The sequence below is a fragment of the Klebsiella sp. BIGb0399 genome (assembly GCF_003752615.1).
Classification (GTDB): domain Bacteria; phylum Pseudomonadota; class Gammaproteobacteria; order Enterobacterales; family Enterobacteriaceae; genus Klebsiella; species Klebsiella lignicola.
In genome coordinates, this window is sequence record NZ_RKHT01000005.1 from 1,362,370 (window position 1) to 1,420,040 (window position 57,671).

Below are 57,671 nucleotides of genomic sequence, written 5' to 3' on the forward strand. Positions count from 1 at the left end.
CGCAATAACATCGTAGTGCATGAATTTATTAAGTCGATGAACTCAACCGCTGCGGTTATTTCATGACTTACTTTTACTCTCACCTGGAAATATTGAGGTCGTTATGCAACAAGAAGCATTAGGTATGGTTGAAACAAAAGGTCTGGTATCCGCAATTGAAGCCGCAGATACCATGGTGAAATCCGCCAACGTGACCCTGGTTGGTTATGAAAAAATTGGTTCTGGCCTGGTGACCGTAATGGTTCGCGGCGACGTCGGAGCAGTAAAAGCGGCCACGGATGCAGGCTCAGCGGCAGCCACTAAAGTGGGTGAACTGGTCTCCGTACACGTTATTCCACGCCCGCATATCGAAGTGGAAAAAATCCTGCCGAAAGCGATCAGTTAATAAAGCCAGAGGATACCGACTATGAGAGATAATCTTGTTGAGCAGATTATATCTGAAGTAATGCACCAGCAGACTGATGATCGCGCAAATAACAAAACGGCGGCCAGCTTTATTGGCTGCGGTTTAACCGAATTTGTCGGGACCGCCCTCGGGCATACCATTGGATTAGTTATTGCCAATGTCGATCATCAATTACATGAAGTTATGAACATCGACAAGAAATATCGCTCAATCGGTATTCTTGGCGCCCGTACCGGGGCCGGCCCGCATATCTTTGCGGCGGATGAAGCCATTAAAGCCACCAACAGCGAAATTCTGTCGATTGAGCTGGCTCGCGATACCGAGGGTGGCGGTGGACATGGCTGCCTGATCGTTTTCGGCGCCTCCGATGTCTCCGATGTACGCCGCGCGGTGGAAGTCGCCCTGGGCGAAATTCAGCGCACCATGGGCGACGTTTATGGCTCCCCGGCCGGTCATCTGGAGTTCCAGTACACCGCCCGCGCCAGCAACGCCCTGAACAAAGCTTTCGGTGCCCCGATAGGCAAATCCTTCGGGATGACCTGCGCGTCACCGGCGGCGATTGGCATCGTGGTGGCCGATGCGGCGGCAAAAGCGGCGGTTATCGAGCCGGTGGGCTACGCCAGTCCGGCGCACGGCACCAGCTTCAGTAACGAAGTGATCTTCACCTTTGCCGGTGATTCCGGCGCGGTACGCCAGGCGGTGATTGCCGCCCGGGACGTCGGAAAACAACTGCTGGCCACGCTCGACCCGGCCCCCATCACATCAACCACCACGCCGTACATTTGACGGTGGCAGTCACGAGCGAAGCGAAGTAAGGAAGATACAGCATGAACGATCTTGATATTACTCAGGCCGTCTCCCGCGTGCTGAGTAAATACACCAAAACGACCGCGCCGGACCCTGAGCCACGCGCCACGACAGCCGCATCGACGCTCGAAAGCAGCAACATCGATGCGATTGTCGCCAGCGTGCTCGCCAGCCGTAGCGAAACTGCCAACGTTGTCGACAGTGCCTCAGGAGACGGTGTTTTTGCCACCATGGATGCCGCAATTGCCGCAGCGCAGCAGGCGTACATTCAGTATCGCCACTGCTCAATGCAGGATCGCGCCGGCTTTGTTAATGGTATTCGCCAGTTTTTCCTGCAGGAAGAGATCCTGCATACTCTCTCTACCATGGCGGTAGCAGAAACCGGAATGGGAAATTATGCCGACAAGCTGGTGAAAAACCGCGTGGCCGCGCAAAAAACCCCGGGGATTGAAGACCTCACCACCGCGGCGATCAGCGGCGACGGCGGTCTGACATTAACCGAATATTCCGCCTATGGCGTGATTGGCTCGATCACCCCGACCACCAATCCGACCGAAACCATCATCAACAACACCATCGGGATGCTGGCGGCAGGCAACGCCGTGGTATTTAGCCCACACCCGCGTTCACGTCAGGTGTCGCTGCACTGCGTCACGTTAATTAATCAGCAACTGGCTCGCCTCGGCGCGCCCGCCAATCTGGTGGTAACGGTCGCCAACCCGTCGATTGACAACACCAATGCCTTAATCGGCGATCCGCGTATCAACATGCTGGTCGCCACCGGCGGGCCGGGAATCGTGAAAACCGTGATGTCATCCGGCAAGAAAGCGATTGGCGCTGGTGCAGGCAATCCCCCTGTCGTGGTGGATGAAACCGCCAATATCGAAAAAGCCGCCCGGGACATCATCAACGGCTGCAGCTTCGACAACAACCTACCCTGCGTGGCGGAAAAAGAGGTCATTGTCGTCAATGAGGTGGCGGACTATCTCATTCACTGCATGAAAAAAAGCGGCGCCTGGCTGCTGTGCGACAAGCAGCATATTCAGCAACTGCAGACGCTGGTGCTGAATGAAAAAGGCAATGGCCCGAGCACCGCATTTGTCGGGAAAGATGCGCGCTACATTCTGCAGCAAATCGGCATCAGCGTACCGGAAGAGATCAAAGTTATCCTGATGGAAACCGAGCGCGATCACCCCTTCGTCGTGCATGAATTAATGATGCCGGTGTTGCCGGTGGTGCGGGTTGAAAACGTCGATGAAGCCATCGACCTGGCGGTAAAAGTTGAACATGGTCATCGCCACACGGCCATGATGCACTCCACCAACGTCGAAAAACTGACCAAAATGGCGCGACTGATCCAGACCACTATTTTTGTCAAAAACGGCCCGTCCTACGCCGGGTTAGGCGTCGGCGGTGAAGGTCACGCGACCTTTACCATCGCCGGCCCCACCGGTGAAGGTCTGACTTCGGCCCGCTCATACGCCAGGCACCGCCGCTGTGTGATGGTTGAAGCGCTCAATATTCGTTGACGGACGCAGGATGGCTGACTCGATCATGAAAAAACGCATTATCAACGCGCCCACGCCGGAAACGCTCGCCATGCTCAAAAGGCGTATGCCTTCGGAAGCGCGCAACCGGCTGGAAGGCCTGCGCATTGACGCCATCGGGTTGATGATGTTGCCAGTACCGGACCTCTATTTTTACGCCGACCTGGCAAGTAAAAGTGCACATGTGGCGGTATCGGAGATCTTTGGCAGCTGTCCGCAACATATTACGACGCTGGCGCTATTTGGCGAAATCGCCGCGGTAAATGAAGCCATGCGTATTATTGAGGATGACGACAGTCCTTTCTGAGCGTTTATTTAACCGGCAACAAGATTATCGATTAACTCACGTACCCGGCACTACCGTCAGGTAAACAAAATTCAGATGTGGTTATTAACCACGCGTATACCACATGGCTTTCAAGATGCAGCCAACACCCCTGCTCGTTGAAAGACAACAGGTATATATCATTTAGGGAGTTACTGTATGTTAGAAAAAGGTTTTACTCATCCGACCGACCGTGTCGTCAGACTCAAAAATATGATTCTGCATGCTAAACCTTATGTCGAATCTGAACGTGCGGTGCTGGCAACCGAAGCTTATAAAGAAAACGAACAGCTGCCAGCTATTATGCGCCGGGCCAAAGTGGTTGAGAAAATATTTAATGAGCTGCCGGTCACTATTCGTCCTGATGAATTAATTGTCGGCGCTGTCACAATTAATCCACGCTCGACGGAAATATGTCCTGAATTCTCTTATGACTGGGTTGAAAAAGAATTCGACACCATGGAGAAGCGGGTTGCCGACCCGTTTATTATTGAGAAAAAAACCGCCGATGAACTGCACCAGGCGTTTAAATACTGGCCGGGTAAAACCACCAGTTCGCTCGCCGCGTCTTATATGTCCGAAGGGACCAAAGAGAGCATGGGCAACGGCGTTTTCACGGTGGGCAACTACTTCTTTGGCGGCGTCGGACACGTCAGCGTCGACTATGGCAAGGTGCTAAAAATCGGCTTCCGCGGGATCATTGATGAGGTCAATCGCGCGCTGGAGCGCCTCGACCGCAGCAGCCCGGATTACATCAAGAAAGAGCAGTTCTACCACGCCGTTATTGTGAGCTATCAGGCAGCGATCAACTTCGCGCACCGCTACGCTCAGGAAGCTACCCGTCTGGCCCGCGAAGAACGCGATCCGACCCGTCAGCGCGAGCTGGAACAGATTGCCAATAACTGTACTCGCGTGCCGGAATACGGCGCGACCACCTTCTGGGAAGCCTGCCAGACGTTCTGGTTTATTCAGAGCATGCTGCAGATTGAGTCCAGCGGTCACTCGATCTCTCCCGGCCGTTTCGACCAGTACATGTATCCCTACCTGGCGGCGGATACCGCCCTCAGCAGCGAATTTGCCCAGGAGCTGGTGGACTGCTGCTGGATCAAGCTGAACGATATCAACAAAACACGCGACGAAATTTCCGCCCAGGCCTTCGCCGGCTACGCGGTGTTCCAGAACCTGTGCGTCGGCGGTCAGACGGAAGACGGTCGCGATGCCACTAACCCGTTAACCTACATGTGTATGGAAGCCACGGCCCACGTCCGCCTGCCGCAACCCTCTTTCTCCATTCGCGTCTGGCAGGGTACGCCGGACGAGTTCCTCTACCGCGCCTGCGAACTGGTGCGTCTGGGGCTGGGCGTCCCGGCCATGTACAACGACGAAGTGATAATTCCGGCGCTGCAAAACCGGGGCGTCTCCCTGCACGATGCGCGCGACTACTGCATTATCGGGTGCGTAGAGCCGCAGGCGCCGCACCGCACCGAAGGCTGGCACGACGCCGCCTTCTTCAACGTGGCGAAGGTGCTGGAAATCACGCTCAACAACGGGCGTTCCGGCAGCAAGCAGCTCGGTCCAATGACCGGCGAAATGACCCAGTACAGCGGCATGAACGACTTCTACGCCGCCTTCAAACAGCAGATGGCGCACTTTGTCCACCAGCTGGTTGAAGCGTGCAACAGCGTCGACATCGCCCACGGCGAACGTTGCCCGCTGCCGTTCTTATCGGCGCTGGTGGATGACTGTATCGGGCGCGGAAAATCCCTGCAGGAAGGCGGCGCGATCTACAACTTTACCGGCCCGCAGGCCTTCGGCATCGCCGATACCGGCGACTCGGTCTACGCCATCCAGAAACAGGTCTTCGAAGATCGTCGCCTGACGCTTCAGGAACTGAAGGGGGCGCTGGATGCCAACTTTGGCTACCCGGTCGGCGGCACCCCGCATTCCGCAGCGGCGAAATCGTCGTTGGGCGAGCAGGATGTTTACGAGGTGGTGAAACGCATTATCGACCAGCATGGTTCGCTGGATCCGGCGGCGATTAAAAACGAGGTCTATCGCCAGCTCGCCAGCGCCAGCCCTGCGCCATCCGCAGGGAATCCGCGTTACGAAGAGATTCGCCACATTCTGGAAAATACGCCGTGCTTTGGTAACGACATCGACGAGGTGGATCTGGTCGCCCGCAACTGCGCGCTGATCTACTGCCAGGAAGTGGAGAAATACACCAACCCACGCGGCGGGCGTTTCCAGGCCGGTATCTATCCGGTGTCGGCGAACGTGCTGTTTGGTAAGGACGTCAGCGCCCTGCCGGACGGCCGTCTGGCGAAAGAGCCGCTGGCCGATGGCGTATCGCCGCGCCAGGGGAAAGACACCCTCGGCCCAACCGCTGCCGCCAACTCGGTAGCCAAACTGGATCACTTTATCGCTTCGAACGGCACGCTCTACAACCAGAAATTCCTGCCTTCTTCGCTGGCGGGAGAAAAAGGTCTGCGCAACTTCGGCGGGCTGGTGCGTAACTACTTCGATAAGAAAGGGATGCACGTCCAGTTTAACGTTATCGACCGCAACACCTTGCTGGAAGCGCAGAAAAATCCGCAACAGCACCAGGATCTGGTGGTGCGCGTCGCGGGCTATAGCGCGCAGTTCGTGGTACTGGCAAAAGAAGTCCAGGATGACATCATCAGCCGTACCGAGCAGCAATTCTGATTTTGCCTGACCTGCCAGGGCCATACGGCGACGTGTGGCCCTGTATCAGACCCGATTTTAGCGGCTGACTTGCTGTTGCCTGGAGGTCGCTTTTTTGACGAGTGATGTTATGAACAGAGTCGAATACGATACCGAAGGCGTGTTATTCAACATTCAACGCTACTCCCTGCATGATGGCCCCGGCATCCGCACGATCCCCTTTTTCAAAGGCTGTCCGCTGGCCTGCAAGTGGTGCAGCAACCCGGAATCGCAGCGCCCGCAGCCGGAGCTTATCTATAAAAAAAGCGATTGTATCCGCTGTGGAAAATGCGTGGATGCCTGCAAGCAGCGCGCGCTTTCCCCGGAGAATCCATTTTTTATCGACCGCGAGCGCTGTATCCAGTGCGGCGAATGCACTGCCGTCTGCCCGACCCAGGCGCTGGAGATGAAAGGCAAACGCATGACCGTCAGTGAGGTGGTCCGCGAATTGCAGAAAGAAGAGAACTTATTTCGCCGCTCCGGTGGCGGCATCACGCTGTCAGGCGGCGAGCCGCTGGCGCAGCCGGTGTTTGCCCGTGAACTCTTAAAAGCCTGTAAAGCCAAAGGCTGGCACACGGCGATGGAGACCACCGGCATGACCACCAAAGCGGTGATCGAGGATGTTTTCCCGTGGGTCGACCTGGCGCTGACGGATATTAAAGCCGTCAACCCCGCCATTCATCAACACAACACGGGTGTCGATAACCGCATCATCCTCGAAAACCTGATTCGCATCTCTTTTATCACTCACGTCATTGTGCGTATCCCGGTGATCCCCGGCGTTAACGACACCCCGGAGGAGATTCGCAACATCGCTGAATTTGCCCGCCTGATGTCTGGTGTGGATACCATTCACCTGCTGCCTTATCACACCTTTGGGGAAAATAAATACAGCCTGCTGGGCCGCATTTATCCGATGGGCGAGGCGGGCTCGCACTCAGAAGACAAAATGGCAGAGCTGAAAAAAGTCGTGGAATCGCTGGGATTTCATTGCCATATCGGCGGTTAGACCTGACTCAACAATAATGATTTTAACCTCTTATCCCTTGTCCCCCAATCGTTAAGCGGGGGCAGAACGCCTCGCTTAATACAGGAAAAAAAACGATGAGCCACTCTCGAGAATCCGTCACCGGGCCGTGCATTGCCGAATTTCTTGGTACCGGGCTGTTTATATTTTTCGGCACCAGCGTGCTGTCTGCGGCAAAGCTTGCCGGCGCCAGCTTTGGTCTTTGGGAAATTTGCGTGGTGTGGGGGCTGGGCATTGCGCTGGCGGTCTACCTGACCGCCGGCACTTCCGGCGCGCACCTTAACCCGGCGGTGACCATTGCGTTATGGATGTTTGCCCGCTTTGACGCCAAAAAAGTGCTGCCCTATATTCTGGCGCAGATGGCCGGGGCGTTCTGCGGCGCCGCGCTGACCTACGTGCTGTACCACAATTTGTTCGCCGATTACGAGCAAGCGCATCACATGGTGCGCGGCAGCCAGGAGAGTCTGTATCTGGCCAGCATCTTTTCGACCTACCCGGCAGCAAGCATCAGCGTGTGGCTCGCGGGGCTGGTGGAGATCGTCATTACCTCGATGCTGATTGGCTTGATTATGGCCCTGACCGATGACGGTAACGGCGTGCCGAAAGGGCCGCTGGCGCCGCTGCTGATCGGCCTGCTGGTGGCGGTTATCGGTGCGGCAACCGCGCCGCTCACCGGATTCGCCATGAACCCGGCCCGTGATTTCGGCCCCAAACTGTTTACCTGGCTTAATGGCTGGGGCTCGATGGCGATGACCGGCGGCAGGGAGATCCCCTACTTCCTCGTGCCGTTAATCGCGCCGGTCATTGGTGGGATCCTCGGCGCAATGATTTACCGCTACGGTATCGTGCGCAATCTGCCTGCCGCAAAAGCCGTCGATACGACAGTAAATCAACCAACGCCTTAATTGACCTGACGCCTCCCACTCCGCCAGCGGCTGCAGCGCATGGCGGAGTGTTCCCCACCGATGTTTTTCTGACTGCCTTCGTATCCCTCTCTCGCAAAAAAGAACAGATCTATCAGTTTACAGACAACAAAGGCGCATAAGTGTCGCGCGACAACGAAACGAGGGTCGAGAAAAACACTACACGATGAATAATCCGTAGAGCAGTTTAACCCGTGTGCGGTATCCATCACTTGAACTCACAGCGAGAAGCGACACAAGAGTCTGCGCGGTCATCAGCACGTACGACGATGACATTGCTTATGATAGAAGGTATAGAATGGAAAAACCTGATCACTGAGTGTGGTTGAGACTGGGACAGATAGATGTCTCTGGGATGTTTTTTGCGCTATGGTTAACGCCTATAAATATGCTGTCAACACTAGATAAGTGGCAAAAAACATCAACACACACGCTAAAACCAAATATAATAAGTATAGATAGTGATAAATTAACAATATATCATATAAATGACTTAGCACTAACACTCAGGATAAACACATGTCTCAGCAATTTTTCACAAAAGATAACATATCATTAAACGTATTATTCCAAATTTTTGATAACGCATTCATGAATCCAACGTTAAATGAAGATGTTAGTGTTGTATTACATGAAAGATTTCGAACAACATTACGCCTGTCTGAAACAAAAGACAGGCTAATGGTATACACGTTATTCACCGGAAACACTGAAACCGATGAGCTTGAAAAATATAAATTAGTTAATAAAATTAACGCATCATTCTATTTTGCAAAAGCGATGATTGATGAGGATGATGGTTGTGTTAGATTTGATTATGACATTGATTTAAAAGGAGACACTTCTGCAAAAGCCATCGTCTACAACATCAAGAGCTTCCAAAAATCTGTCGAGGCCATAGTTGACAATGGTGGTTTTGACACTATTTTTGGTTAACAAAAAGGGGCGTCAGCCCCTTTTTATAAAAACAATAAATATAAACCCACTCCATAACAATATATTGAACTGCATGCCAGAAGAGCATTTCATAAAATACAATTAACTCATAACAGAAATCACACACATCACAATAAAAACCAACAAGTCACTAACAAAATACATTCCCCCCTCTTCCTCTGCTGGATAGATGGAAACAAATAGAGACAGATGTAGGGTATTTCCCCATGAATAAGCAACCGGCTTCTGGTTTTCATTGCACGAGATGCCTGAGAGTCGAGCAGTCTCAGCTCGCGGTAAGCCTGATGTCTTGAACTCCGAAGCGGGTGAACGAGATGCAGCGATACCCACCAAGTGATTTACCTATTTCCTTACCCATCGTATCGCCCAAGCAAGCATACATCGATATTTTTACTAACATATACTTCGCAGTGTAACTGGCTGGCAATACCTTGCACGGATCTACCGCCTTGATCAGATAATCGCTGTTCTCCTATCCGTCGAGAGTTACCGTGTCAGAGTTGTGTATACGCAGCACTGTATAACGCAGTTGAGAGCGACCACTAACAATTTTGGTTATGGCATCCGCAGGTGGCCTCACGCAAAGTATGACGGCTAGCGACGGGTGTTTTTCCCACGCGGCCGCGCCGTTTTTTTCTCCTCTGTCAACGCTGGCTCCTCCGGCGCTGGCGCCGAAACGTCGCTCAGGCTCTCCTCAAGATCAAGGCAGGAGACACTCTCGGTGACCGGCTCAAGATTCACCACCGGGATCGCCGCAGCAGGAATGGCCTCTACGGGAGGCTCTGGGGACGTGGCGGGTTCTGCGGGGTCGTCTGCCGTACCGCAGGTCTGTGCGGAGGCAATCAGGCGATCAATGCCGCTGGCGGTACGGGCAATCACTTTCCAGGCGTAGACCTGGCCTACCCGACCGGCGGCGGCAACCCCGGCTGAAACGGCAGCATTCATCGCCCCGACCTCCCCCGTGAGTTTGACGGTCACCAGCCCGCCGCCCTTAGTCAGTTCGTATCCGACCAGTTCGACATTCGCCGATTTTATTGCGGCATCGGCGGCCTCTACCGCCACCGTTAAGCCAACGGTTTCTATTAAGCCTAAGCTCTGCCCGGACATAACTCTCTCCTGTTATTTTTCATTCAATGGGGAACTGACGGGGGTGCACCGTTGACCGGCGGCATCATCACGCAGCAGCTGCGCGCGGTCCGTACGTTCCCAGGGGAAGACTTCCCGACCGAAATGGCCGTAGCAGGCCGTCTGGCGATAGCGTGGCGCCAACAAATCCAGCTCGCGGATAATGCCGTAAACGCTAAGGTCAAAATGCTGGCTGACCAGCTGCGTCAGCCGGTTCGCCGATAGCCGGGAAGTCCCAAAAGTATTGATCGCCACCGACACGGGGCGGGAAAGGCCGATGGCCCAGGCCAGCTGGACTTCACAGCGCGTCGCCAGCCCGGCGGCAACGATATTTTTCGCCACATAGCGCGCCGCATAGGCCGCCGAACGGTCGACTTTCGATGGATCTTTACCGGAAAACGCGCCGCCGCCGTGGTGCGCTGCGCCGCCGTAGGTATCCACAATGATTTTGCGCCCGGTCAGGCCGCAGTCCGCGGCAGGACCGCCGTGAACAAACGGCCCGGCGGGATTAATCAGTATCCGGGTGGCGGGCGTCAGCCAGCGCGCCGGGATCACCGGTTTGACGATCTCTTCCATCACCGCTTCGCGCAGCATAGCCAGCGGAAAATCGGCGCGATGCTGCGTGGAGACCACGATGGTGTCCGCATGGTGTATCCGCCCGTCGCCGTATTGCAGCGTCACCTGACTTTTGGCGTCCGGGAGCAGGCCATCCAGTTGGCCCGTTTTACGTCGCTGAGCCTGCCGGGCCATCAGCCGGTGCGCGTACACGATCGGCGCGGGCATCAGCTGCGGCGTTTCATCGCAGGCATAGCCGAAGGTCATGCCCTGATCGCCGGCCCCCAGCGAGGCCGGATCGCTGGCACGAATGCCGCTGGCGATATCGTCAGATTGCCGACCAAGCATGCTGATAACCGCACAAGTTGCGGCATCAAAGCCTTTCAGCGAGTGGTCGTAGCCGACTGATTTCACAGTTGCCCGGACAATCTGTTCGATGTCGATCCTCGCCTGGGACGATATTTCCCCGGCCACAATCACCGCCCCGGTTTTCACCAGGCATTCACAGGCCACTTTGGCCCAGGGATCGTTGAGTAAGCAGGCATCAAGAATGGCGTCAGAGATCTGGTCCGCCATCTTATCCGGGTGCCCTTCGGCAACCGATTCAGAGGTAAAAAGGTAGTCGTCCACGGCAGGGCCACTGTAAAAAGAATCGTGTCCCATCTTAGCGGCGCGGGGGGCGCCAACGAGTAAACAATCTTGCCGGAATGGCGGACTTTCTTGCGCTTACGCCACGGTCAGCGCAAGAAAGGCCGGGTGCGTATCAGCACGCTTCGGGCGCGGCGTTGCGACGATAATCTGATGGCGCGATGCCGGTCTCTTTTTTGAAGATCCGGCAAAAATAGTTCGCATCCTGCCAGGAGAGTTCCAGCGCAATAGTGTTGACTTTTAAATCACTGAACTGCAGCAGGGATTTGGCGAGATTGATTTTGCGGCTGGTGATATAGCTTGAGAACCCGCTACCGGTGCTCTTCTTAAATGCCCGACTCAGGTAACACGGGCTGACGAAGGACTCTGCGGCGATATCATCCAGGGTCATGTTATTCAGCAGGTTTTTCTCGATATGAAAGCGCGCTCTGGCGACAAAGTCCATGCTGCCGCTGGCGCTTTTAAACAACAGTTCGAACAGGTCGTGGCTGAGGCTTAACAGTCCCCCCATGGTCTGCCAGTAGCGGCAGGCGGACAGCCCGTGCTGGTGAATGCCCTGCATCAGCACGCTGATTTTTTGCCGGCACGGGGTATATTTGTCGCCCAGACCGGCAAGGTGTTGCTGGAGCAATACCAGCACGTCAATCAGCGCGTTGGCCCCCTCGTTATCCGTCGGGGATTCGCTACAGGCCGTATCCAGCGCCGCGAATAAAAAGCAGTGCCAGCCGGGATAATCGCAGCCGCTTATCAGATCGCTTATCGTCTGCCGCTGCTCCCGCGTCGCCACTGCCCCCTGCTCATCCACCAGCAAGGTTTTGCGAATCGTATCGCTGAGAATGCTCTGCTTGACCGGCTTTAACAGATAATCGTCCACCTTCAGGCTCAGCATATGACGCACAATGTCGAAGTCATCGTTTGCCGTCGTCACAATCACTTTGGTCTGGCTATTTTTCTGCTTGAGGTACTCAATCACCTGGTTGCCGTTGGGTAACGGGATATTGATATCCACCAGCATCATATCGATCTGATTGAGCTCATCGATCAGTTTAATGGCTTTATTACCGGTCGATGCTTCATGAATGACCGAATTTTCCACACAGCGAGAGACGATTCGCTTGAGCGACTCTGACTCAATGCGCTCATCTTCAACAATAACAATATTATACATACTCACACTCCAGGCTCGGTCGGCGCCATCGGGAACCGCAGTCTCACCGTGGTACCGAGCATCGGCTTATGGGGGCTGGTGATTTGTAAACCATAGTTTTCACCGAATAACAGTTGCAGGCGGTTGTTGATATTATTAATGCCGATGCCGCCTTTCTGTCGGTTCTGATTGCCAGAGAGGATATGCGCAATGTCCTCTGGTGAAATACCGTCACCGTTGTCGGTGACGTCAATAATCACATCGTGACCATCGTCGGTGGCGCGCAAAATAATGTGGCTGGTGGTTTCACGCGGTTCGACAACATAATTAAAAAAGTTTTCGACCAGCGGTTGCAGAATTAAAAATGGACACACCGTCTCATTATATTTTTCCGGGATATCGCAAACATAGTCAAAGCGCTCATTCATTCTGACTTTCTGAATTGACATGTAGCAACTGACATAATTCATTTCCCGACCAAGCGTAATCAGGCCGTTGTGATTCTTACGCAGCAAATAGCGCATCATGTCAGAAAAGTCGTGCACCATGGTTTCGGTACGGCTGGCATCTTCAAGAAACGCCAGCCGGCCGATGGTATTCAGCACGTTAAACAAAAAATGGGGGTTAATCTGGTAGGAAAGCGCCTTAAACTCGGCTTCATGCAGCGAGCGTTCGATCTCCACGCGCTTGCGTAACTCGCTGGTGAGTTCCTGATCTTTTTGGCGTAATTCACGCTGGATATTGTTGGCGTGCGCCTGCTCAACCAGATACGAAGCAACATGCAGCAGCGTATAGGCCGTTGATTCAAAACGCTCGTAAGGCATACGCGGCGTATTTTCATGCAGATCCAAAAGCCACGGGTTTTCCTGCCACAGGTGGTTATTGTTGAGGATGTAGGGAATGGTTTGCTCTTTCTCCGCCTCGACCTTCACCTGCCCGGAGATAAACGCGCCAAGATAATGGTTATTAATCATGATGGGCACGGCAAACTCGACGAAACCGCAGTAGCAACGGTAAACCACCGGCTCCCCGGCCAGCATCGCCGCCTGCCCACCGGCGCTATCGCTATCGTAGCAGTGGCGGGCCAGGCTGGTATTCATTCTTGATCGGGCGCAAAAATCAGAGAAACCGCTCGCGCGAGTGACCGGAATACCGTCCTGATCGACCACCACAAGGGCAATCATCATGGATTGACTAAAATTGTCCTGCAGCGTTTGCAACCGGTCAACATCAAGAAATTCGTGTAGTTTGTATTTATTATTCATGATATCCGCCAGGTCAGGTCAAATGCAGCCAGACCATACCTTATTTACGCTTTTAAAATAATGAAATCGCTCACAAACAAAAAATGAATAATAATTAATATGTTAACCTGATGTTCTATTTTCTCGCATTAATTAACATTTATCCGAGGCCTTTACATAAATATAAAAACAGTCCCCATTTCATATGAATATTAAAATAAATACGGGGACGTTATCCTTGGCCCGCGGGTGCAATATTGCGACGGGGATGTTCAACCTGTCGCTGCTTCGGGATGTCGTGCGGACTAAAGCGCGCCACCACGCTCAATGCGTCCCGCCTGTTGACTTATTTTGCCAAAGCGTTACTTTTCAGGACATGAAAAACATACTGATAATCGTCCCCGATGGCGGCATGCTGTTTGAGTCCGCCGGCATTGCCGACATTTTGATGCAGGCTAACCGGCTGCACCCGGACGGCGTCGAGTCGCCGTGCTATCGCATCGCCGTCGCCACCACCCAACCGCATCAGGTGATTCACGGCCAGTCCGGCCTCAACCTGCTGGCCGACCATCGCCTGCACGAGCTCGATCCACGGCAGCCGCTCGATACCATCATCATTACCGGGAAAGGACAGAGCGAACAGGAAGGGATTGCGGTCGTCGACTGGCTGCGTCTGGCCGCCCCTCACGCTCGCCGCATCGCCTCCATCTGCGGCGGCGCACTACTGCTGGCGCAGAGCGGGCTGCTGAACGGCAGGCGCGCCACCACCCACTGGAAATTGCTGGAATCGATGCAGGCCGCCTATCCTGAGATCCGCGTCGAAGGCGGGCCGCTGTATGTCCAGGACGGGCCCATCTGGACCTCCGGCGGCGTCAGTTCCGGCTTTGACCTGACGCTGGCGCTGGTGGAAGAGGATTATGGTTTTAGCCTCGCCCGCGATGTCGCCCAGGATATGGTGATGTACCTGCGTCGTCCCGGAGGTCAGCTGCAGTTTAGTCGCTATAACCTCGCCAGAATCAACACCCCTGGCCCCATCGGCGACCTGCTGACGTGGATCCTCGCCAACCTCACCGCCGACCTGTGCGTCGAAAACCTGGCAGAAAAAGTCGCCATGAGTCCGCGCAATTTCACCCGTGTGTTTACCCGGGAAACCGGGGCTTCGCCGGCGCGCTACGTGGCCGAGGCGCGCCTTGCCGCCGCCCGGCAGCGGCTGGAGCAGACCAACGACACCCTGGATAATATTGCCGAAGACACCGGGTTTGGCAGCACCATTAATCTGCGCCGCCTGTTCGAAAAACAGCTCCACCTGACGCCGGGTGAATACCGCCAGCGCTTCCACTGCCGCAAAATGGCGTAAAGTGATCCTTATTTGTCATTTACGCCAAAACCATCGCCGCCTACAGTAACGCCAGAGACAGCAATTAAGACAGCCTACCAGGTAGGCGCACAGGAGCGAATTATGGTTAAGGTCGGCATCAACGGTTTCGGCAGAATCGGACGCAACGTCCTGCGTGCAGCATTACGTCATCCAGAGATTCAGATTGTGGCGATCAACGATCTGACGGACAGCAAAACCCTGGCCCATCTGCTGAAATATGACTCGCTGCTGGGCACCCTGCCGGTCAGCGTAGAGGCGGCTGACGGTCAGCTGCAGGTCGATGGTCAACCGGTCATCGTCTATAGCGAGCGCGACCCGGCGCGGATCCCGTGGCGTGACGCCGGGGTAGAGATTGTCATCGAGGCCACCGGTTTCTTCACCGAACGCGAACAGGCCGCCGTCCACATTCACAGCGGCGGCGCCAAACGGGTGATCATTTCCGCCCCCGGCAAGAATGATGATTTAACCATCGTGATGGGCGTTAACCATCAGCTGTACGATCCGCAGCAGCACGCGGTCGTGAGCAACGGTAGCTGCACCACCAACGGTCTGGCCCCGGCCGCCCAGGTGCTGCATCAGCAGTTTGGTATTCAACACGGGCTGATGAATACCACTCATGCCTACACCAACAGCCAGGCGCTGCACGATCAGCCGGAAAAAGATCTGCGCGGTGCGCGGGCGGCGGCGCTCTCCATCGTGCCCTACTCCAGCGGCGCGGCGAAAGCGCTGGGCAAAGTTATCCCGGAACTCGACGGACGCCTGACCGGCTATTCACTGCGCGTGCCGGTGCCGGTGGTCTCGATCGTCGACCTGACCGTCACGCTTGAGCGCAACGTCACCGCGGAAGAGGTCAATAACGCCTTCCGTCAGGCGGCAGCATCTGGCCCGCTACAGGGGATCCTCGGCTACAGCGATGAACCGCTGGTCTCCAGCGATTATCAGGGCGACCCGCGCTCGTCGATTATCGATGGCCTGTCGACCCTGGTGATTGGCGGCAATATGGTGAAAATCCTCGCGTGGTATGACAACGAATGGGGCTTCTCTAACCGCCTCGTTGAGCTGGCGCAGTATATCGCCCAGCGCGAACAGTAGCCGATACCGGCGGCGGCCGCGGACGGGGCCCGCCGCCGACACAACGACCGGCACAGTCGCCAGCGGGCGGAAAATTCGCTATTATCCGCCCCCACCCTTTTTAAGCGCCCGCTCATGTCCGCCATCGTCGATAACTTTATTGCGCCACCCTGCCACGAGCAGATTGCCATCCTCTATCAGGACCACCATCTGCTGCTGATCGACAAGCCCAGCGGCCTGCTCAGTCTGTCAGGCAAAAACCCGCAGAATCTCGATTCCGTACACTATCGTCTGGCGCAGGAATTTCCCGGCTGCACGCTGGTGCATCGTCTTGATTTTGGTACTTCCGGATTGCTGGTGGTAGCGAAGAATAAGGCCATCAATGCCGCACTGTGCCAGCAGTTCAGCCAGCGCACGGTGCAGAAGGTTTACAGCGCCTTGCTGTGCGGCCATCTTGCCGACGACGAAGGGGTGATTGATGCCCCCATCGCCAAAGACCCGGCGCTGTTCCCGCGCATGACAATCTGCGCCATCAACGGCAAGCCCGCGCGTTCCCGCTATCAGGTGGTGGAACGCCTGCACCACACGAATACCGACGGCACCTTGCTGCCGCTGACCCGGGTCCAACTGTTCCCGGAAACCGGCCGCACCCACCAGCTGCGGATCCACTGCCAGCAACTGGGGCATCCGATCTTAGGCTGCGATCTGTACGGGGGATTGAGCTGGCCCGGCAGCCAGCAGGCGTCGCGCCTGATGCTCCATGCCAGCGCGCTGCACTTCGTTCACCCGGTCAGCGGCGAACCGTTTCACGCCACCCACGACAGCCCGTTCTGACCTGTCTCTGGCCTGACGCAGCAGCAAGCCGTGCAAATAAGCTTCGCGATATTATTAATTAGCAGTAAAAGTGAATCATATTAAAATCGGCGATCGGTCGCGACGACCAACAGCAGGACGACGACGTTAAATGATGGAACATTTACGTGAATATTCAAGTAAAAATCGGGCTTTATTTAACCACATTGAAGTGCATCACTTTCTGCCTCCTGCACCTGCTGTCCACCCGCAGCATAAAGCGTAATTTCCGCATGACGCTACCCTCCTGAGAACATCTGCCTGACTCTGGTTCCACTCGGACGATAACGTCGACATTTTGTGGCATTCCCTCCGGCAAACTATCGATCGCTGGACACGCGATCGGGATCTCATTGTGATTCTTAAATGTCGAGTAAATAACATTTTCGTATCATTTATTGAACATTAAATTGACGTTTACCCGCTCTGTTTCCTATACGTTTAGCCGACCTGTTGGCCAATATAAATAATCATAATGTGGAGCTTTTGATGAACAATAGCCCGTCAATGGAACAGACTCGCTCCGAGAGTCTGGTCCCACCTGCCCCTGCGGATCGACCACTGGATGCCCGTCAGCAATCGGTGATCAATAAACTCTTTCGTCGCTTAATCGTGTTTCTCTTTATTCTGTTCGTTTTCTCCTACCTCGACCGTATCAACATCGGCTTTGCCGGCCTGACCATGGGCAAAGACCTCGGCCTCACCAGCACCATGTTTGGCCTGGCGACCACCCTGTTTTACGTGATGTACGTGATTTGCGGTATTCCCAGCAACATCATGCTCAGCATCGTCGGCGCGCGCCGCTGGATTGCCATCCTGATGGTTATCTGGGGGATTGCCTCCACCGCCACCATGTTTGCCACCGGCCCGAACAGTCTGTATGTGCTGAGAATGCTGGTGGGTATCGCCGAAGCCGGCTTTTTACCCGGCCTGCTGCTCTATTTAACCTTCTGGTTCCCGGCGCAATATCGCGCCCGCGCCAACGCGCTGTTTATGATCGCCATGCCCGTCACCATGGCGCTTGGCTCACTGGCTTCGGGGTATATCCTCAATCTGGATGGCGTGCTGAACCTGAAAGGCTGGCAGTGGCTCTTCCTGCTGGAAGGCTTCCCGTCGGTGCTGCTGGGGCTGGTGGTCTGGTTCTGGCTGGACGACAGTCCGGATAAAGCCAAATGGCTGACCGCCGATGATAAGGCCTGTCTCAATGAGATGCTGGAAGCGGATCGTGCAGCGCTGCAGGCGTCGCGGCTCAGCGAAGCCAGCCCGCCGCTGTCCCAGCGCAGCATGCTGCGGGAGCTGTTTACGCCAATCATCCTGCTCTATACGCTGGCCTATTTCTGTCTGACTAACACCTTAAGCGCCCTTAGCGTCTGGACGCCGCTGATCCTGCGCAGCTTCAACGAGCAGAGCAGCAACGTCACCATCGGTCTTCTGAGCGCGATCCCGCAGGTTTGTACCATCGTCGGGATGATCTGGTGGAGTAAACGATCTGACCGCCTGAAGGAGCGAAAACTGCACACCCTGCTGCCCTATCTGTTCGCGGCGGCCGGCTGGATGTTAACCGCCTCCAGCAGCAACCCGCTGTTGCAATTCACCGGGATTGTGATGGCCTCCAGCGGCGCCTTTGCCGCCATGGTGATTTTCTGGACCACTCCTGACCAGGCGATTTCGTTGCGCGCGCGGGCGCTGGGGATTGCGGTGATCAACGCCACCGGGATGACCGGCGCGGCGCTGGGGCCGCTGTTAATGGGCTGGCTGAAAGACGTCACCGGGAACTTCAACGCCGGGATCTTTATGGTCGCCGGGTTCCTCGTGCTCGGCGCGCTGGTCATCGCCCTGATCCCGATGAAAGCGGCGGTGCAGCAGAGCCGCCTTGCATCATCGACATAAGCCGCCAGGCCTGAGCCTGTCGGCATCGCCCTTAAGGGGGCGGTTTCTGTGGGAACCGCCCCCATCAAAGACGCTTAAACGCAGAGCACTTTTATCGCCAGCCCGCCGCGGGATGTCTCCCGGTACTTATCATTCATATCCTTGCCGGTCTCGTACATGGTTTCGATCACCTTATCTAACGAGACATGCGGCTCGGAGGTGCGGCGCAGCGCCATCCGCGCGGCATTGACGGCTTTTACCGCATTGATAGCATTACGCTCAATACAGGGGATCTGCACCTGCCCGGCAACCGGGTCGCAGGTCAGGCCGAGGTTATGCTCCATGGCAATTTCCGCGGCATTGCAGACCTGCGCCGGACTGCCGCCCAGCAGCTCGGTCAGGCCAGCGGCCGCCATCGAACAGGCCACGCCAATTTCCCCCTGACACCCCACTTCGGCCCCGGAAATCGAGGCATTCATTTTATACAGCGCGCCAATGGCCCCCGCCGCCAGCAGATAGCGCGCCAGCGAGCTGGCGTTGACCGGACGGCGGAATTTATCGTAGTAAGCCAGCACCGCCGGAATAATCCCGCAGGCACCGTTGGTCGGCGCGGTGACCACCCGGCCACCGGCGGCGTTCTCTTCGCTAACCGCCAGGGCGAACATGTTGATCCAGTCGATGACGTTCATCGGATCGCTGGAGAGGCTGTCGCTGGAGACCAGCCGCCGCCGCAACGCCGCGGCACGACGCGGGACATTCAATGGTCCGGGCAGCACGCCTTCGGTATTCATGCCGCGTTCAATACCGTCCCACATCACCGCGTGGATGTGCTGCAATCCGGCATCGATCTCCGCCTTGCTGCGTAAGGCCAGCTCGTTTTGCATCATCAGTCCGGAGACCGACAGCCCGTTGTGCTGGCACAGATGCAGCAGTTCACTGGCAGAGCGGAACTCAAACGGCACCTGGATGACGTCATCGCGGCTCTCCCCGGTCTCCCCTTCGGCAACGATAAACCCGCCCCCGACCGAGTAATAGGTCTGGCTGGCCCACGGGCCGGAGTGACTCCACGCGGTAATGCGCATGCCATTTTCGTGATACGCCAGGGTGTGGGAGTGGAACACCATATCGTCGGCCATCTGAAAATCAACGGTCTGCGCGCCCATGGCGAGCGGCAGACGCCCGTGCTGCGTGACCTGTTGAATAAATGCCGGAATCGCGTCGATGTCGACATGTTGCGGGCTGTTGCCCGCCAGTCCCAGAAGAATAGCGACGTCGGTCGCATGGCCCTTGCCGGTCGACGACAACGAGCCATACAGATCGACCACAATACGGGTGATGTGCACCAGTTCGCCCTGGGTAACCAGCTGGTCGATAAAACGTTTCCCGGCATTCATCGGCCCCACGGTATGCGAGCTGGAAGGACCGATTCCCGGTTTGAAAATATCGAATGCGCTAATCATATTTACCGCCTCGGATTGCCGTTCAGAGAAGAGCGCGGGTCGCGCTCCGGTGCGGCGGCACGGGAAGTTCCCGCCCCGCCGCCGTTGCCTCAGAGGTCGCGGATCGCGATAGCTTCGATTTCCAGCTTCACGTCCTTCGGCAGGCGAGCCACCTGAACGCAGCTGCGCGCCGGATAGATCGCCTGATGCTCGTCAAAGAACTGCTGATAGACCTGGTTGATGGTGGCGAAATCGTTAAGGTCGGTAATAAAAACCGTGGTCTTGACGATACTGCCGACCGTTAACCCTGCCGCCGTAACTATGGCTTTCACGTTCTCCAGGCTCTGACGCGCCTGATCGGCCACGTTGTCGGCAATGGCGCCGGTCTGCGGGCAGACCGGGATCTGCCCCGATGTCAGCACCTGCGTGCCGAGATCAACGCCCTGAACATACGGCCCGATGGCCCCCGGCGCATCCTGGGTTGCGATTATCTTTCTCATGATTCCTCCGGCGTTATAGCGCCTGGGTAAAGGTACGGGAGATGACATCCTGCTGCTGTTCACGGGTCAGCGCGTTGAAACGCACCGCGTAACCAGAAACGCGAATGGTCAGGTTCGGGTAGTTTTCCGGATGTTCGATGGCATCCAGCAGCATCTCCCGGTTCATCACGTTGACGTTGAGATGCTGCCCGCCTTCGACGTGAGCCTCATGGTGGAAGTAGCCGTCCAGCAGCCCCACGAGGTTGGTTTTACGCACCGTCTCCTCTTTGCCCAACGCCGCCGGCACGATGGAGAAGGTGTAGGAGATGCCGTCTTTGGCGTAGGTGAACGGCAGCTTAGCCACCGAGGTTAATGACGCCACCGCGCCTTTGCGGTCGCGCCCGTGCATCGGGTTCGCCCCTGGAGCAAACGGCGTTCCGCCGCGTCGACCATCCGGGGTATTACCGGTCTTCTGGCCGTACACCACGTTGGAGGTGATGGTCAGGATCGACTGGGTCGGCACGGCATTGCGATAGGTTGGCAGCACTTTGATTTTCTTCATAAAGCGCTCGACCAGATCGCAGGCGATGCTGTCGACCCGCTGGTCATTATTGCCATACTGCGGGTAGTCGCCTTCGATGACAAAATCGACCGCCAGGCCGTTATGGTCGCGGACCGGTTTCACCTTCGCGTACTTAATGGCCGACAGCGAATCCGCCGCCACCGACAGACCGGCCATGCCACAGGCCATGGTGCGGTAGACGTCGCGGTCGTGCAGCGCCATCAACGAGGCTTCATAGCTGTACTTGTCATGCATGTAGTGGATGATGTTCAGCGCGCTGATGTACTGCACCGCCAGCCAGTCCATAAAGTGGTCGAGGCTCTCCATCACCGTGTCGTAATCGAGCACCTCATCCAGCAGCGGCGCGGTTTTAGGCCCCACCTGAATCTTGAGTTTCTCATCCACGCCGCCATTGATTGCGTACAGCAGCGTTTTGGCCAGGTTGGCGCGGGCGCCGAAGAACTGCATCTGTTTGCCGATAATCATCGGGCTGACGCAGCAGGCAATGGCGTAATCGTCGCTGTTAAAATCGGCGCGCATCAAATCGTCGTTCTCATACTGCAGGGATGAGGTGACGATCGAGACCTGAGCCGCATACTTTTTGAAGGCAATCGGCAACGCTTCGGACCACAGCACCGTGAGGTTTGGCTCCGGCGCCGGCCCCATGGTGTGCAGGGTATGCAGGTAGCGATAGGCGTTTTTGGTGACCAGAGTCCGCCCGTCAAGCCCCATGCCGCCGATGACTTCGGTGGCCCAGATCGGGTCGCCGGAAAACAGGGTGTCGAACTCCGGCGTGCGCAAGAAGCGCACCATGCGGATCTTCATAATGAAGTGGTCGATCAGCTCCTGGGCCTGCTGCTCGGTCAGGTGGCCGCGGTTAAGGTCGCGTTCAATATAGATATCGAGGAAGGTGGCGGTACGCCCCAGCGACATGGCGCCGCCATTTTGTGATTTCACCGCCGCCAGGTAGGCAAAATAGACCCACTGCACCGCTTCCTGGGCCGTGGACGCCGGGCGGGAGATATCGCAGCCATATTTCGCCGCCATCTCCTGCATCTGCAACAGCGCGCGGCGGTGTTCCGCCAGCTCTTCGCGCAGGCGAATCGTCGCTTCCAGATTCTGTCCGTACTCCAGGTTGGATTGCAGGTCGGCAAACTGCAGTTCACGTTCGCGCACCAGGTAACGAATACCGTACAGCGCCACACGGCGGTAGTCGCCAATAATCCGCCCGCGGCCATAGCCGTCCGGCAGACCGGTCAGCACCCCGGATTTACGGCAGCGCAGCATATCCGGCGAGTAAGCATCAAATACCCCCTGATTGTGCGTTTTACGCAGGTCGGTAAACAGGTACTCAAAGTGCGGATCCATTTCACGACCATAAGCCTCAAACGAGCTTTTGATCATGTTGATGCCGCCGAACGGGTGCAGCGCGCGTTTAAGCGGTTTATCGGTCTGTAGCCCGACAATTTTTTCCAGCGCCGGGTCAATGTAGCCGGCATCATGTGCGGTAATCGAGGTCGCGATATTGCTATCGAAATCGACTGGCGCATGGGTCGCGTTTTCAATATGAATCCCCGTCATCACTTTGCCCCACAGCGCGGTGGTCGCCGGCGTGGCTTCGCTCAGAAAAGATTCATCTCCTTCATATGGCGTATAGTTGTGCTGAATAAAATCGCGGACATTAATTTCTTCTTTCCAGTCCGTACCGTGAAAACCTTGCCACGCGTCGGCATACAGCCTGTCGCTGGTATCGATATTTACCTTCATGAAAAATCATCTCTCTACAGAACAAAAATTAATTAAGCAAATTCCACTTGCGCGTGCATTGCCCCTAAATGAATGGCATCGAGGGCAATCATTTTCTCTTCATTGGTGGGAATAACGGCGCAGCTGACTCTGGTATTCGGCGTGGAAATAATTCTTTCACCATGGGAATTCGGTAAATTATTCATTTCCACATCCAGGGTCACCCCCAGTACGGCTAAATGGTCGATCACCAGCCGGCGAATTAATAATGAGTTTTCACCGATACCGCCGGTGAAAATAATCGCGTCCAGGCGCTGGAGCGAAGCCGCATGTCCGGCAATATGGCGGGCGATGCGATGGACAAAGGTTTTGATCGCCAGTCGGGCGCGTTCATGCCCCGCGTGCCAGGCTTTCTCCAGTACCCGCAGGTCTGATGAGAGACCGGAGATCCCTAACAGTCCGGACTCTTTATTGACCACCCGCTCAAGGTCGCTCAGGGTCTGCTGGGTTTCGCTGGCGATCCACGCCAGCGCGCCGAAGTCGACATCTCCGCTGCGGGTGCCCATCATCAGCCCTTCCAGCGGCGTCATCCCCATGGAAGTATCGACACTTTGCCCGTTGCGCACCGCGCAAACCGAGGCGCCGTTACCCAGATGGGCGATTACCAGCCCGGAATCGTCTTCATCCAGTGCCAGCAGGTCGTGCGCCCGCTGGGCAACATAGCGATGGGAGGTCCCGTGGAACCCATAGCGGCGCACGCCGAGTTCCTCGTAATATTTCCACGGCAGCCCGTACAGATAAGCTTCCGGCGCCAGGGTCTGGTGGAAGCTGGTATCAAACACGGCCACCTGTCTGACGCCGGGGAACAGGTGCCGGGCCGACGTAATACCGCTGAGATTGGCGTAATTATGCAGCGGGGCTAATGGCGATACCCGGCGGATATTATCGATAACCTCATCGGTAATAATAACGGATTCCGTAAAGATATTTCCGCCGTGCGCAATACGGTGACCAATTAACGCCACGCTGTCGATTAATTCACGTTTTTCCAGTTCAAAGGCGATGGCCTTTAATGCGCCTTCGTAGCTATGCTGCGCCAGTTTAACTGGCGCGCCGTCATTAATGGCTAAAAATGCATTCTCAGAATTAATCCCATCGGCAATACCGGCCATTAAAACATCACAGCTCATTGCATCAAGGACTGAAAATTTAATTGAAGACGATCCGCAGTTAATGACCAGTACTACCGGGAATTCATTCATGTATTGACTCCGCTCATCCTGAGCTTAATTAAAACAGTTTGTAGACGATATTCAGAATGGTCAGCAGACCCACGACGGTGACGAAGACGTTATCGAGGCGGCCACGGTATTTCGCCAGTGATGGTGCTTTACGGATGGCATACATCGGTAACAGGCACAGCAGCGAGGCAATAATCGGCGCGCCCATCGCTTCAATCAGGTCGAGGATATTGGGGTTCGCATAAGCCACCACCCAGGTGGAGCCCATAATGAAGACCATGCTGATGGTATTCAGTTTGCTTGTGGAGACCTTGGTTTTGTCGCCCTTATAACCGAACTTCAGTACCAGGCCGTTCAGCCCTTCCAGGGTGCCGAGATAGTGGCCGAAGAAGGATTTGAAAATGGCCACCAGCGCGATAATCGACGCCCCGTACTCGAGTACCGTGGCAAATGACGATTTACTACCGGTCATGGAGGCAAAGTGGTTTGCCAGGTAAGAGAGCACCGGGATGTTCTGCGCTTTCGCGTCCGCCATGTTTTCCGGCGACAACGTAAACAGGCAGCTGAAGGCAAAGAACATCACCACGGCAACCATCAGCATACTGGCGCGAGAGATGATTTTTGAACACTTACGCTCGGTGTAGTCGCGGCCAAACTCCTTTTCATACTCTTCGCGTTTGGAGACCACGAACGAGGAGACAATCGGCGAGAAGTTAAAGGAGAAGACCATAATGGAAATCCCCAGCCATACGGTCACCAGGATGCCATCGTGACCAGTCAGGGCGATATCGCTGAGATTGACCTGATCGATAACCGCAGAGTTCCAGTAAGGGATCAGCGACAGCGAAATCAGCACCAGGCTGGCGATAAACGGGAACACCAGGAAGCTCATCACTTTGACCATCAGGTCCTTGCCGAACCAGATGACAAAGGCCATCAGCAGCAGCAGGAACAACGCCACAAGGCCACGATTAAGCGCCGGCATCTGCAGCTGGTTTTCCCAGAAGGTCATAAAGGTGTTGGTAATGGTGACGCCATAAATCCATAACAACGGGCAGATTGCAAAGAAGTACAGCAGCGTGATCACCACCCCACCGGTCTTACCAAAATGCTCTTCTACCGTCTCGGTGATGTTACCGGACGGGTTCGAACCGGACAGACACAGGCGAGCCAGCGCCCGGTGGCAATAGAAGGCAATCGGGTAGGCTAAGACCAGCATCAGTAAGATGGGGATCAGGCCGCCAAAGCCGGCGCGGATGGGGAAGAAGAGCACCCCGGCGCCGATGGCGGTCCCGAACAGGCCCAGGGTCCACGTGGTGTCCGATTTACGCCACGATGATTCTCTTGTCTCGCTGGATATAATGCTATCTGTAGTACTCATATCCTGTCCTCACATAAGATTAAGCGTCAACTAAACCCGTTATCCTTCAAGTTGCTTGGGTGTTGGCTGCACCCGTTCACCCCAGTCACTTACCTGAGTAAGCTCCTGGGGATTTACGGCCTTGCCGCCTACAAGCAACTCGAATTATTTAGGGTATAAACCAGTAATTTGCGAAACACGTGAAAGGTCGATATTGCCACCAGAAATAATGCTGACCGTTTTACGGTTCTGGATATAGCTATCTAACTTCCCGCTCAATAATGCTGCGCAGGCCAGGGCGCCGGCGCCTTCAGTAATCACTTTATTGCGCTGAATTAAGGCAATCATGCTGTTGCGAATTTCATCTTCACTGACCAGCACAATATCGTCGACCAGCTCGCGGACGATTTCGTAGGTCAGGTTGCCGGGGCGAGAAACATCGCAGCCATCGGCTAATGTGCCGGTATTTCGATGCGACGTAATTGCGCCAGCATAATAAGAGGCGGCCATCCCGTGGACGTTTTCAGACTGCACGCCAATAATACGAATGGTCGGGTTAATGGATTTAATCGCCACCGCAATGCCGGCAATCAAACCACCGCCGCCGATGGGCACAATGACGTTATCGACGTCATACAGGTCTTCCATTATTTCCAGACCGATAGTGCCCTGCCCGGCAATCACTTTCGGGTCGTCATAAGGCGGAATAAAAATGCGCCCTTCCATTTCGACAATTTCACTCACTTTGGCGATGGTGTCATTGAAGTTGTCGCCGTGGAGAATCACTTCTGCCGAGTAATCACAGGTGGCGGCAACCTTTGATTTCGGCGCCCCTTTTGGCATCACCACTTTGCCATCAATGCCCAGCATGGCGCAGGAGAGCGAGACGCCCTGCGCATGGTTGCCGGCAGAGCAAGCCACGACGCCCTTACGTTTTTCCGCTTCGCTGAGCGAACTCAGTTTGTTAAATGCACCGCGGATCTTAAACGAGCCGGTACGCTGCATATTTTCAAATTTGAGGAATATTTCACCTTTGCAACGTTCGCTAAAATAATTAGAGCGCGGCATGCCTGTTTTATAAATTTTACCCGCCAGTCTTTTTTTCGCTTCGAGGATATCTTCAATGGCAACCGGGAGATCGTATGTAATGTGCATTAGAGCCTCTTAACCTTGGTATAAAATAATAAAGATGACGTTCAATCCGTATTTGCGGCGTAGAAAGCCCCTCCGCCATTAAGGATCGAATATTTAACCGTAAAGTTCGCCGTAACCACCGACTGAATATCAGTCGATGATCTGAATATTAATAATCAGAAAAGAAAATTTATTTAATCAACAGTTATTAATTGTCTCTTCCTACAGCCATTAAATGCCGAATACTCTTTCGCTAATTCCACCAGCACCGAGGCGGCATTTTTAATACGATAATTCTTCGACCAGATTGCCGCGTAACGGGCAACCGGTAAGGCTTCGCTAATCGGGATGGTAATAAACTGACTGGAGCCAAACGGTGTGGTCATATCGCAGGGAATGACCGTCAGGAAATCAGCATTGAGAACAAGATTATAAATGGTGACGACCGAGTCGGTTTTAACGATGTTTTCACTGTTGATGCCGCTGCGCTGGAGGGTGGTAAGGAGTTCACTGTAGTAACCCATATTGGTTTGCGGCAACACCCACTGTTCGTTCTGCAACGATGCCAGCGTGGTGGTGCCGCTGCATGTTCGGGACTTGTTGGCCACCAGCACAAACTCGGATTCAAACAGTGGTTCCACGTGAAGATCGTGAAGTTTCATCTCGTCGCTCAGCGTGCCGATGGCGAAGTCGAGACGGCCGTCGCGGATCGCCGGGAGAAACGAGGAGAGCTGCGCTTCGTACATCGAGACCTGAGCTTTAGGGAACACCTTTTTGAATTTGTGGATCATGTCAGACATAAAGGTGAAGCCAATCAGCGACGGAAAACCGAAAGAGACATCAACTACCGTGTTGCAGGTCATGCTGTGCATCTCATTGACCATATTTTTCATTTCACGGGTGATCGATTCGGACCACGACAGCAGCACTTGTCCGGTATTGGTCAAGGTGACGCCGGTATTTTTACGCACCACTAATTCGGTTCCGAAATAGGCTTCGATATCATTAATTATCTTACTGACGGCAGGTTGCGTTAAGCCTAATTCTTTTGCTGCTGAGCCGATGGAGCCACTTCTGATGACTTCCTGGAATACCACCAGATGCTGTGTTTTTGGCAGAGTAATCGTATTCATAGCAACCTGCTTCCATTATTTTCTCGACGGGGTGAAGTGTACCAAATGGCGATCAGGTGGTTATGTGAGACCACTCACAAACACCCCCCTCGTGTATTTAGCAGCCCACCGCGAGTAAAAATAAAACCATTCAAATCAAATAATTAGATATTAAAAAGCCGCTTCAGACATGACTTTTATCAAGAATATATGCGGGGATAAAAATATTTTATGGGGATAACAAAGGTTAATTTTTGATCTATTTTTGTGGGTATTAAGACTGATATTTAACCATTAGCCGTATAATTATTCGCCGGCATCGTCATTAAACTGTTAATGTAATTAATAAAATATTATGACAAATAACAGCAAACAGGGTTTAAAAACCGTAAGAGGTCACACTTTTCGCCCCATGTTGTGGCTAAAAAACTATTTCATTCATTATCACGCAATATATAAGACACAATAAACCAGCATTTATTTAACACGTTTATCGCTGCATTATGGCCATAATGCAGCATGTTATTTTTTGATTAAAATCAAATGCAATTTTTCATACGATCAAATAAACCACTGACAGCCATTTGTGCTGCTTATCACAAATTAGAAAATCGATATTCGGCCAACCTCGCTGACGGACAGAAAAATGGCCGCCGTACGGCCATTCACCTATGGCGGCCGATGCAAATATCACCATTGCTTTATGCCAGATCAAACCGCATTCCTTCGGTTCAGGAATTGTCCAGATTCCAACTATGCAAATGCGAATAACGTATTTGCCCTCCCTGAAACCTGTCGGTAGTTTGTAAGGTGTCAACTCCGCGATGAAAGCCATTACTTCTCTATAAATTCAGAGTGTTACAACACCAGATGATCAGATTAGAAAACATTCAAAAGACCTACCCCGGCAGCGCGCATGCGGCAATACGCGGCCTTAACCTGGTCATTAACAGCGGTGAACTCTGTACTTTCGTCGGCCCCAGCGGCTGTGGCAAAACGACCATATTGCGCATGATCAATCAGCTCGATAAACCGGATGCCGGCAACGTTTATGTGCAGGGGGTGAACATCGCGCTGGCTGATATTATTCAGGTCCGCCGCAACATTGGCTTTGTGATGCAAAGCGCCGCACTGTTTCCCCACCGGACGGCGGCACAAAATATCGCCACGGTGCCGCGCTTACTTGGCTGGCACAAATCACGCATTCGCGCACGCATCGATGAACTGGTGGACTTAATGTCGCTGGACCGTCATCTGTTAACCCGCTATCCGCACCAACTCTCTGGCGGGCAACAAGGACGCGTGGCCATCGCGCGGGCGCTCGCCGCCGACCCGTCGATTCTGTTGATGGACGAACCCTTTGCCGCCATTGACCCGGTGGTACGCGAACGCTTGCAGGATGAACTGTTACTGCTACAGCAGCGCCTGCATAAGACCATTGTGCTGGTAACGCATGACATTAATGAAGCCATCCGGCTAGGCGATAAAATCGCTATTTTCCAGGAAGGAGGCGTGCTGGCGCAGTGCGATACGCCAGAGCAGATTCTGGCGCACCCGGCCAGCGAGTTTGTGCAGCGTTTTATTGGTCCCGAACCGAATCTTAAGCGCCTTGGGATGCTCCAGGTCGGTCAGTTGCCGCGACACGATGTCCCGCTGCTGGATGAAGGTTTATCACCGATCGCCAGCGCACATCCAACGGTCGCCAGCCCGCTGCGGCTGGTGCTGGATCAACAGCAGCGCCCCCTGCACTGGTTTGATCCAGAAAAGCGTATTACGTTGCCGATAGCCCAGCCGCTTTCGGCCCTGAACTCTTTGCGCTTTGCCTATAGCGCCCTGCTGGATGCGCCCGGCGGCGTGCTGGTCCATGTCGATAGCAACGGGCAGTACCAGGGCAGCGTCTCTCATATCCTGCTGCGCAATGTGCTGGACGGCGACGTGGAAATTCGCCGCTATGATTGACTGGTCGTGGATTTATGCCAACAAAATCCTGATTGGCGAGCTGCTATGGCAGCATACGCAGTTGGTCACCATCTCGCTGTTTTTTGGCACCGTGTTGACGGGCGCGTTCATCGTGCTCACGCTACGCTGGCCGGTGACCACTCAACCGTTGATTTATCTTTGCGGGGTTATCTTTACCATCCCGTCGCTGGCGTTATTTATTCTCTTATTACCTTTTACCGGCCTGTCGCTCACGACGTCGGTCATTGGTTTAACGGTTTACTCGCTGTTGATCCTGTTACGTAACGTCATCGCCGGCATAGAAAAGCTGCCCGTCGCCGTGCTGGAGTCGGCGCGCGCGCTTGGGTACACCCGCGGATATCGGTTTATTGATATTGAGCTGCACCTGCTGGTGCCCTCGCTGTTTGCCGGGTTGCGGATTGCCTCCGTGACGCTGGTCGGGCTGGTGACCGTGACCGCCCTGATTGGCCAGGGCGGGCTGGGGCAACTGCTGCTGGCTGGATTTAATCAGGATTTTCTTACGCCCATTATTGCCAGCGTGGTATTAAGCCTCATGCTGTCATTTTTACTGGACTCCCTGATAGCCCATGTCGGCTATTGGCTCACGCCCTGGACACGCTAATGGATATATTACTTGCGACGGTTCGCTGGCTTTTACAACCTGAGCACTGGCTTGGCGATACGGGAATATTAATGCGACTGCGCGAACATATTTATTATGTCCTCATTAGCATCGTGTTGTCATCGGTAATTGCCCTGCCGCTGGGTATTGCGCTGGGTTATTGGCGCAAAGGTGCGTTTATTATTATTAATCTGTTTAATATTGGCCGCGCCATTCCGTCATTAGGACTCATTTTATTATGCATTATTGTCTTTGGCTTTAACGACATTCCGGTTTTTGCGGCGCTGGTGGCGATGTCGATCCCGCCGATCCTGACCAATGCCTGGGTCGGTATTTATCATGCCGACCGCCCGCTCTGCGATGCCGCCACCGCGTTGGGAATGACGCCATGGCAAAGCCTGTGGCAGCTGCGCATCCCGCTGGCTGCCCCGCTGATTATCGCCGGGATACGTACCGCGCTGGTCCAGCTTATCGCTACCGCCGTGGTCGCCGCCTACGCCGGCCTTGGCGGCCTGGGGCGTTTCCTGATCGACGGCCTTGGGCAACGCGATTTCCCGCAGGTTATTGCCGGGTCGCTGGTGGTCTCGCTGCTGGCTATCGGCAGTGAATTATGTTTTTCCTGTTTCAACCGAAAATATCGCCGTACCACGCTCGTAGCCGAGCATTAAGAGCCTAATAGAATAGGCCCTGACTTCACCAATCATCTGCATATAAAGAGGCATTATGAAGCATATATTAGGGTTTCCTGTTAATACCCGTCGGTGGCGCTTATCGATTCTTACCGCGGGATTACTCAGTCTTAGTTTCAGTACGCTGGCAGAAAGCGTAACGATCGGCGGCGCTAATTTTACCGAGAGTTCTATCCTCGCGAATATTTATGCCAGTGCGCTGAGGAAAAATAATATTGAGGTAAAAACGCGACTGAATCTCGGCAACCGCGAAATCATCCTGCCGGCATTAAAGAGCGGCGAGATCGATATCGTGCCGGAATATCTGGGCGCGCTGCTCAACTATTATGACGGGAAAACCCTGGCCACCAGCCAGAGCGATGTCAGCGCCGAACTGGCGAAGGTACTGCCTGGCGAATTCACGCTGCTCACCCCCTCTCCGGCCACATCGATTACCGCCTGGGCGGTGCGCGCTGAAACGGCGAAGAAATACAACCTGACGACCTTGTCCGATCTGCAGCCGATTGCCCATCAGTTGACTATCGGAGGACCGCCAGAGCTGGCGGTGCGCGCCCTCGGGCTTCCGGGCCTCAAACGCGTCTACGGCCTTGAGTTTAAAGCGGTGAAGTCACTTGATATGGGGGGACCATTAACCCGTCTGGCGCTGAACTCCGGCAAGATCGACGTGGCCACGGTGATCTCTACCCAGGGTAACCTGGCGAAAGAAGATTGGGTGGTGTTAGCCGACGATAAGCATGAGCAACCCAGCCAGAACGTCGTGCCGCTGGTGCGCAAAGCCAGCCTTTCCGCCAACGTCAGTAGCGTCCTTAATCAGGTCTCCTCCCGGCTTGATAATGCGGCGCTGATCGCGCTGAACCAACAGGTTGATCTGCAGCATAAAGACCCGGCAACCGTTGCCGAACAGTGGGTTAATGCCAATCTGCCAGGCCACTAATCATCACGGCCAGGGAGTGGCTATCAGCAAAAGAGCATGACGATGTCTACAGAACATATGATTTTAAACCTGTTCTTCTTTAATCCCCAGGGCGATTACCGCTTCTCCTGGCGCCACCCGCAGGCTCCGACAACCGAGATTTTCAGCCTGGACTACTATGTCGGGCTGGCTAAAAAAGCCGAAGCGGCCACTTTAGATGCCATTTTTGTTGCAGACCATATTGCTATCTGGGACAAGGTGCCCAGCGGCCTGACCCACTACGCTAACGCGCGCCTGGAGCCCATCACCTTGCTCAGTGCGCTGGCGGCCGTCACCGAACACATTGGCCTGATGGGCACGGCGTCCACCTCCTATAACGAACCCTATAACCTTGCTCGTTATTTTGCGTCACTCGATTTTCTGAGCAATGGCCGGGCGAGCTGGAACGTCGTGACCTCGTGGCTGGAGGAAGAAGCCGCCAACTTCGGCCTCGACCAGCTGCCACAGCACGGCAACCGCTATCGCCGAGCCGGTGAATTTATTGATGTCGTCACCCGGCTTTGGGACTCATGGGAACAGGATGCGGTGCTGTACGACAAAGCAAGCGGCCTGTTTGCCGATAAACAGAAAGTGCATCACCTCGATCATCGCGGTGAGCATTTTACCGTTCGCGGGCCGCTGAACCTGCCGCGTCCGCCGCAGGGCCATCCGGTGTTGGTGCAGGCAGGCTCCTCAGAAGCAGGGAAAGATCTGGCGGCAACGTGGTCAGATATGCACTTCGTGTTTATTCAGTCCATTGAGGAGGGGCTGAGCTATCGCGAGCAGATGAATCAACGGCTGCGGGCCAAGGGACGTGACCCGGCGCATTTTAAGATCATCGCTGGCGTGCTGCCGGTAGTGGTGAATTCTGAGGCGGAAAAAACGCAGCGGCAGCAGCTTAATAACCGTCTGATGAGCGATCGGATGGCTATCGATCTGCTCTCTTCATACCTGCGAATGGATCTCTCAGACTATGCGGTCGACCAACCGCTGCCGCCGCTGCCGGACGAAGAGACCTTCGACGGGATCCGTACCGCGCTGCGGCTGATCCGCCATTACGATCCGTCGCTGACTATCCTGCAACTGGGTCGTTTACTGCTGCAAAGTTCCGATAGCTGGCTGTTGATTGGCAGTGCGGAAGAGGTCGCCAGCGCGCTGACCGAGACCTGGCGCGCCGGTGCTGCCGATGGGTTTAATCTGATGTTCCCGTTACTACCGGGTGATTTTGACCGTTTTGTCGAGCTGGTCGTGCCGATTCTCCAACGCAACGGCGTCATGAGAACGAGCTATCCGCCGGGTACGCTGCGGGAAAAGCTGGGCTTACCGCCAGCGGAAAACCGCTTTATCCATCACCCACCACCGGCAGATCCACGCTAATCCCCGCCCCGGAGAAGCCCGCTTCTCCGGTCACTTACAATTGGCTTACCCCTTGCAGTCGCGCCTCTTCCCGCCATGCCAGCAGCCGGTTATAGGGTGCCCGGGTCAGCGGGCTAAACCCACAGATAAACTGCGCGTCGCAGCGCTCACGATACTGTAGGTCGCTGACCAGCTGTTGCAACGCCGCTCTCAAGCCCGCCAGAGTCTCCGCTGACGTTTGCGGCCCGGTGATAAGCGGTAGCCCTGGCGCCAGTGGGCTTCGCTCAATAACGCACAACCCCTCCAGCACCGCAGGTTCATGGCGGGCCAGCAGCGCCCAACTGATGCAATCAATGGCGGCAATATCCCCCGCGCCTTGCTGTAAATCGATAAGTGACTGTCGGTGACTGCCGCTGAAAATGACGTCGCCAAAAAAATGTCCGTTGCGGGCAAGCGGCGCGATCATCTTTCGCAGCACATTGTAGCCTGACTGCGAATCGGGCGAATTACAGACGGCCCGCAGTCCGTGAAAATCGGCCAGTTGCCGTGGGCTATTTGCCGCACGCGTCACCAGCAGGCTGCGGTATTCGATCCCTTCGCAGCCGGGGGCCCCATAGTGAAAGCACCCTACCGTCTGAACGTCGGGCAGCAAAGTCACGAGCGGGTAGCCGCAGGTCTGGCTCAGCAACAGATCCGGTTGACGCCAGTGGGAGAGTAAATCCGTGGCGGTTGACGGCAGACTCGCGGCAATTCCCCGGGCCTGCAAAAGTTCTCGTACCGCAGCCTCTAAAGCCTGATTCTCCTGAGGGTGAATGGCGTACATCGGTAAATCGACATTATGGCGCATCATGTTCTCCGTCCGGCTTAACGCTTTTGATGCCGGGATGGGCGTTGACCTCCACTGCCTTGAAGAGAAAAGCGCGTAACCATTCCCCGTAGCCTCGCACCAAAAATCCGTGATTACGCTGCTGATAGCGCTCGCGTTCAAGCAGGTAGATTTTTCGCAGGCCGTACCACGGAACGCCGGGCAGATCATGATGTACAGCGTGGTAGTTCAGATTAAGAAACAGCACCCGCCACACCAGTCCGGCCTCATTGATGACCGACCGGGCCAACGGATCGTCTGCGGCCCGGTGCTCAAGGAAGGAACGAATTTTGGTCAGTGCCAGCGCCGGATAACTGACCGCAACCACATAATAGAGCGGTGAAAAATCACAGTGCGCGATCCACGCCAGCAGCCCGGCCAGCAAGCCGAGGTGAATCAGCCACATCGCCATCGCTTTGCCCTGCCGATAGCGAAACGCCTTCACCGCGCTGGCGAGCGTCTGCCCGATATCCAGCAGCGGGGCCAGCAGCAGCCGGCCGATAAAGGTATTGCGCAGATGAATCACCTGACGCTGCCAGGGCGAGAAACGCCGCCAGCTCTCGTCGGTAAAATAGTAGGATTCGGGGTCATCCACCGGCAACGTCAGACGCTCGTTATGGTGGTGCGCCAGATGGGAGTCCCGGTAAAGGCCGTAGGGATACCACACCGCCAGCGGCAGCGTGCCCAGCAGTTGGTTACACCACGCCCGGTTAGTGGGGTGGCCGTGAATCAGCTCATGCTGCAACGACATATACCAGGCAGTAAACCAGATCAGCAGCACCGTCGCCGGGAAAATCCCCAGCGTCTGCCAGTACGTCAGCGTCATAAACCAGCCGCCATAGACCACAATAATTAATAACCAGGTGGGTAATTCACTGCGCCATAGCCAGCGACGGGACAGCTGACGGAGAAGCGCACGTTGCTGTGGATGCAGATACATCGACGTTTTTTTTGTCATGACTACCGGGACTCTTTGTGCGTGACGTTGACCTCCCGACGATGTGAGAAATGAAAGAAAAAAACAAAGTATTTAAATCACTTAGCTTTTGCAGAAACGGAATATCAGACGCTGAGCACACCGTTTGTCAGGCAAAATATGTCACCGGCAGATAACGCCCGCGCCGCGAGCGATACCCCGGTGGCATCGGCCACCGCGGTATCAGCCGCCGGCCGCCCTACTGCTGATTGCCGGCCCCAAACGGCGGCAGCGTCAGGAAGGTGTGTTGCAGCCCTTCGGACCACGCTTTGCGGATGGTATTGAAGTAGGGATCGTTGTCGGTGATGCGGTGCTGCTCGCCGCTGCTGAGGCTGTCGCTGCGGTACAGCAGCGTGTCCAGCGGCAGGCCGACGGAGAGATTACTGCGCAGCGTAGAGTCAATCGAGATCAGGGCGCAGCACATCGCCTGCTCCAGCGATGTCTCGCGGCTTAATACCCGGTCGATGATCGGCTTGCCGTACTTGCTTTCGCCAATCTGGAAATAAGGCGTATCGCTCGACGCTTCGATAAAGTTGCCTTCCGGGTAAATATGGAACAGACGATGGGTTTCACCGGCAATCTGCCCGCCCAGCAGCAGATTGCAGTTGAAGTTGGTGTTGCCGCAGTTCTGCTGGTTGCTGCTGTCTCGCTGAATCACCTCCTGCAGCGTTTTGCCAATCAGCATCGCCGCGTCATACAGCGAACTGACCTGCATCAGATGCGGTTCCTGCTGCGTCGCCATTCGCGTCGTCAGCAGGCTTATCACGCTCTGGGTCGTGGCCAGATTGCCGGCGGATTGCAGCACCATCACCCGTTCACCGTCTTTGGCAAAAACATGGAGCTTTTTAAAGGTCGCGATATGGTCCACCCCCGCGTTGGTGCGGGAGTCGGAGGCAAAAACCAGCCCGTCTTCTAAACACATGGCCACACAGTAGGTCATCGTCGTTTGTTCCTGCCCTTATTGCTGCTGCGCCTGTTGCGAATATTCGCGCACTTCAGCATTGGTTAACATAATTTCCCCGCCGCCGCCCAGCCGGGTACCGCGTACCGGGCAGGCATCGAGATAGTCCAGCCCGGTCGCCAGACGCAGATGCTGGTTCAGATGGCGGGTGTTGTTGGTGATATCAAAGGATTTCCAGCGCCCGTTCAGCCACACTTCCGCCCACGCGTGCATCGCGACGTGCTGGGCATTATCGCTGTAGACGTAGCCGCTGACGTAGCGCGCCGGGATCTCCAGCGCCCGGCAGCAGGCGAGGAACACATGGGTATGATCCTGGCAGACCCCTTTGGCACGCGCAAAGGCATCGGCGGCGCTGTCCTGCACCTGAGTGGAGCCTGGGGTGTAAGGCATTCTCAGCTGCAACTCGGCCATCAGCTGATTCAGGCTCTCCTCCGGGTCGTCGCCGCGATACAGGCGCTGGGCAAATTCACGGATCTGCTCGTCGGCGCGCGTCAGCGGCGTGCTGCGCAAAAAGACCAGCGGCGAGAGCAACTCCGCCTCAAGGATTTCGTTCTCCTCCTCGTCCTCAGCGATATCCACCACGCCGCTGGCGCGGATCGCAATCTCCTTATGCGGGTTGTCGAGGGTTAACACATGCAGAACGTTGCCCCAGGCGTCGGTGGTAGTTATCGCCGAGCCATCCGGGAGCGTCAGCGTCCATGAGCTCACGGTTTGCCGCCCGGTGCTGCGCGGCGTCAGGCGCAGATACTGGGTCGAAAACTTCACTTCTTCGTCATAGCCATAGCGGGTCAGGTGATCGATGACCAGTTTCATAGCGCCTCCAGATACGTTTGTCTGATGCTGTCGGACAGGGCGTTAATGCGCGCCAGCAGCCCGTTGAGGTAACTTTGGATATCCGCGCTCGCCAGATCGTCGCGGGTGCTGAAACGCAGATCGACGTTTAGCTGATGCGCCAGGCGCAGCGGCAGATGGGAGCGATCGTTGGCAATATGCTCCAGTTGACCAATCAGGTCAGAGATACAGGCCCGAAGCGATCGCGGCACGTCATTGCGCAGGATCAGCAGCTCCATCACCGTTTCCCGGCTCACCGGCTGGCGATATATGCTGTTGTAGGCTTCCCGGGCGCTGACCGCGCTCAGCAGCGTGTCCAGACGATAGTATTCGCGCACCGAATCCGGGTCGCTGTTCAGCTGCTGGTCCTTAATCAACAGCAGCTGCGTCGTGGAATAGGCCCGTTCGATTAACGTGCCGATGCCGATAAAGCTCAGCGCATCGTTGCGCAGCAGCGTGCCGATAACCGCCCCGCGAAACAGGTGCACCCGCTCTTTGACCCATTCGAAAAAGCCGTCAGGGCCCAGCTCGCTAATCCCCTGCTGGCGCAGCTTACGCAGTTCAATGCGGGTGGCGTTGATGCACTCCCACACCTCCGCTGACAGGCTGCCGCGCACCGCGTGAGCATTGTTCCAGGCCATCTCCACGCAGCTGTAAATGCTGCACGGGTTGTTGCCATCGAGGGCGAAGAAATTGAGCAGATTGCTCATGGTAAAACGCGCATGCCGCGCCTGAAACAGCTCATGGGTTGAGGATAAATTCAGCGGCAACGCCAGGTCCCTGGACTGCTGGCTGTGGCGCGGGATCATCGATAACTTCCAGGTCACGTCCAGCACCCGGGCATAGCTTTCCGCGCGTTCCAGATAGCGCGCCATCCAGAAAAGTTCACTCGCAGTCCGGCTCAGCATGATTCGTCATCCTCCATTACCCAGGTATCTTTGGTGCCGCCGCCCTGCGATGAGTTCACCACCAGCGAGCCTTCCGTGAGCGCCACCCGCGTCAGGCCGCCGGGCACCAGGCGGATCTCATGACCGGAGAGCACATAGGGACGTAAATCAATGTGTCGCGGTGCCAGGCCGTCTTCCACGAACGTCGGGCAGGTCGATAACGCGAGGGTGTCCTGTCCGATATAGTTGGCCGGGTTGGCGAGCAGACGCTGGCGAAACGCCTCGCGCTCCTCTTTGGTTGAGCGCGGCCCCACCAGCATGCCGTAGCCCCCGGCGCCATGCACTTCCTTGACCACCATGGTCTCCAGATTACCGAGCACGTACTGGAGATCCTCCGGCTTGCGGCACTGCCAGGTTGGAATATTGTTGAGGATCGGCTGTTCGCCGAGATAAAAGCGGATCATCTCCGGCACAAAAGGATAGATAGACTTGTCGTCCGCCACCCCGGTGCCGATGGCATTGGCCAGCACCACTCCGCCTGCGCGGTACACCGACAGCAGCCCCGGCACCCCGAGCATCGAATCGGCACGGAAGGCCAGCGGGTCGAGATAGGCATCGTCGATACGCCGGTAGATCACATCCACCCGACGCGGCCCTTCGGTGGTCCGCATGTAGACGGCGCCCGATTTGATAAACAGATCGGCGCTCTCCACCAGCTCAACCCCCATCTGCTGAGCCAGGAAGCTGTGTTCGAAATAGGCGCTGTTAAAACGCCCCGGCGTCATCACCACCACGCAGGGGTCGTCGACCGGCGAGCTTTCACGCAATGTCTGCAGCAGATAGCCCGGATAGCGTTCCACCGGCGCAATATGGTGATTTTCGAACATCTCCGGGTAGAGACGCATCATCATCTTGCGGTTTTCCAGCATATACGACACCCCTGACGGGGTCCGCAGGTTATCCTCCAGCACGTAATACTGGCCGTCGCTGTTGCGCACCATATCGACGCCGGTGATGTGCGCATAGGTATTATTGGGCAGGTCGATGCCCTGCATACAGGGCTGATATTGCTCATTGGCCAGCACCTGCTCCGCCGGGATCAGCCCGGCACGCAGGATATTCTGATCATGATAGATATCGTATAAAAAGGCATTGAGCGCTTTGACCCGCTGGCGGATCCCGCGATCGATCCTCTTCCACTCTGCGGCGGGAATAATGCGCGGTACGCTATCGAACGGAATTAAGCGCTCGGTCCCCTCATCTTCCCCGTAGACGTTAAAGGTGATGCCGATACGGTGAAAAAGCAGTTCCGCCTGCTGTTTCTTTTGCCGGATAGAGAATTGATCGGTGCTGTGAAACCATTGCCACCAGGCGTTATAGTGCTGACGCTGCTGTCCCTGCGCGGTAAGCATCTCATCATAATAATGCCCGTCAGGAAGCGTTATTTTTATCATGGCCGTCTCCTCCGGTTGTACTCACTTTGGGGTAACCCCGGTAAGAGATAAGCATTTATTATGCCAGGTAGCGGGTCGCGAGATCGGCGTGCAATGCCTCCTGAAGGTGCCGCGCGATTGTGCAAAAAATCACCAGCGCGCTGGCTGGTTCCAGGCCCGTTTTGCACCACCATGAGGCAAAAAACCGGCCGTTTGCGCCATGACGGTTATCGCCCCTTCAGCCATTGTGCATAGTGCTCCGGCCACTCGACGGTCTGAGTACCGGCACGCCCCATGGCAAAACCGTGCCCGCCGTGAGCATACCGATAGAGGCTGACCGGAACCTGATGCTGGCGACAGGCGTCGGCCATGATCAGCGTGTTATGCGGATCGGACACCGGATCGTCTTCGGCCTGAACCAGAAAGCAGGGCGGGGTTTGCGCATTCACATAGCTCTGTACCGACCAGGCGCGGTCAACCGACTCACTGGCATGCGGCCCGGCGAGGATCCGGTGCGTCGCGGTATGGCTGTAGGGCGGCAGCAGGGAAATAATCGGGTAAATCAGCGCCGCCCCGTCGGCGCGGGCGGGCTGCGTATCGAGGGCATCTATCGCCGGGTACGCCGCAAAAGCGGCGCGGCAGGCGGCCATGCCCAGCAGATGTCCGCCAGCGGAAAACCCCAGCAGGCTGACTCGTTGCTCGCGCTGACGGATCAGGCGCAGCGCCCGCTGGGCGTCCTGTAACGGCGCCAGCGCCCCGGCCCGCCAGCCTTCCGTGGGCAGCCGGTAGCTCAGTACATAGGCGGTATAGCCGCGCGCCGTCAGCCAGCGTGCGGCAGGCCAGGCCTCCTTCGCCAGTTCGATATGGCGATACCCGCCTCCGGCGGCAATCAGCACGCCGTGCCCACGGGCTGTCGCCGGTTGCCAGACCGACAGCTGCGGCACGGCAACCTGGCTGAGGGCGCCGCTTGCCGATAGCACTGGCCCGCCGGAAGGGCCACCGCCGCCCGGCGGTTCTCCCGGCCAGAGATTTAATCGCTGCTGCGGAGCGTCAAGGGCCTGAGCAGCGCGGCCTGCCAGCAGCGACGCGGCCCCCAGCAGCAGAAAATGACGTCGATCCACCTGCACCCTCCTCACCCGGCAAATTGCGGCCAGCATTAGCTGCCGATCAGCATAGGTTTTTTGTTTTGCCGTGTCGCCAGCCTGCGGGGAATGGCAGGTAAATTATCTGTTTTCACGCAAAATGTTATCTGCAACACCCCGGACGGCGGATCTTCGTCTAAGGTTTTCTGATGGTCAAACGCAGTGGTAAGACCGTCTGAAATAATAAGGAGAACGCCCCATGACGAGTCAGGTTTCACGTCGCCCCCCTACGCTGCCCTACGCTATAGCGCTGGGAGGCGCGCTGTTTGCGCTATCGACGCTGAGCGCCCAGGCCCTGGAAAATCACCCCACGCCGCAATCCCCGGATATTCTGCTCGGACCGTTGTTCAACGATGTGCAAAGCGCCCGGCTCTTCGCCGATCAAAAAACCTTTGCCGACGCCATTCCCAATAGCGACCCGCTGATGATCCTCGCCGATTATCGGATGCAAAAAAACCAGACCAGCTTCGACTTGCGCCATTTCGTCGAGCTCAATTTCACCCTGCCGCGAGAGAATGACCAGTATGTGCCGCCGAAAGGCCAGACGCTGCGTCAGCATATTAACGGCCTGTGGCCGGTGCTGACCCGCAGTACCGTTGAGGTCGAGAAGTGGGATTCTTTGCTGCCGCTGCCCAAACCGTACGTGGTTCCCGGCGGGCGTTTCCGCGAGGTTTATTACTGGGATAGCTACTTCACCATGCTGGGCCTGGCGGAGAGCGGCCACTGGGATAAAGTTGCCGATATGGTGGCGAACTTCGCCTCTGAAATTGACACCTGGGGGCATATCCCCAACGGCAACCGCAGCTACTATCTGAGCCGCTCGCAGCCGCCGTTCTTCCCGTTTATGGTGGAGCTGCTCGCCAGCCACGAGGGCGATCAGGCGCTAAAAACCTTCCTGCCGCAGATGGAAAAAGAGTACCAGTACTGGATGAAAGGCGCCGATACGCTGGAGCCAGGGAAAGCCAACCAGCGGGTAGTGCGCATGGAAGATGGCGCGTTGCTGAACCGCTACTGGGATGATAATGACACCCCGCGCCCGGAATCCTGGCTTGATGATGTGACCACCGCGAAGAACAACCCTAATCGCCCGGCCACCGAGATCTATCGTGACCTGCGTTCCGCCGCCGCCTCGGGCTGGGATTTTAGCTCGCGCTGGATGGATAACCCGCAGCAGCTGGGCACCATTCGCACTACCAGCATCGTGCCGGTGGACCTGAACGCCCTGATGTTCCACATGGAGAAGGTGCTCTCCCGGGCCAGCAAAGCGGCCGGGGATAACGGCAAGGCGACGCAGTATGACGCCCAGGCCAATGCCCGTCAGAAGGCGCTGGAGAAATATCTGTGGAACGATAAAGCAGGTTGGTACGCCGATTACGACCTCAAGACCCATAAGGTCAGAAACCAGCTGACCGCCGCCGCCCTGTTCCCGCTGTACGTCAATGCCGCCTCCAGCGAGCGGGCCGCGAAGGTGGCCGCTGCCGCCGAATCGCAACTGCTGAAACCCGGCGGTTTAACCACCACCACCGTCAACAGCGGCCAGCAATGGGATGCGCCCAACGGCTGGGCGCCGCTGCAGTGGGTGGCCGCGGAAGGGTTGCAGAACTACGGTCAGAAAAAGGTCGCCCTCGAGGTCAGCTGGCGCTTCCTCAGCAACGTCCAGCACACTTATAACAGCCAGCAAAAACTGGTTGAAAAGTATGACGTCAGCTCGACGGGCACCGGCGGAGGCGGCGGTGAATATCCACTGCAGGACGGCTTCGGCTGGACCAACGGTGTGACGCTGAAAATGTTGGATCTGGTCTGCCCGCAGGACAAACCCTGCGACTCGCTGCCGGCCACGCGCCCGGTCGACAGTACAGCCCAACCGGCGACCGCCACCAGCACGCCCCCCACCACCGCACCTGCCGCCAACGATGCAGTCGCGGCTCCGGCAGCAAAAGCGGCGCCGTAACCCTCTGGCGCGGCGGGATCGCCGCCGCGTCTTGTTCTTCCAGACCAGCCTTTACTGCATTTCCTCCTGAGTCGATCGGCAACGATCTAATTCAAGATGTCTTGATCTCAAGCAATCCACCCATCGCTATATATGTAAATATACAGCGATAATTTAATCAATTTGTTTCAGGATGGAAACATATGCCTCTTTCGCGACGGACGTTCCTCCAGTCACTCAGCTTCCTGCTCTGCTTCCCCAGCCTGAAGGCTACGGCAGCCTCACCTGTGGTTTTCAGCATCGGTAATCGCCCCTCTCCCACCGGTATCCGGCGGATAATCAGCGCAGGCTCACCGGCTGACATGCTGCTGCTAGCCGCCGCGCCGGAAAAACTGTTGGGGTTCTCCTCTTTCGACTTTTCTCGCTTCCCGGATGTACCTTTCCCGGGGGAAATCGCCCGGCTTCCCAAACTGGGCCGACTGGCCGGACACGCCAGTACGCTGTCGCTGGAAACGCTGCTCGCGCTTGAGGCAGATCTGGTGGTGGACTGCGGCGATACCGACGGTAGCTGGCTCTCCCAGGCCCAGCGGATCAGCGAACGCAGTCACATTCCGTGGGTATTGATCGGCGGAACGCTGGCGTCATCTGCCGAACAGTTTCTAGCGATTGGCGAAATCGTCGGCACCGAAGACCGTACGCGGCAACAGGCGGCGCTGGCGCAGAGATTTATCGCCGATGCCCAGGCTTTTTCAACCGGAGCCGGGGCTCGAACACGCTTTTATGCGGCACGCGGGGCTAAAGGGCTGGAGACCGGACTGGCCGGCTCGCTGCATACCGAAGCGGCGGAACTGCTGGGGCTGGAAAACGTCGCTCGGGTTGCCGGGCGCAGTGGGCTGACCCAGGTCTCACTGGAGAATCTGCTGACGTGGCAGCCGGACTTGATCCTGACCCAAAATGCCGCCACCCGCGATTACATCCTGCAGGATCCGGCGTGGCAGAGCGTCACCGCCGTGGCAAAACGCCAGGTTATGCTGCTGGACGGTCTGCCGTTCGGCTGGCTGGATGCCCCGCCGGGCATTAATCGTCTTGCAGGAATGCGTCGGCTGCACGCCTGGCTTGACCCGCGGATACAGCGTTCGCTTCAGGAAGATTTGACCCGCTATAGCGAAATCTTCTGGCACAGCACGCTGACCCCTGCCCGCTACGCCACGCTGATGCATAGCGTATGAAAATATCCACGCTTAGCACGATCTTGCTGCTTGCCGCGCTCCTGACCATTATGGGCGCCTTACTCACCGGGCCATGGGATCTCACCGTCGGAGGTCTGTTCGATCTCCTGTTTGTGCCTGACAGCGCCTCGCTTCCACCGCAGGCCGGTGTCGTTTTCTGGCAGATACGCCTGCCGCGTATTGGGGCCGCACTGGCCATCGGCGCGGCCCTCTGTGCGGCGGGGACGGCCTACCAGGGGATGTTCCGTAACCCGCTGGTCTCGCCGGATATCCTTGGAGTTGCCGCCGGTGCGGGTCTGGGTGCCTGCCTTGCTATCTGGTGTGGCTTATCGACATTCTTTATCCAGTTATTTGCCTTTTGCGGCGGTCTGCTGGTGGTGGCGGGAGTCGGGGCCTTGTCCCGCGTCATCACGCGGCGCGATCCGGCGCTCACCCTGGTACTGGTGGGCATTGCATTGGGAACCTTATGCGGCGCTGGCATTTCATTAATCAAAACCCTTGCCGATCCCTATACACAGCTCCCTTCTATCACCTTCTGGTTGCTGGGAGGGTTAGCGGACATTACCCCACGCGATCTGACCTTTGCCGCCCCGCTGATGATCGTCGGGTGTCTGCCGCTATGGCTGCTGCGCTGGCGCCTTAACCTGTTGACGCTGTCTGATGATGAAGCCCGTTCATTGGGTATTGATGTCACACGTTTGCGGCTGATAGTGGTGGTTTGTGCCACCCTGACTACCGCCAGCGCCGTGGCCGTGGCCGGGATTATTGGTTGGATCGGGCTCATCATCCCGCACGCGGGGCGCCTGCTCATTGGCAGTAATCACCAGCGTCTACTGCCGGTATCAATGGGGCTCGGCGCAATTCTGCTGCTCTTCACTGACACCCTGGCGCGTGGCCTGAGCGCGACCGAGATCCCGCTTGGGATCCTGACCTCGTTTGTTGGCGCGCCGTTTTTCCTGGTACTACTGATTCGTGGGAGCCGCCCATGACGATGCTCAGGGTACAGCACGCTGACGTGGGTTATCCGGGTCGGGTGGTGCTTCGCGAGGTGTCATTTTCGCTATCGCCTGGTTCGATTTGCTGCCTGCTGGGGGCCAACGGCAGCGGTAAAACCACCCTGATGCGATCGATCCTCGGCCTTCTTCCCCTGCGTGCAGGTCAGGTGCTGATCGATAATGTGGATATCAGTCAGATGTGCGCCCGCGAACGCGCACGCGCCATTGCCTGGGTACCGCAAGCGCATGACGCCGTGTTCACCTTTCATGTCCTTGATATGGTACTCATGGGACTTAGCCCGCATATCAGCACCTTTTCCCAACCCTCCAGCCGCGAACGGGATATTGCCCTTGCACAACTGGATGCCCTCGGCATCGCCCACCTCGCCAGCAGAAGTTACGCGACGTTGAGCGGCGGTGAACGTCAGCTGACGCTTATTGCCCGGGCGCTGGCACAACGGTCACGGCTGTTGCTGCTCGATGAGCCGGCCTCAAGCCTCGACTTTGGTCATCAAATTCGCCTGCTCGATACCCTACAACAGCTTCGCCGGCGCGGTATCACGCTGCTGATGGCAACGCATCATCCGCTGCACGCCCTCGCCATCGCCGACACGGTCCTCAGCGTGGAGCCAGACGGGACGACAGACCTGGGTGAACCGCGCACGCAGCTGCAACCGAATAACCTCGCCAGACTCTACGGCGTGACCCCCGCCCAAATCCACCGCCATCTCGGCAACGTTCACTTTGAGGAATGATGATGCTTATTGATGATATTGATTTTGCCCACCTGTACCGACAACAGCTCAAGATTGCCGGACGCACGGAAAAGACCCCCGCCCACTGGGACGCCAGGGCGCAAAAAATGGCCGTCAACTGCGCGCGGCCAGCAGACGGTTATCTCGTACAATTACTGGAAAAAATCGACTTAACCGGCGCCCAGACCCTGTTCGATATGGGCTGCGGGCCGGGTACTGTCGCCCTGGCACTGGCTGACAAACTCCGCGCGGTCCACGGCGTTGATTACAGCCCGAAGATGTTGGATGTCGCCAGAGCGCGCGCTGCGCAGATGAACGTCACTCATGCGCACTGGCACTGTCGTTCCTGGGAGGCCACATGGGATGACATTCCCCGCTGCGATATCGCGGTCGCCTCGCGCTCAACGCTGGTGAGCGATATGCGCGAAGCAATGACGAAGCTCAATCGCCAGGCGCGACTGCGCGTCTATACCACCCACCTTGTCAGCCCGACGTTTATGTCACCGGCCATCCAACGGGCATTAGGACGCGAAGTCATCGAGCTGCCTAACTACATCTACGCGCTGAACGTGCTGTATCAGATGGGAATTCAGGCGCGGGTCGATTTTATCCGCGGCGGTAACTGCCAGGGGGATAACACCACTTTTGCGCGTTTTGAGGAGAACGTCAGCTGGACGCTTGGCGCGCTGAACGATGAAGACCGCGCGCGGCTTCAGCACTGGTATCAGCAACAAGACCCACAAACCATCGCGCCCGCCACCCGGGACTGGGCGCTCATCTCCTGGGATTGCGGAGTGACGGCATGATCTACTTCCCCCAGGCGCTCACCGATGCATGGCTGATGGAGGATATTCAGGGTGGCGACCTGACAACCCGGGCGCTGGGGATCGGTAGCCAGCCCGGAATCATGGAATTTCGTCATCGCCAGGGGGGTTGCGTCAGCGGCATTTCTCCTGCGTCCCAGATGCTGCGTAGCCTTGGCCTGACGGTCACGACCTCCCTTGCAGATGGCGAACAGGCCGCACCTTGCGGGCTGTTGCTACGGGCGAGCGGCAGCGCCAGCGCGCTGCATCAGGGCTGGAAAGCAGCGCAGAACGTGCTCGAATGGAGCTGCGGCGTATCAAACTATGTGTCGCAGATGCTGGACCTGCTGCATGCCCGTCTTCCCGATGCGCACATCGCCTGTACTCGTAAGGCGATTCCCGGCACCCGCCTGCTCGGTACGCAGGCCATCGTTGCAGCAGGTGGCTTGATCCACCGCGCCGGCTGTGCCGAAACCCTGCTGTTATTTGCCAACCACCGGCATTTTTTCGCGGATAACGGCGACTGGGCACAGATGATTAGCCTGCTGCGCCAGCGCTCACCTGAAAAGAAAGTGGCGGTCGAATCCGACACCCTCCCCGAAGCACTGGCCGCGCTGCAGGCGCAGCCCGACATATTGCAACTGGATAAATTTACCCCCGAACAGGCCCGTCAGGTCGCCGGTCACGCTCGCGATATTGCCCCTGCTTGCACGCTGGCGCTGACCGGCGGGATCACCCTGGGCAGCCTGGGGCAATACCTCGATTGTGGAATTGAGTTGTTTATAACTTCGGCGCCGTGGTACGCGCCGCCGGCTGATATTCAGGTTCGACTGCAGCCGAAGGCATCAAAATAAAAAAACTGATAAAGGAATAATAAAAATGAGAGTCAGGAAACAGTACCTTTGTATCTCGATCGGTCTGCTGGTCAGTCAGCTCGCGTGGGCGGAACGCCCGGAAGAGGCAATGACCGTATGGTCCAGCGCCATTCCCGCAACAACGATCAGCATTCTCGGGCAGGAGACTATCCAGAGTCTGGATAAACAGGATGTTGCACACGCCCTTTCGGTTGTACCTGGCGTGGTGTTGCAAAAATCAGGTAACCGCAATGAACTGCAGGTAAAAGTGCGCGGCTTTGACAGCCGCCAGGTACCCGTATTTTTCGACGGTGTACCGGTTTATGTTCCCTACGATGGCAATCTCGATCTCGGGCGCTTTCTCACCTCGGACGTGGCCTCAGTTGAAGTATCGAAAGGCTACTCTTCCTTGCTTCAAGGCCCCAACCAGATGGGGGGTACTATCAATATTACGACACCTCGCCCGACCAAGCCCCTGGAAGCCAACATCGGCTACCGCCAAGGCTGGAGCCGCAGTGAAGACAATGCCTATGACACGCATGCCTCATTTGGCGCAAGCAATGATTTGGGCTATTTCCAGCTCAGCGGCAGCCGCCTGAAGCGCGACGTCCTGGGGTTGCCGCATGGAACAACCAACCCGGTCGCCGGTGAAGACGGCAAAATGACAAATTCGGCGAGCGATGATAAACGCGGCATCGTGAAGCTCGGCTTCACCCCACGAGGCAATGATGAGTACGCCTTGACCTGGATTAAGCAGGATGGCGAGAAACAGAACCCACCCTATGCCGGGAGCAGTTCGCAGAAAGCCCGATACTGGCAGTGGCCGGAGTACGATAAAGAGAGCTACTACTATCAAGGCACAACGCACCTCGGCGAGCGTTTCACGCTAAAAAGCCGCCTGTATCACGACACCTTCAAAAATACCCTGATGATGTATAACTCGCTGGACGATCTGCGTAGCAAAAATGGCATCTACAGCCGCTATAACGATTACAGCACCGGCGCGGGTCTACAGCTCTCCGCCGACGTTCGTCATAACGATCAGCTCGCCTTTGCCGTCAACTGGAAAGATGATGTCCACCGAGAAAAAAGTACCAGTGACGGGCCCTACGATCGTTACCAGGATCGTACCTGGTCATTCGCCAGCGAATATCAATGGGAGGCGATGGACAATCTCGATATCGTCGTCGGGTTGAGCTACGACTGGCGCAACAGTATTGAGGGCATAAAACATGAAAAAAACGGCAGCCTGACCCGCTATGACGGCAACAGGCAGAATGCGTTCAACTGGGAAACGCTGGCCCGCTATCATTTTGCTAATCAGGATACCCTCGCGTTTTCCTGGTCCGATCGCACCCGCTTTCCGACGCTAAAAGAGCGCTACACCACGACTAAACCGGCCAAAGATCAGATTTCGTTGGTCAACCCGCAGCTGAAACCCGAGCGAGCCCGCAGCCTTGACCTGACCTGGAACGGTCATCTTAGCGATAGCTGGGCCTATGAAATCAGCGCCTGGTACAACAGGTCAGCGGACGCAATTTTGTCGATTAATATTGATGCCGATACGGTTCAGAATCAGAACAGCGGCCAGGTCGACTATACCGGTCTTGATCTGGGCATTAAGGGATCGCCGTTGGCGTGGCTGGACGTCGGGCTAAGCTATGGCTGGGTCCACAGCAATCCTAAGCAACAAGACGTGGGCAAAATTACCGGCCTGCCGGACCAAACGCTCAACGCCTGGCTGACGTTTAAACCGACGGCGTCACTCAAGGTTACGCTCTCTGAAGAGGCGCGTTCTTCCAGCTACAGCAACAGCGACGGTTCGCAAACAGCGGCAGGGTTCGCTATCTCTCACCTGCGTGCTGACTATGCCATTGGTCACGGCTTTAGCCTCAACGCCTCAATCAATAATCTCTTTGATACCCGCTACTACTATAGCGAGGGGTTTATCGAAGAGGGCCGAAACTTCTGGGCCGGCGTGGAATACACCTTCTGATTCATTCTCCGCCCTGCGGAGCTATATGGAGAACCCTATAATGACAGATGTTAACGTGGTGCTACGTTCGATACTCGGCAATCAACGCCAGGCGGATGGTTCACTACGCAAAGTCGCATTAAGCGGCAGCGTGTACCTCAGTGCCCATGGTCTGGAGGCAGACAACGGCGTTCAGGAACATTTTGAGGATCCGGACTGTGCATTGATGCACTATGCGCGCGAACATTATGAATTCTGGCGTGAACGATACCCGGCACTCTCCGGGCAGCATCTGTATACCGGTCTGTTTGGCGAAAACTTTTCCACTTACGGGATGACGGAACACGACGTCTGTCCCGGCGATGTGTTTCGCCTTGGCGATGCTGAAGTGCAAATCAGCTGGGGACGCGTTGCCTGTCAGACGATGGCAACGCGCTTACAGGATCCTGATGCGCCGATGCTGATGCACAACCTGTCGCGCAACGGCTGGTTTTATCGGGTTGTCAGGCCCGGAGAAACACGTTGCGGTGATACATTCCGGCTGATCGACCGCTCCGCCACAGAGTGGCCGCTCAGCCGGGTTCAATCGATTATCTTCGGTGACGGCGGCACCAGGGAAGAGCTGCTGGCGCTATCGGCAATGCCCTACCTTGCCGCGCCCTGGCGGGCGATTGCGTTACTACGCTTAGACAGTCGTCCGTAACTCCCCTGGTTTTCGTTCACCCTGGCTACCAGATCTGGTAGCCAGTCATCCCGTCGACTGTCCCGCACGCCCCGCGCTGTCCCAGATGTACTCAGTAAACAGTAACCTTTTCATGGGTTTTGATTGTCACGCTACGCAATCATCACTTGATAACGCAAAGAGTAACAATAATAATTCGCATTACTTTTTTACGAAAGAAGACACTTTCGCCTTTTCCGTAGCGGCGTACAGGAGTACCAGGCTGCGGTTACTCAGGATTATGCCATGATCGCCCGCACCACCTTTAAACGCTCCGCGCTCCTGTGCGCCCTGGCCGCCGCCTTCCCTCTCGCCAGCGTGGCGGAAGAGACCGTGGTCGTCACCGCGCAACCCGTTGACTCCGCCACCGCCCCCACCGAGGGCTATAGCGCGAAAACCTCCGCCGGGGCCACCAAAACCGACCAGCCGTTAATCACCACCGCGCAGTCGGTCTCGGTGATCACCCGACAGCAAATGGATGACCAGGGGGCCAACACCATCAGCCAGGCGCTGGAATATACCCCAGGCGTGTACTCCAGCTTTGGCGGCGGCGCGACCCGTTTTGATACGGTGTCATTGCGCGGCTATCACGGCGGCGACGTGGATAACCTGTTCCTCGACGGCATGCGTCTGATGAGCGATGGCGGGAGCCACAACGTCCTGCAGATTGACCCGTGGTTTATCGAGCGGGTTGATGTGATCCGCGGCCCCTCTTCGGCGCTGTATGGCCAGAGCGTGCCCGGCGGCGTGGTTAACCTGACCTCGAAACGCCCGCAGTTTACTTCCGAAGGCCATTTCCGCCTGAGCGGCGGGACGCAAAACACCAAAGGGGCCGCCTTCGATTATACCGATGCCATTAACGACCAGTGGGCGTACCGGATCATCGGGATGACGCGTAACAGCGACACCCAGTACGACAATACCCGTGAAGAGCGTTATGCCATCTCCCCGTCCCTGCTCTGGCAGCCGGACGCCGACACCTCGTTGTTACTGCGCGCTTACCTGCAAAAAGATCCGTCGGGCGGCTACCACGGCTCGCTGCCGCTGGACGGCACCCGCTACGCGCACAACGGGCGCAAGCTCTCCACCAGCACCAATGAAGGCGATCCGTCCGACGGCTATCAGCGTCGCGAGCAGATCTACAGCTACGAGTTTAGCCATCAGTTCGACGATACCTGGTCGGCTTACTCCGCCGGGAGCTACACCCATACCAACGTCTCCCTCGATCAGGTCTACCAGGTCGGCTGGGTTGGCGACAGCGATATGCTGGCCCGCGGCTACAGCGGCTCTCGTGGATCGCTGGATGCGTGGTCCACCGACAACCGCCTGCGCGCCGACTTCACCACCGGTGAACTGGCCCATACGCTGATCCTCGGGGCGGAATATCACCGCTTCCGCAACGATCTGTGGACCGGTGCCGGCAGCGCCTCGCCGCTCGATCCGTTTAGCGGCTATACCGCGCAAACCGGACACACCGTGACCTACAGCGATAACAATAATCGTCGCTACTATCAGACCGGGATTTATCTGCAGGATGAAATGGTGTGGGATCGCTGGCATCTTGATGTTTCCGGCCGTTACGATCGCATCGTCTCGCAGCAGGTCAGCGATACCTTCGGCACCTCCAGCCGCCGTTCCGATGACCATATCAGCGGTCGCGCGTCGTTGCTGTATGCCCTGGAAAACGGCCTCTCGCCGTACCTGAGCTACAGCCAGGCCATTACACCGGCGATGCTGCCGGGCGCCGACGGAACGCTGCTGAAACCGACCACCGCCGAACAGCTGGAAGCGGGGCTGAAATTCCAGCCTCCGGGGACCCGCGATATGTACAGTATCGCCATCTATGATTTAACCCAGAAAGACGTGGCCACCCGCGATCCGAATATCGCCACCGCCACCTTTATTCCGGCCGGCAAAGTTCACTCGCAAGGGGTCGAGCTGGAGATGCATAACCAGATTACGCCTGAGCTGAGCACCCTGGCCTCCTACACCTGGAACCGCCTGCGCTTCCAGGACACCAAAGATGGCACCAACGACAATACCCCGCAGCTCACGCCGGATCAGATGGCTTCATTCTGGGCGCGTTATCAGTTCCCGGCCGGGATCAGCGCGGGAGCTGGCGTGCGCTATATTGGTAAACAGTGGGCTGATGATGCCAACACCGAGCGTCTGCCGTCGGTAACGCTGCTGGATGCGATGGTTCGCGCCGATCTCGGCGTCTGGTCGCCGTCGTTGAAAGGGGCTTTTGTTCAGGTCAATGCCAACAACCTCAGCGACCGGGAGTATGTCTCCGGCTGCTACGGCACCGGCAACTGCTACTGGGGCGCCGAGCGTAGCATCACCGCCACCGTCGGCTACGACTTCTGATAAACGCCCCCGGTGGTCAGGTACCGGCCGGGGGCCTGCTCCAGATGGCTACATGGCGTCCAGCGCCTGCTGCAGCTTCCAGATATAGCGGGGGGCCTGCGGTGCCGGATGCTTCTTCGCCACGTGTTCAAAGAACTCATCGGCATCCATATCATTGATCTCATCAATCGCATCCTGGCGATTCGAAGAGAACGTGCGCAGCAGCGCCCCGGCGCCGTTGGCGTAGGAAACCACCACCGCATAGCGCATCACCTGCGGGTCTTTAATCCCGGCAAGCGGGCCGTTTTCGAGGATGCTCAGGTAAGCGGTCCCCATTGAGATATTGCGTTCGGGATTTTTCAGCTCGCTCACCGACGGCTCACCCCGCCAGCCCATGCGTTGGTAAACGTCGCGACCCGATGTTGAAGGCTTCAGCTGCATCAGGCCTACCGCGCCGGATTTACTGACCACCGTTGGGTTACCGCCAGATTCAATGGCGATAATCGCCGTCACCAGCTGCGGGTCAACGCCCCACGCCGCACCGGCTTTTTCACTGATCGGCATCCACTGCATCGCCCGCTTGACCGGAACTTCAGCGTTCCACGGCGGGTTACGATAATCCTTTTTCGAGCTACAACCGGCCAACAATACCATCAAAAAAACACACCATCTCAATTTCACACATCTATCCTTATTGGCTGAAGTTTGCCGTCTGGAGATGACAATAATCCCTCCAGGCGGCATGATAACCCTTTCATTCTTAGCAAGGAATTGTCATGTCTCAGTTTTATCTGGTTGCCCCTTCAGGCTACTGCATTAACCAGGAGGCGGCGCTCCGCGGCGTTGAACGTCTGCAGGAGGCCGGACATCAGGTGATGCACCAGGAGGTCATCCCCCGTCGGCAACAGCGCTTTGCCGGAACTGAACATGAGCGCCTGAACGATATTAACCAGCTGGCTACCCTCGAAGGCCCTAACCGCATCGTGATGCCGGTGCGCGGCGGTTACGGCGCCAGCCGCCTGCTGCCGGATATCGACTGGCAGGCCCTGGCCGCACGCCAGCGGGAAAATCCGCTTTTAATCTGCGGCCACAGTGATTTCACAGCGATTCAAATGGGCCTGCTGGCAAAGGGTAGCATAATCACCTTCAGCGGTCCGATGCTGGCAGGTAACTTTGGTGCGGAAACGATGAACGCGTTTACATGGCACCACTTCTGGCAGGCGCTGCGCAGCCCGGAATTTACCCTTGAATGGCCGGGCGATGGCCAGCCCTGTGATGTCGAAGGCACCCTGTGGGGCGGCAACCTGGCGATGCTCACATCGCTGATGGGCACCCCGTGGATGCCGCAGATTAGCGACGGCATTCTGGTGCTGGAAGATATTAACGAGCATCCATTCCGCGTCGAGCGCATGCTGCTGCAGCTGCTGCACAGCGGCGTTCTCGCCCGCCAGCAGGCGCTGATCCTCGGCAGCTTCAGCGGCGCGAACCCGAACGATTACGACGCCGGTTATGACCTGCCGGCAGTCTACGACTATCTGCGCACCCAGCTGGATATCCCGGTGATTAGCGGGCTGGATTTCGGCCACGAACAGCGAACCGTCACCCTGCCGCTTGGCGCAAACGCGCGGCTGGTGCATCGCGACATCACCACGACCTTAACGCTCAGCGGGCATCCGGTGCTAACAGAATAAAATCTTCTGTTACACATTTCAGGATACTCCGAGGGTTGGTAAACTGAGCCTCATTGTCTAAAAAATTCACGCAGTAAGGAGTACGTCAACATTGGACGCCGGTGCGGTCATTAGCCTGTTTATTCTGGGTTCTGTATTAGTAACCTGTAGCATTTTATTGAGTTCCTTTTCTTCGCGCCTGGGCATCCCGATTCTGGTTATCTTCCTTGCCATTGGTATGCTGGCCGGGGTTGACGGTATCGGCGGCATCCCTTTTGACAATTACCCTTTCGCGTACATGGTGAGTAACCTGGCGCTGGCGGTGATCCTGCTTGACGGCGGTATGCGCACCCAGGCCAGCTCCTTTCGCGTTGCCCTCTGGCCCGCGCTCTCGCTGGCGACCGTCGGCGTCCTGATCACCTCCTGCCTGACCGGGCTGATGGCCGCCTGGCTGTTCCATCTCGATCTTATCGAAGGCTTGCTGATCGGCGCGATTGTCGGCTCCACCGATGCGGCGGCGGTCTTCTCGCTGCTCGGCGGCAAAGGCCTGAACGAACGTGTCGGCTCCACCCTGGAGATCGAATCCGGCAGCAACGACCCGATGGCGGTGTTCCTGACCATTACGCTTATCGAGATGATTCAGCAGCATGAAAGCGGCCTGAGCTGGATGTTCGCCGTCCATATCGTGCAGCAGTTCGGCCTCGGGATTGCGATTGGCCTCGGCGGCGGTTATCTGCTGTTGCAGATGATAAACCGCATCGTGCTGCCGACCGGGCTCTATCCGCTGCTGGCGCTCAGCGGCGGGATTATGATTTTTGCGGTAACCACCACCCTCGACGGCAGCGGCATTCTGGCGGTATATCTGTGCGGCTTCCTGCTGGGGAACCGACCGATTCGTAACCGTCATGGGATCCTGCAAAACTTCGACGGACTGGCGTGGCTGGCGCAGATTGCCATGTTCCTGGTGCTCGGGCTGCTGCTCACCCCGTCGGATCTGTGGCCTATCGCCATCCCGGCGCTGCTGCTCTCCATGTGGATGATTTTTGTGGCCCGTCCGCTGTCGGTGTTTGCCGGTCTGCTGCCGTTTCGCGGGTTTAACCTGCGCGAGCGGGTGTTTATCAGCTGGGTGGGGCTGCGCGGCGCGGTGCCGATCATTCTCGCCGTCTTCCCGATGATGGCCGGCCTTGAAAACGCGCGCTTGTTCTTCAATGTCGCCTTCTTCGTGGTGCTGGTGTCGCTGCTGTTACAGGGGACGTCCCTCTCCTGGGCGGCCAAAAAAGCCAAAGTGGTGGTACCGCCGGTCGGCTGGCCCATTTCCCGCGTCGGGTTGGATATTCACCCGGAGAACCCCTGGGAGCAGTTCGTCTACCAGCTCAGCGCAGACAAATGGTGCGTTGGCGCGGCGCTGCGTGACTTACATATGCCGCCGGAAACCCGTATTGCCGCCCTGTTCCGCGACAATGTCCTGCTGCACCCGACCGGCAGCACCCGCCTGCTGGAAGGGGATATTCTGTGCGTGATTGGCCGCGAGCGTGACCTGCCGGCGCTGGGTAAAATGTTCAGCCAGTCGCCGCCGGTGGCGCTCGATCAGCGTTTCTTCGGGGACTTTATTCTCGATGCCAGTGCCAAATTTGTCGATGTGGCGCAAATTTACGGTCTCGATGACGTGGATGATTTTAACGATAGCCAGCAGTCGCTGGGCGATGTGGTTCAGCATCTGCTCGGCGCCGCTCCGGTTGTCGGTGACCAGGTAGAATTCGCCGGCATGCTGTGGACGGTCGCGGAAAAAGAGGATGACCACGTTCTGAAGGTCGGGGTCCGCGTCGCAGAAGATGAGGCGGAGTAACCCGCCTCATATCAACACCGAATCACTTGATATTTATATTTTATCAATCAACGGTCCACATAAAGACCTCGAAAAAACAAAAGCCTCGCAGATGCGAGGCTTTTGTTTAACTGTTCTGAAATTCTTCTGCCCGGCGCTCAAGCTCAGTCATAAATGAGGTTTTGGCTTTTTCATGGGCGTCGGGACTCATGATACTGATAACCTGATAGCGATCGTCATCCAGCCAGTGCCGCGAGTAGACGAGATAATGATTTGATTTTCTGGCTGCCTGAGGAGTGTGCGGCTTCCAGGCCGGTTGATCGGGAAGCTGAATATGGATTTTGTAAACGTAAGAATCGCACAACCTGCGATTCTCTTCCCACTACCCCTCATTGCCGAAAAAATCAGGGAGTGTGTGGTGTTTCTTCCAGATCTCCAGCACCTGCGCATATTGCGCAGCGATCTCAGGCAGTTCAACATCCTTGTGAACAGAAACTCTCACCATTATGAAACCCGATCAAAGCCCGGTGGATTTAGTCCCAGCGCTTTATGCTCAGCATGAATTAACGCTCTGACATCATCCCCACTAGCGCTAATCGGCGTTGATGACGTTTTTTTGGGCGGGTTAGTCTGTTCAATGAACGCCAGTGTATCTTCTGCCGTATTACGTAATTTTGCAGCTGCACGCCCGAACGTGGTTATCTCTTCTCGTAGCGCTTCATCCAGGGTTTCCTGAAGAGCCATTTTTACCGCTTCGATATAACCCGCAGCAATGGTAATCCGTTGTTTATACTCTTTTACCAGATGTTTCTGAACAAGAGGGGACTGCTTTTTCATATCAATGGGCGTTTGTTTTACTTCCCATTCAGCACGCAAGTTTATCAGGTGGAAACGCTGACGCTCCGCAATTTCAGCCAGTAGTCTGGTTGCCTCGCTGATTGAGATATATACCACTTCTTCATGCAGCGACTGCAGTGTGGTATTCGCTTCAGTGCTGTGCGGCGTGATATCCCGATAACCCACAGCATTAGCAGGGATCGGCCCCATCGACAGCGCCATTAACGCTGCCATAGATGCTGCTCTGCTCTTTTTCATTTTTTTCATATTTAAAACCTGGTAAATGAGGTCTCATGGTAGCGCATTAAATAGCCAGTGACAAAAGTCCATAGCAAGTAACCCGTGCGCCCTGCCAGTATTATACGCTCCGGAGCCTTTTTTCTCTTTTGCAATACCCCGCGTCATCATGAAAAAGCCCGCTCAGTCTGAACATAAGCGGGCTGGGTAATACGCGACTCGGCGGCCCCTTGCTTCAGGCGGTACGCCATTTGCGGGTTAACGGCTTTTCCACTTCCACAATCAGGAACATCACAAATCCGATGATAAAGGTGATCACCCAGTAGCGGAACGGCAGCGCGGTGGTCCCGAACAGCATCCAGGACGTTACCGTTGTTGTAGGTACCAGGAATATAGGTGAACTGTACGCTCAGCCGCCGGTAGCTGGCGGAGAATAGCGGCAGAATAATCGGCAAAGGGACGTAATTCGCGAAATCATCACGGGCGGTGATCCCGGCGGTCACCCCGAGTCCAAGGCGGAAATCCTTCTGGCTATCCAGATACCAGCCCTTCTCCCAGCCGTAGCCGACGATCGGCTGCCACTTGTTATGCGAATCCTTAAACATCATGGCATACAGCGAACTCCAGTCGCCGTCATCATGATAACGAGAGAAGCCGAAGCCGCCGCCCCAGGGCATCTCATTGTAGTTATCCGTTTTCTCTTTATCGTAGGTTAAGCGGTTGTGCCAGCTCAGAAACGGCAGATACAGGTCATAGTTTTGCGGCTGATTCCAGGTTTGCGAAACGTCATTTTTCAGCCAGTTCCACCAGCCGCTGATACGCTTTTCACCGTAAACCGGCTCCTCAGCCTGCACCGCAGAAGCGAAAAGCATCAGGGTTCCCCACACGATCGGCCGACACTGTTGCATAGGTTTTTCCTTAAAGAAAAAAATCAGCGGTAAGTTATTTATTCTGGAAATAATAACCACGCTTTGCAAATTTCGCCGATCCCAATTACTGGTAATACGCCGTGCTTATGGCCGTTCGCTAAGATCTATTTTGCTGACGGCTGGGCATTATGTTGCTGAATACGCGCCATCATATATGGGAAGAACGGGTTGGAGGTGACGCGCATCAGCGTATCCAGCCCGACGCTCAGGGTGGTGG

At 56.3% G+C, this 57,671-nt stretch carries 50 protein-coding genes and 2 pseudogenes (1 of these 52 running past the window's edge); 28 read left to right on the forward strand and 24 right to left on the reverse strand.

The window, feature by feature from the left end:
* The first annotated feature begins 103 nt into the window (after positions 1–103).
* The 8 genes from grpH to EDF82_RS06840 all read left to right on the forward strand — a co-directional run bounded on the left by grpH (position 104) and on the right by EDF82_RS06840 (position 8,692).
* The gene (gene grpH, locus EDF82_RS06805; RefSeq protein ID WP_123754796.1) at positions 104–385 is read left to right on the forward strand and encodes a propanediol utilization system shell hexameric protein GrpH; all 282 of its coding nucleotides are present in this window, start codon (positions 104–106) and stop codon (positions 383–385) included.
* Positions 386–406: 21 nt separating this feature from the next.
* Positions 407–1,192 (forward strand): propanediol utilization microcompartment protein PduB, encoded by a 786-nt coding sequence (gene pduB / locus EDF82_RS06810; RefSeq protein ID WP_123754797.1) that lies wholly within the window; start codon positions 407–409, stop codon positions 1,190–1,192.
* Positions 1,193–1,233: 41 nt separating this feature from the next.
* Entirely contained in the window at positions 1,234–2,742 is a 1,509-nt protein-coding gene (locus EDF82_RS06815; RefSeq protein ID WP_123754798.1) for an aldehyde dehydrogenase family protein, read from the forward strand.
* A gap of 25 nt (positions 2,743–2,767) precedes the next feature.
* Positions 2,768–3,067 carry a hypothetical protein gene (locus tag EDF82_RS06820; protein ID WP_123754799.1) on the forward strand — a complete coding sequence of 100 codons (300 nt, stop codon included), beginning with the start codon at positions 2,768–2,770 and terminating at the stop codon, positions 3,065–3,067.
* Between the two features lie 177 nt (positions 3,068–3,244).
* Positions 3,245–5,788 (forward strand): glycyl radical diol dehydratase GrpM, encoded by a 2,544-nt coding sequence (gene grpM, locus EDF82_RS06825; protein WP_123754800.1) that lies wholly within the window; start codon positions 3,245–3,247, stop codon positions 5,786–5,788.
* A gap of 109 nt (positions 5,789–5,897) precedes the next feature.
* Positions 5,898–6,815, forward strand: coding sequence for a glycyl-radical enzyme activating protein (locus EDF82_RS06830; protein ID WP_123754801.1), 918 nt, complete (start codon positions 5,898–5,900; stop codon positions 6,813–6,815).
* Between the two features lie 95 nt (positions 6,816–6,910).
* Positions 6,911–7,738: an MIP/aquaporin family protein gene (locus EDF82_RS06835; protein WP_123754802.1), complete on the forward strand. Its 828-nt coding sequence runs from the start codon at positions 6,911–6,913 to the stop codon at positions 7,736–7,738.
* A gap of 537 nt (positions 7,739–8,275) precedes the next feature.
* Entirely contained in the window at positions 8,276–8,692 is a 417-nt protein-coding gene (locus EDF82_RS06840) for a YbjN domain-containing protein (RefSeq protein ID WP_123754803.1), read from the forward strand.
* A 615-nt stretch (positions 8,693–9,307) separates the two neighbouring features.
* Here the strand turns inward: EDF82_RS06840 and EDF82_RS06845 are convergent.
* From EDF82_RS06845 to EDF82_RS06860, 4 genes are all read right to left on the reverse strand, one after another.
* Positions 9,308–9,820: a BMC domain-containing protein gene (locus EDF82_RS06845; protein ID WP_123754804.1), complete on the reverse strand. Its 513-nt coding sequence runs from the start codon at positions 9,818–9,820 to the stop codon at positions 9,308–9,310.
* Between the two features lie 12 nt (positions 9,821–9,832).
* Positions 9,833–11,023, reverse strand: a complete 1,191-nt coding sequence (gene metK, locus EDF82_RS06850; RefSeq protein WP_222618221.1) for a methionine adenosyltransferase — start codon at positions 11,021–11,023, stop codon at positions 9,833–9,835.
* A 133-nt stretch (positions 11,024–11,156) separates the two neighbouring features.
* On the reverse strand, positions 11,157–12,209 hold the full coding sequence (locus EDF82_RS06855) for a response regulator (RefSeq protein WP_123754806.1): 1,053 nt from the start codon (positions 12,207–12,209) through the stop codon (positions 11,157–11,159).
* Positions 12,210–12,211: 2 nt separating this feature from the next.
* Positions 12,212–13,453 (reverse strand): PocR ligand-binding domain-containing protein, encoded by a 1,242-nt coding sequence (locus tag EDF82_RS06860; RefSeq protein ID WP_123754807.1) that lies wholly within the window; start codon positions 13,451–13,453, stop codon positions 12,212–12,214.
* Between the two features lie 355 nt (positions 13,454–13,808).
* Between EDF82_RS06860 and EDF82_RS06865 the strand changes: the two genes are divergently transcribed.
* The 4 genes from EDF82_RS06865 to hpaX all read left to right on the forward strand — a co-directional run bounded on the left by EDF82_RS06865 (position 13,809) and on the right by hpaX (position 18,623).
* Positions 13,809–14,789, forward strand: coding sequence for a GlxA family transcriptional regulator (locus tag EDF82_RS06865; protein ID WP_123754808.1), 981 nt, complete (start codon positions 13,809–13,811; stop codon positions 14,787–14,789).
* Positions 14,790–14,891: 102 nt separating this feature from the next.
* The gene (gap, locus tag EDF82_RS06870) at positions 14,892–15,902 is read left to right on the forward strand and encodes a type I glyceraldehyde-3-phosphate dehydrogenase (RefSeq protein ID WP_123754809.1); all 1,011 of its coding nucleotides are present in this window, start codon (positions 14,892–14,894) and stop codon (positions 15,900–15,902) included.
* 114 nt (positions 15,903–16,016) lie between these two features.
* Positions 16,017–16,715: an RluA family pseudouridine synthase gene (locus EDF82_RS06875; RefSeq protein WP_123754810.1), complete on the forward strand. Its 699-nt coding sequence runs from the start codon at positions 16,017–16,019 to the stop codon at positions 16,713–16,715.
* Positions 16,716–17,240: 525 nt separating this feature from the next.
* Positions 17,241–18,623: a 4-hydroxyphenylacetate permease gene (gene hpaX, locus EDF82_RS06880; protein WP_123755498.1), complete on the forward strand. Its 1,383-nt coding sequence runs from the start codon at positions 17,241–17,243 to the stop codon at positions 18,621–18,623.
* Positions 18,624–18,697: 74 nt separating this feature from the next.
* On the opposite strand, the gene tdcG is transcribed toward hpaX, so the two are convergent.
* The 8 genes from tdcG to EDF82_RS06920 all read right to left on the reverse strand — a co-directional run bounded on the left by tdcG (position 18,698) and on the right by EDF82_RS06920 (position 28,510).
* Positions 18,698–20,062, reverse strand: a complete 1,365-nt coding sequence (tdcG, locus tag EDF82_RS06885) for an L-serine ammonia-lyase (protein ID WP_123754811.1) — start codon at positions 20,060–20,062, stop codon at positions 18,698–18,700.
* A gap of 89 nt (positions 20,063–20,151) precedes the next feature.
* Positions 20,152–20,541, reverse strand: coding sequence for an enamine/imine deaminase (locus EDF82_RS06890; RefSeq protein ID WP_123754812.1), 390 nt, complete (start codon positions 20,539–20,541; stop codon positions 20,152–20,154).
* Between the two features lie 13 nt (positions 20,542–20,554).
* Positions 20,555–22,849 carry a formate C-acetyltransferase gene (pflB, locus tag EDF82_RS06895; protein WP_123754813.1) on the reverse strand — a complete coding sequence of 765 codons (2,295 nt, stop codon included), beginning with the start codon at positions 22,847–22,849 and terminating at the stop codon, positions 20,555–20,557.
* A gap of 32 nt (positions 22,850–22,881) precedes the next feature.
* Positions 22,882–24,090 (reverse strand): propionate kinase, encoded by a 1,209-nt coding sequence (tdcD, locus tag EDF82_RS06900; protein WP_123754814.1) that lies wholly within the window; start codon positions 24,088–24,090, stop codon positions 22,882–22,884.
* 28 nt (positions 24,091–24,118) lie between these two features.
* Entirely contained in the window at positions 24,119–25,450 is a 1,332-nt protein-coding gene (gene tdcC / locus EDF82_RS06905; protein ID WP_123754815.1) for a threonine/serine transporter TdcC, read from the reverse strand.
* 144 nt (positions 25,451–25,594) lie between these two features.
* Positions 25,595–26,584, reverse strand: coding sequence for a bifunctional threonine ammonia-lyase/L-serine ammonia-lyase TdcB (gene tdcB / locus EDF82_RS06910; protein ID WP_123754816.1), 990 nt, complete (start codon positions 26,582–26,584; stop codon positions 25,595–25,597).
* A 173-nt stretch (positions 26,585–26,757) separates the two neighbouring features.
* Complete coding sequence (gene tdcA / locus EDF82_RS06915) at positions 26,758–27,696, reverse strand: transcriptional regulator TdcA (protein WP_123754817.1); 939 nt, start codon at positions 27,694–27,696, stop codon at positions 26,758–26,760.
* 532 nt (positions 27,697–28,228) lie between these two features.
* On the reverse strand, positions 28,229–28,510 hold the full coding sequence (locus EDF82_RS06920; RefSeq protein ID WP_123754818.1) for a hypothetical protein: 282 nt from the start codon (positions 28,508–28,510) through the stop codon (positions 28,229–28,231).
* Positions 28,511–28,545: 35 nt separating this feature from the next.
* On the opposite strand from EDF82_RS06920, the gene EDF82_RS06925 reads away from it, so the two are divergent.
* Genes EDF82_RS06925 through EDF82_RS06945 form a run of 5 tightly spaced genes read left to right on the forward strand, consistent with a single transcriptional unit; the run spans position 28,546 to position 33,274 of the window.
* Positions 28,546–29,634, forward strand: coding sequence for an ABC transporter ATP-binding protein (locus EDF82_RS06925; protein WP_123754819.1), 1,089 nt, complete (start codon positions 28,546–28,548; stop codon positions 29,632–29,634).
* On the forward strand, positions 29,627–30,256 hold the full coding sequence (locus EDF82_RS06930; RefSeq protein ID WP_123754820.1) for an ABC transporter permease: 630 nt from the start codon (positions 29,627–29,629) through the stop codon (positions 30,254–30,256). Before EDF82_RS06925 ends, EDF82_RS06930 begins: the two co-directional genes overlap by 8 nt.
* Positions 30,256–30,924, forward strand: a complete 669-nt coding sequence (locus EDF82_RS06935; protein ID WP_123754821.1) for an ABC transporter permease — start codon at positions 30,256–30,258, stop codon at positions 30,922–30,924. Before EDF82_RS06930 ends, EDF82_RS06935 begins: the two co-directional genes overlap by 1 nt.
* Positions 30,925–30,979: 55 nt before the next feature.
* Positions 30,980–31,879, forward strand: a complete 900-nt coding sequence (locus EDF82_RS06940; protein WP_123754822.1) for an ABC transporter substrate-binding protein — start codon at positions 30,980–30,982, stop codon at positions 31,877–31,879.
* A 42-nt stretch (positions 31,880–31,921) separates the two neighbouring features.
* Positions 31,922–33,274 carry an LLM class flavin-dependent oxidoreductase gene (locus tag EDF82_RS06945; protein ID WP_123755499.1) on the forward strand — a complete coding sequence of 451 codons (1,353 nt, stop codon included), beginning with the start codon at positions 31,922–31,924 and terminating at the stop codon, positions 33,272–33,274.
* A gap of 34 nt (positions 33,275–33,308) precedes the next feature.
* On the opposite strand, the gene EDF82_RS06950 is transcribed toward EDF82_RS06945, so the two are convergent.
* The 7 genes from EDF82_RS06950 to EDF82_RS06980 all read right to left on the reverse strand — a co-directional run bounded on the left by EDF82_RS06950 (position 33,309) and on the right by EDF82_RS06980 (position 40,327).
* Positions 33,309–34,100: a phosphate/phosphite/phosphonate ABC transporter substrate-binding protein gene (locus EDF82_RS06950; RefSeq protein WP_123754823.1), complete on the reverse strand. Its 792-nt coding sequence runs from the start codon at positions 34,098–34,100 to the stop codon at positions 33,309–33,311.
* Complete coding sequence (locus EDF82_RS06955) at positions 34,090–35,076, reverse strand: fatty acid desaturase (protein WP_123754824.1); 987 nt, start codon at positions 35,074–35,076, stop codon at positions 34,090–34,092. Before EDF82_RS06955 ends, EDF82_RS06950 begins: the two co-directional genes overlap by 11 nt.
* Before the next feature lie 217 nt (positions 35,077–35,293).
* Complete coding sequence (locus tag EDF82_RS06960; RefSeq protein WP_123754825.1) at positions 35,294–36,034, reverse strand: proteasome-type protease; 741 nt, start codon at positions 36,032–36,034, stop codon at positions 35,294–35,296.
* Positions 36,035–36,052: 18 nt separating this feature from the next.
* On the reverse strand, positions 36,053–36,868 hold the full coding sequence (locus tag EDF82_RS06965) for a transglutaminase family protein (protein WP_123754826.1): 816 nt from the start codon (positions 36,866–36,868) through the stop codon (positions 36,053–36,055).
* A complete protein-coding gene (locus EDF82_RS06970) occupies positions 36,865–37,794 on the reverse strand; it encodes an alpha-E domain-containing protein (protein WP_123754827.1) in 930 nt (309 codons plus the stop codon). Before EDF82_RS06970 ends, EDF82_RS06965 begins: the two co-directional genes overlap by 4 nt.
* Positions 37,788–39,227 (reverse strand): circularly permuted type 2 ATP-grasp protein, encoded by a 1,440-nt coding sequence (locus EDF82_RS06975; RefSeq protein WP_123754828.1) that lies wholly within the window; start codon positions 39,225–39,227, stop codon positions 37,788–37,790. Before EDF82_RS06975 ends, EDF82_RS06970 begins: the two co-directional genes overlap by 7 nt.
* Positions 39,228–39,433: 206 nt before the next feature.
* Positions 39,434–40,327 (reverse strand): alpha/beta hydrolase, encoded by an 894-nt coding sequence (locus tag EDF82_RS06980; protein WP_123754829.1) that lies wholly within the window; start codon positions 40,325–40,327, stop codon positions 39,434–39,436.
* 220 nt (positions 40,328–40,547) lie between these two features.
* Here EDF82_RS06980 and EDF82_RS06985 point away from each other — a divergent pair, with 220 nt between their 5' ends.
* The 9 genes from EDF82_RS06985 to EDF82_RS07025 all read left to right on the forward strand — a co-directional run bounded on the left by EDF82_RS06985 (position 40,548) and on the right by EDF82_RS07025 (position 51,977).
* Positions 40,548–42,299 (forward strand): alpha,alpha-trehalase, encoded by a 1,752-nt coding sequence (locus tag EDF82_RS06985; RefSeq protein ID WP_123754830.1) that lies wholly within the window; start codon positions 40,548–40,550, stop codon positions 42,297–42,299.
* Positions 42,300–42,481: 182 nt separating this feature from the next.
* A complete protein-coding gene (locus tag EDF82_RS06990) occupies positions 42,482–43,507 on the forward strand; it encodes an ABC transporter substrate-binding protein (RefSeq protein WP_123754831.1) in 1,026 nt (341 codons plus the stop codon).
* A complete protein-coding gene (locus tag EDF82_RS06995) occupies positions 43,504–44,496 on the forward strand; it encodes an iron ABC transporter permease (protein ID WP_123754832.1) in 993 nt (330 codons plus the stop codon). Before EDF82_RS06990 ends, EDF82_RS06995 begins: the two co-directional genes overlap by 4 nt.
* Positions 44,493–45,257, forward strand: a complete 765-nt coding sequence (locus EDF82_RS07000; protein WP_123754833.1) for an ABC transporter ATP-binding protein — start codon at positions 44,493–44,495, stop codon at positions 45,255–45,257. Before EDF82_RS06995 ends, EDF82_RS07000 begins: the two co-directional genes overlap by 4 nt.
* Before the next feature lie 2 nt (positions 45,258–45,259).
* Entirely contained in the window at positions 45,260–46,063 is an 804-nt protein-coding gene (locus EDF82_RS07005) for a bifunctional 2-polyprenyl-6-hydroxyphenol methylase/3-demethylubiquinol 3-O-methyltransferase UbiG (RefSeq protein ID WP_123754834.1), read from the forward strand.
* A complete protein-coding gene (gene modD / locus EDF82_RS07010; protein WP_123754835.1) occupies positions 46,060–46,914 on the forward strand; it encodes a ModD protein in 855 nt (284 codons plus the stop codon). The genes EDF82_RS07005 and modD overlap by 4 nt, the downstream gene beginning before the upstream one ends.
* A 25-nt stretch (positions 46,915–46,939) precedes the next feature.
* On the forward strand, positions 46,940–48,910 hold the full coding sequence (locus EDF82_RS07015; RefSeq protein ID WP_123754836.1) for a TonB-dependent siderophore receptor: 1,971 nt from the start codon (positions 46,940–46,942) through the stop codon (positions 48,908–48,910).
* Between the two features lie 40 nt (positions 48,911–48,950).
* A complete protein-coding gene (locus EDF82_RS07020) occupies positions 48,951–49,592 on the forward strand; it encodes an MOSC domain-containing protein (protein WP_227540108.1) in 642 nt (213 codons plus the stop codon).
* Positions 49,593–49,856: 264 nt separating this feature from the next.
* Positions 49,857–51,977: a TonB-dependent siderophore receptor gene (locus EDF82_RS07025; protein WP_123754837.1), complete on the forward strand. Its 2,121-nt coding sequence runs from the start codon at positions 49,857–49,859 to the stop codon at positions 51,975–51,977.
* Between the two features lie 48 nt (positions 51,978–52,025).
* Here the strand turns inward: EDF82_RS07025 and emtA are convergent, their stop codons facing one another.
* The gene (gene emtA, locus EDF82_RS07030) at positions 52,026–52,637 is read right to left on the reverse strand and encodes a membrane-bound lytic murein transglycosylase EmtA (protein WP_123754838.1); all 612 of its coding nucleotides are present in this window, start codon (positions 52,635–52,637) and stop codon (positions 52,026–52,028) included.
* Positions 52,638–52,732: 95 nt separating this feature from the next.
* Here emtA and ldcA point away from each other — a divergent pair, with 95 nt between their 5' ends.
* Both ldcA and EDF82_RS07040 read left to right on the forward strand, forming a co-directional pair.
* Entirely contained in the window at positions 52,733–53,647 is a 915-nt protein-coding gene (gene ldcA, locus EDF82_RS07035; RefSeq protein ID WP_123754839.1) for a muramoyltetrapeptide carboxypeptidase, read from the forward strand.
* A 91-nt stretch (positions 53,648–53,738) separates the two neighbouring features.
* A complete protein-coding gene (locus tag EDF82_RS07040) occupies positions 53,739–55,472 on the forward strand; it encodes a potassium/proton antiporter (RefSeq protein ID WP_123754840.1) in 1,734 nt (577 codons plus the stop codon).
* A gap of 106 nt (positions 55,473–55,578) precedes the next feature.
* Here EDF82_RS07040 and EDF82_RS25635 read toward each other — a convergent pair.
* The 4 genes and pseudogenes from EDF82_RS25635 to EDF82_RS07060 all read right to left on the reverse strand — a co-directional run.
* A pseudogene (locus EDF82_RS25635) lies at positions 55,579–55,821 on the reverse strand (type II toxin-antitoxin system YafO family toxin); the annotation flags it as partial.
* A gap of 134 nt (positions 55,822–55,955) precedes the next feature.
* A complete protein-coding gene (locus tag EDF82_RS25270) occupies positions 55,956–56,555 on the reverse strand; it encodes a hypothetical protein (RefSeq protein ID WP_174508068.1) in 600 nt (199 codons plus the stop codon).
* A gap of 323 nt (positions 56,556–56,878) precedes the next feature.
* A pseudogene (gene pagP / locus EDF82_RS07055) lies at positions 56,879–57,433 on the reverse strand (lipid IV(A) palmitoyltransferase PagP); the annotation flags it as partial.
* A 125-nt stretch (positions 57,434–57,558) separates the two neighbouring features.
* On the reverse strand, positions 57,559–57,671 hold the final stretch of the coding sequence (locus tag EDF82_RS07060) for a carboxylesterase (protein WP_154144838.1). The gene runs 1,378 nt beyond the window's last position; the window shows 113 of its 1,491 coding nt (coding positions 1,379–1,491); the start codon falls outside the window, past its right edge — the gene reads right to left on this strand; the stop codon is at positions 57,559–57,561.

Coding starts and splice junctions, on each gene's coding strand:
- grpH (WP_123754796.1), top strand. CDS start 104: ATGCAACAAGAAGCATTAGGTATGGTTGAAACAAAAGGTCTGGTATCC.
- pduB (WP_123754797.1), top strand. CDS start 407: ATGAGAGATAATCTTGTTGAGCAGATTATATCTGAAGTAATGCACCAG.
- EDF82_RS06815 (WP_123754798.1), top strand. CDS start 1,234: ATGAACGATCTTGATATTACTCAGGCCGTCTCCCGCGTGCTGAGTAAA.
- EDF82_RS06820 (WP_123754799.1), top strand. CDS start 2,768: ATGAAAAAACGCATTATCAACGCGCCCACGCCGGAAACGCTCGCCATG.
- grpM (WP_123754800.1), top strand. CDS start 3,245: ATGTTAGAAAAAGGTTTTACTCATCCGACCGACCGTGTCGTCAGACTC.
- EDF82_RS06830 (WP_123754801.1), top strand. CDS start 5,898: ATGAACAGAGTCGAATACGATACCGAAGGCGTGTTATTCAACATTCAA.
- EDF82_RS06835 (WP_123754802.1), top strand. CDS start 6,911: ATGAGCCACTCTCGAGAATCCGTCACCGGGCCGTGCATTGCCGAATTT.
- EDF82_RS06840 (WP_123754803.1), top strand. CDS start 8,276: ATGTCTCAGCAATTTTTCACAAAAGATAACATATCATTAAACGTATTA.
- EDF82_RS06845 (WP_123754804.1), bottom strand. CDS start 9,820: ATGTCCGGGCAGAGCTTAGGCTTAATAGAAACCGTTGGCTTAACGGTG.
- EDF82_RS06855 (WP_123754806.1), bottom strand. CDS start 12,209: ATGTATAATATTGTTATTGTTGAAGATGAGCGCATTGAGTCAGAGTCG.
- EDF82_RS06860 (WP_123754807.1), bottom strand. CDS start 13,453: ATGAATAATAAATACAAACTACACGAATTTCTTGATGTTGACCGGTTG.
- EDF82_RS06865 (WP_123754808.1), top strand. CDS start 13,809: ATGAAAAACATACTGATAATCGTCCCCGATGGCGGCATGCTGTTTGAG.
- gap (WP_123754809.1), top strand. CDS start 14,892: ATGGTTAAGGTCGGCATCAACGGTTTCGGCAGAATCGGACGCAACGTC.
- EDF82_RS06875 (WP_123754810.1), top strand. CDS start 16,017: ATGTCCGCCATCGTCGATAACTTTATTGCGCCACCCTGCCACGAGCAG.
- hpaX (WP_123755498.1), top strand. CDS start 17,241: ATGGAACAGACTCGCTCCGAGAGTCTGGTCCCACCTGCCCCTGCGGAT.
- tdcG (WP_123754811.1), bottom strand. CDS start 20,062: ATGATTAGCGCATTCGATATTTTCAAACCGGGAATCGGTCCTTCCAGC.
- EDF82_RS06890 (WP_123754812.1), bottom strand. CDS start 20,541: ATGAGAAAGATAATCGCAACCCAGGATGCGCCGGGGGCCATCGGGCCG.
- pflB (WP_123754813.1), bottom strand. CDS start 22,849: ATGAAGGTAAATATCGATACCAGCGACAGGCTGTATGCCGACGCGTGG.
- tdcD (WP_123754814.1), bottom strand. CDS start 24,090: ATGAATGAATTCCCGGTAGTACTGGTCATTAACTGCGGATCGTCTTCA.
- tdcC (WP_123754815.1), bottom strand. CDS start 25,450: ATGAGTACTACAGATAGCATTATATCCAGCGAGACAAGAGAATCATCG.
- tdcB (WP_123754816.1), bottom strand. CDS start 26,584: ATGCACATTACATACGATCTCCCGGTTGCCATTGAAGATATCCTCGAA.
- tdcA (WP_123754817.1), bottom strand. CDS start 27,696: ATGAATACGATTACTCTGCCAAAAACACAGCATCTGGTGGTATTCCAG.
- EDF82_RS06920 (WP_123754818.1), bottom strand. CDS start 28,510: ATGGCTTTCATCGCGGAGTTGACACCTTACAAACTACCGACAGGTTTC.
- EDF82_RS06925 (WP_123754819.1), top strand. CDS start 28,546: ATGATCAGATTAGAAAACATTCAAAAGACCTACCCCGGCAGCGCGCAT.
- EDF82_RS06930 (WP_123754820.1), top strand. CDS start 29,627: ATGATTGACTGGTCGTGGATTTATGCCAACAAAATCCTGATTGGCGAG.
- EDF82_RS06935 (WP_123754821.1), top strand. CDS start 30,256: ATGGATATATTACTTGCGACGGTTCGCTGGCTTTTACAACCTGAGCAC.
- EDF82_RS06940 (WP_123754822.1), top strand. CDS start 30,980: ATGAAGCATATATTAGGGTTTCCTGTTAATACCCGTCGGTGGCGCTTA.
- EDF82_RS06945 (WP_123755499.1), top strand. CDS start 31,922: ATGTCTACAGAACATATGATTTTAAACCTGTTCTTCTTTAATCCCCAG.
- EDF82_RS06950 (WP_123754823.1), bottom strand. CDS start 34,100: ATGCGCCATAATGTCGATTTACCGATGTACGCCATTCACCCTCAGGAG.
- EDF82_RS06955 (WP_123754824.1), bottom strand. CDS start 35,076: ATGACAAAAAAAACGTCGATGTATCTGCATCCACAGCAACGTGCGCTT.
- EDF82_RS06960 (WP_123754825.1), bottom strand. CDS start 36,034: ATGACCTACTGTGTGGCCATGTGTTTAGAAGACGGGCTGGTTTTTGCC.
- EDF82_RS06965 (WP_123754826.1), bottom strand. CDS start 36,868: ATGAAACTGGTCATCGATCACCTGACCCGCTATGGCTATGACGAAGAA.
- EDF82_RS06970 (WP_123754827.1), bottom strand. CDS start 37,794: ATGCTGAGCCGGACTGCGAGTGAACTTTTCTGGATGGCGCGCTATCTG.
- EDF82_RS06975 (WP_123754828.1), bottom strand. CDS start 39,227: ATGATAAAAATAACGCTTCCTGACGGGCATTATTATGATGAGATGCTT.
- EDF82_RS06985 (WP_123754830.1), top strand. CDS start 40,548: ATGACGAGTCAGGTTTCACGTCGCCCCCCTACGCTGCCCTACGCTATA.
- EDF82_RS06990 (WP_123754831.1), top strand. CDS start 42,482: ATGCCTCTTTCGCGACGGACGTTCCTCCAGTCACTCAGCTTCCTGCTC.
- EDF82_RS06995 (WP_123754832.1), top strand. CDS start 43,504: ATGAAAATATCCACGCTTAGCACGATCTTGCTGCTTGCCGCGCTCCTG.
- EDF82_RS07000 (WP_123754833.1), top strand. CDS start 44,493: ATGACGATGCTCAGGGTACAGCACGCTGACGTGGGTTATCCGGGTCGG.
- EDF82_RS07005 (WP_123754834.1), top strand. CDS start 45,260: ATGCTTATTGATGATATTGATTTTGCCCACCTGTACCGACAACAGCTC.
- modD (WP_123754835.1), top strand. CDS start 46,060: ATGATCTACTTCCCCCAGGCGCTCACCGATGCATGGCTGATGGAGGAT.
- EDF82_RS07015 (WP_123754836.1), top strand. CDS start 46,940: ATGAGAGTCAGGAAACAGTACCTTTGTATCTCGATCGGTCTGCTGGTC.
- EDF82_RS07020 (WP_227540108.1), top strand. CDS start 48,951: ATGACAGATGTTAACGTGGTGCTACGTTCGATACTCGGCAATCAACGC.
- EDF82_RS07025 (WP_123754837.1), top strand. CDS start 49,857: ATGATCGCCCGCACCACCTTTAAACGCTCCGCGCTCCTGTGCGCCCTG.
- ldcA (WP_123754839.1), top strand. CDS start 52,733: ATGTCTCAGTTTTATCTGGTTGCCCCTTCAGGCTACTGCATTAACCAG.
- EDF82_RS25270 (WP_174508068.1), bottom strand. CDS start 56,555: ATGAAAAAAATGAAAAAGAGCAGAGCAGCATCTATGGCAGCGTTAATG.